The 57671-nt window shown below is 73.2% G+C and carries 43 protein-coding genes and 1 pseudogene (1 of these 44 running past the window's edge); 9 read left to right on the top strand and 35 right to left on the bottom strand.

What is annotated here, in order from left to right; all coding sequences use genetic code 11:
• Positions 1-122: 122 nt before the first annotated feature.
• Positions 123-1502 carry a hypothetical protein gene (locus HFV08_RS26755; RefSeq protein ID WP_168543029.1) on the bottom strand — a complete coding sequence of 460 codons (1380 nt, stop codon included), beginning with the start codon at positions 1500-1502 and terminating at the stop codon, positions 123-125.
• Positions 1503-1889: 387 nt separating this feature from the next.
• Here HFV08_RS26755 and HFV08_RS26760 point away from each other — a divergent pair, with 387 nt between their 5' ends.
• Entirely contained in the window at positions 1890-3524 is a 1635-nt protein-coding gene (locus HFV08_RS26760; RefSeq protein WP_168543030.1) for a glycoside hydrolase family 30 protein, read from the top strand.
• Here the strand turns inward: HFV08_RS26760 and cimA are convergent.
• From cimA to HFV08_RS26775, 3 genes are all read right to left on the bottom strand, one after another.
• Positions 3485-5104, bottom strand: coding sequence for a citramalate synthase (gene cimA, locus HFV08_RS26765; RefSeq protein WP_168543031.1), 1620 nt, complete (start codon positions 5102-5104; stop codon positions 3485-3487). The genes HFV08_RS26760 and cimA overlap by 40 nt on opposite strands.
• Before the next feature lie 379 nt (positions 5105-5483).
• Positions 5484-6566: a branched-chain amino acid aminotransferase gene (locus HFV08_RS26770; protein ID WP_168543032.1), complete on the bottom strand. Its 1083-nt coding sequence runs from the start codon at positions 6564-6566 to the stop codon at positions 5484-5486.
• 266 nt (positions 6567-6832) lie between these two features.
• Positions 6833-7873, bottom strand: a complete 1041-nt coding sequence (locus HFV08_RS26775) for a 3-isopropylmalate dehydrogenase (protein ID WP_168543033.1) — start codon at positions 7871-7873, stop codon at positions 6833-6835.
• Positions 7874-8051: 178 nt separating this feature from the next.
• Between HFV08_RS26775 and HFV08_RS26780 the strand changes: the two genes are divergently transcribed.
• Positions 8052-9635: a purple acid phosphatase family protein gene (locus HFV08_RS26780; RefSeq protein WP_168543034.1), complete on the top strand. Its 1584-nt coding sequence runs from the start codon at positions 8052-8054 to the stop codon at positions 9633-9635.
• Here HFV08_RS26780 and HFV08_RS26785 read toward each other — a convergent pair.
• The 3 genes from HFV08_RS26785 to HFV08_RS26795 all read right to left on the bottom strand — a co-directional run bounded on the left by HFV08_RS26785 (position 9632) and on the right by HFV08_RS26795 (position 11698).
• Complete coding sequence (locus HFV08_RS26785; protein WP_168543035.1) at positions 9632-10159, bottom strand: GNAT family N-acetyltransferase; 528 nt, start codon at positions 10157-10159, stop codon at positions 9632-9634. The genes HFV08_RS26780 and HFV08_RS26785 overlap by 4 nt on opposite strands.
• A 150-nt stretch (positions 10160-10309) precedes the next feature.
• The gene (locus HFV08_RS26790; RefSeq protein ID WP_168543036.1) at positions 10310-10450 is read right to left on the bottom strand and encodes a hypothetical protein; all 141 of its coding nucleotides are present in this window, start codon (positions 10448-10450) and stop codon (positions 10310-10312) included.
• A 354-nt stretch (positions 10451-10804) separates the two neighbouring features.
• The gene (locus HFV08_RS26795; RefSeq protein WP_168543037.1) at positions 10805-11698 is read right to left on the bottom strand and encodes a LysR family transcriptional regulator; all 894 of its coding nucleotides are present in this window, start codon (positions 11696-11698) and stop codon (positions 10805-10807) included.
• A 100-nt stretch (positions 11699-11798) separates the two neighbouring features.
• On the opposite strand from HFV08_RS26795, the gene HFV08_RS26800 reads away from it, so the two are divergent.
• The gene (locus tag HFV08_RS26800; RefSeq protein WP_168543038.1) at positions 11799-12806 is read left to right on the top strand and encodes an MDR family NADP-dependent oxidoreductase; all 1008 of its coding nucleotides are present in this window, start codon (positions 11799-11801) and stop codon (positions 12804-12806) included.
• Between the two features lie 364 nt (positions 12807-13170).
• Here HFV08_RS26800 and pruA read toward each other — a convergent pair whose 3' ends face one another.
• Positions 13171-14802 carry an L-glutamate gamma-semialdehyde dehydrogenase gene (pruA, locus tag HFV08_RS26805; protein WP_168543039.1) on the bottom strand — a complete coding sequence of 544 codons (1632 nt, stop codon included), beginning with the start codon at positions 14800-14802 and terminating at the stop codon, positions 13171-13173.
• 103 nt (positions 14803-14905) lie between these two features.
• Positions 14906-15832, bottom strand: coding sequence for a proline dehydrogenase family protein (locus HFV08_RS26810; RefSeq protein ID WP_168543040.1), 927 nt, complete (start codon positions 15830-15832; stop codon positions 14906-14908).
• A gap of 212 nt (positions 15833-16044) precedes the next feature.
• Between HFV08_RS26810 and HFV08_RS26815 the strand changes: the two genes are divergently transcribed.
• Positions 16045-17232, top strand: a complete 1188-nt coding sequence (locus HFV08_RS26815) for a PucR family transcriptional regulator (RefSeq protein WP_312885841.1) — start codon at positions 16045-16047, stop codon at positions 17230-17232.
• A 218-nt stretch (positions 17233-17450) separates the two neighbouring features.
• Here HFV08_RS26815 and serA read toward each other — a convergent pair whose 3' ends face one another.
• From serA to HFV08_RS26845, 6 genes are all read right to left on the bottom strand, one after another.
• A complete protein-coding gene (serA, locus tag HFV08_RS26820; protein ID WP_168543042.1) occupies positions 17451-19055 on the bottom strand; it encodes a phosphoglycerate dehydrogenase in 1605 nt (534 codons plus the stop codon).
• 263 nt (positions 19056-19318) lie between these two features.
• A complete protein-coding gene (ilvC, locus tag HFV08_RS26825) occupies positions 19319-20314 on the bottom strand; it encodes a ketol-acid reductoisomerase (RefSeq protein WP_040247937.1) in 996 nt (331 codons plus the stop codon).
• Positions 20315-20439: 125 nt separating this feature from the next.
• Positions 20440-20964, bottom strand: a complete 525-nt coding sequence (gene ilvN, locus HFV08_RS26830; RefSeq protein WP_168543043.1) for an acetolactate synthase small subunit — start codon at positions 20962-20964, stop codon at positions 20440-20442.
• Positions 20965-21017: 53 nt separating this feature from the next.
• The gene (locus HFV08_RS26835) at positions 21018-22892 is read right to left on the bottom strand and encodes an acetolactate synthase large subunit (RefSeq protein ID WP_040247940.1); all 1875 of its coding nucleotides are present in this window, start codon (positions 22890-22892) and stop codon (positions 21018-21020) included.
• A 312-nt stretch (positions 22893-23204) separates the two neighbouring features.
• Positions 23205-26117: a putative bifunctional diguanylate cyclase/phosphodiesterase gene (locus tag HFV08_RS26840; protein WP_376770732.1), complete on the bottom strand. Its 2913-nt coding sequence runs from the start codon at positions 26115-26117 to the stop codon at positions 23205-23207.
• A gap of 460 nt (positions 26118-26577) precedes the next feature.
• On the bottom strand, positions 26578-27525 hold the full coding sequence (locus tag HFV08_RS26845; RefSeq protein ID WP_210430829.1) for a 2-hydroxyacid dehydrogenase: 948 nt from the start codon (positions 27523-27525) through the stop codon (positions 26578-26580).
• A gap of 229 nt (positions 27526-27754) precedes the next feature.
• On the opposite strand from HFV08_RS26845, the gene HFV08_RS26850 reads away from it, so the two are divergent.
• Positions 27755-28915 (top strand): PQQ-dependent sugar dehydrogenase, encoded by a 1161-nt coding sequence (locus tag HFV08_RS26850; protein ID WP_168543045.1) that lies wholly within the window; start codon positions 27755-27757, stop codon positions 28913-28915.
• Between the two features lie 209 nt (positions 28916-29124).
• On the opposite strand, the gene HFV08_RS26855 is transcribed toward HFV08_RS26850, so the two are convergent.
• Together HFV08_RS26855 and HFV08_RS26860 are read right to left on the bottom strand one after the other, a co-directional pair.
• A complete protein-coding gene (locus HFV08_RS26855; protein WP_168543046.1) occupies positions 29125-30747 on the bottom strand; it encodes a glycoside hydrolase family 32 protein in 1623 nt (540 codons plus the stop codon).
• Positions 30748-31171: 424 nt separating this feature from the next.
• Positions 31172-32182, bottom strand: a complete 1011-nt coding sequence (locus HFV08_RS26860) for a carbohydrate kinase family protein (RefSeq protein WP_168543047.1) — start codon at positions 32180-32182, stop codon at positions 31172-31174.
• Positions 32183-32642: 460 nt separating this feature from the next.
• Between HFV08_RS26860 and HFV08_RS26865 the strand changes: the two genes are divergently transcribed.
• The 4 genes from HFV08_RS26865 to HFV08_RS26880 all read left to right on the top strand — a co-directional run bounded on the left by HFV08_RS26865 (position 32643) and on the right by HFV08_RS26880 (position 36655).
• Positions 32643-33653 (top strand): sugar ABC transporter substrate-binding protein, encoded by a 1011-nt coding sequence (locus HFV08_RS26865; RefSeq protein ID WP_168543048.1) that lies wholly within the window; start codon positions 32643-32645, stop codon positions 33651-33653.
• A 77-nt stretch (positions 33654-33730) separates the two neighbouring features.
• On the top strand, positions 33731-34726 hold the full coding sequence (locus HFV08_RS26870; RefSeq protein WP_168543049.1) for an ABC transporter permease: 996 nt from the start codon (positions 33731-33733) through the stop codon (positions 34724-34726).
• Positions 34723-35562, top strand: a complete 840-nt coding sequence (locus HFV08_RS26875; RefSeq protein ID WP_168543050.1) for an ATP-binding cassette domain-containing protein — start codon at positions 34723-34725, stop codon at positions 35560-35562. The genes HFV08_RS26870 and HFV08_RS26875 overlap by 4 nt, the downstream gene beginning before the upstream one ends.
• A 76-nt stretch (positions 35563-35638) precedes the next feature.
• Positions 35639-36655, top strand: a complete 1017-nt coding sequence (locus HFV08_RS26880) for a LacI family DNA-binding transcriptional regulator (RefSeq protein ID WP_168543051.1) — start codon at positions 35639-35641, stop codon at positions 36653-36655.
• Between the two features lie 37 nt (positions 36656-36692).
• On the opposite strand, the gene HFV08_RS26885 is transcribed toward HFV08_RS26880, so the two are convergent.
• The 18 genes and pseudogenes from HFV08_RS26885 to HFV08_RS26970 all read right to left on the bottom strand — a co-directional run.
• Positions 36693-39782, bottom strand: coding sequence for a helix-turn-helix transcriptional regulator (locus HFV08_RS26885; protein ID WP_168543095.1), 3090 nt, complete (start codon positions 39780-39782; stop codon positions 36693-36695).
• 77 nt (positions 39783-39859) lie between these two features.
• Positions 39860-40069, bottom strand: a complete 210-nt coding sequence (locus HFV08_RS26890; RefSeq protein ID WP_168543052.1) for a hypothetical protein — start codon at positions 40067-40069, stop codon at positions 39860-39862.
• A gap of 458 nt (positions 40070-40527) precedes the next feature.
• Positions 40528-40806: a DUF4190 domain-containing protein gene (locus HFV08_RS26895; protein WP_168543053.1), complete on the bottom strand. Its 279-nt coding sequence runs from the start codon at positions 40804-40806 to the stop codon at positions 40528-40530.
• A complete protein-coding gene (locus tag HFV08_RS26900) occupies positions 40803-40970 on the bottom strand; it encodes a hypothetical protein (RefSeq protein ID WP_168543054.1) in 168 nt (55 codons plus the stop codon). The genes HFV08_RS26895 and HFV08_RS26900 overlap by 4 nt, the downstream gene beginning before the upstream one ends.
• A gap of 404 nt (positions 40971-41374) precedes the next feature.
• A complete protein-coding gene (locus HFV08_RS26905) occupies positions 41375-42022 on the bottom strand; it encodes a hypothetical protein (protein WP_168543055.1) in 648 nt (215 codons plus the stop codon).
• A gap of 124 nt (positions 42023-42146) precedes the next feature.
• Positions 42147-44390: an MMPL family transporter gene (locus HFV08_RS26910; RefSeq protein ID WP_168543056.1), complete on the bottom strand. Its 2244-nt coding sequence runs from the start codon at positions 44388-44390 to the stop codon at positions 42147-42149.
• Positions 44391-44648: 258 nt separating this feature from the next.
• Positions 44649-45122, bottom strand: a complete 474-nt coding sequence (locus tag HFV08_RS26915) for a Pycsar system effector family protein (RefSeq protein ID WP_210430832.1) — start codon at positions 45120-45122, stop codon at positions 44649-44651.
• A gap of 161 nt (positions 45123-45283) precedes the next feature.
• Positions 45284-46159, bottom strand: a complete 876-nt coding sequence (locus HFV08_RS26920) for an AraC family transcriptional regulator (protein WP_168543057.1) — start codon at positions 46157-46159, stop codon at positions 45284-45286.
• Positions 46160-46324: 165 nt separating this feature from the next.
• Positions 46325-46627 (bottom strand): annotated as a pseudogene (locus tag HFV08_RS26925) (ArsB/NhaD family transporter); the annotation flags it as partial.
• Between the two features lie 242 nt (positions 46628-46869).
• Complete coding sequence (gene gatB, locus HFV08_RS26930; protein WP_168543058.1) at positions 46870-48381, bottom strand: Asp-tRNA(Asn)/Glu-tRNA(Gln) amidotransferase subunit GatB; 1512 nt, start codon at positions 48379-48381, stop codon at positions 46870-46872.
• A complete protein-coding gene (locus HFV08_RS26935; protein WP_168543059.1) occupies positions 48378-48971 on the bottom strand; it encodes a DUF4276 family protein in 594 nt (197 codons plus the stop codon). The genes gatB and HFV08_RS26935 overlap by 4 nt, the downstream gene beginning before the upstream one ends.
• Positions 48968-50209 carry an AAA family ATPase gene (locus HFV08_RS26940; RefSeq protein ID WP_168543060.1) on the bottom strand — a complete coding sequence of 414 codons (1242 nt, stop codon included), beginning with the start codon at positions 50207-50209 and terminating at the stop codon, positions 48968-48970. Before HFV08_RS26940 ends, HFV08_RS26935 begins: the two co-directional genes overlap by 4 nt.
• An 87-nt stretch (positions 50210-50296) precedes the next feature.
• The gene (locus HFV08_RS26945; RefSeq protein ID WP_040247992.1) at positions 50297-50530 is read right to left on the bottom strand and encodes a hypothetical protein; all 234 of its coding nucleotides are present in this window, start codon (positions 50528-50530) and stop codon (positions 50297-50299) included.
• A 5-nt stretch (positions 50531-50535) separates the two neighbouring features.
• Positions 50536-52047: an Asp-tRNA(Asn)/Glu-tRNA(Gln) amidotransferase subunit GatA gene (gene gatA / locus HFV08_RS26950; RefSeq protein WP_376770733.1), complete on the bottom strand. Its 1512-nt coding sequence runs from the start codon at positions 52045-52047 to the stop codon at positions 50536-50538.
• Positions 52048-52051: 4 nt separating this feature from the next.
• Positions 52052-52348 carry an Asp-tRNA(Asn)/Glu-tRNA(Gln) amidotransferase subunit GatC gene (gene gatC, locus HFV08_RS26955; RefSeq protein ID WP_040247996.1) on the bottom strand — a complete coding sequence of 99 codons (297 nt, stop codon included), beginning with the start codon at positions 52346-52348 and terminating at the stop codon, positions 52052-52054.
• Positions 52349-52660: 312 nt separating this feature from the next.
• Positions 52661-54868, bottom strand: a complete 2208-nt coding sequence (locus HFV08_RS26960) for a putative bifunctional diguanylate cyclase/phosphodiesterase (RefSeq protein WP_168543061.1) — start codon at positions 54866-54868, stop codon at positions 52661-52663.
• A 259-nt stretch (positions 54869-55127) separates the two neighbouring features.
• Positions 55128-57293: an NAD-dependent DNA ligase LigA gene (gene ligA / locus HFV08_RS26965; RefSeq protein ID WP_168543099.1), complete on the bottom strand. Its 2166-nt coding sequence runs from the start codon at positions 57291-57293 to the stop codon at positions 55128-55130.
• A gap of 39 nt (positions 57294-57332) precedes the next feature.
• A protein-coding gene (locus tag HFV08_RS26970; RefSeq protein ID WP_168543100.1) for a methionine synthase crosses the window boundary here: on the bottom strand, positions 57333-57671 show its end. It continues 699 nt past the right edge of the window; 339 of the gene's 1038 nt are visible here — the last part of the coding sequence; the start codon falls outside the window, past its right edge; the stop codon is at positions 57333-57335.

Below are 57671 nucleotides of genomic sequence, written 5' to 3' on the forward strand. Positions count from 1 at the left end.
GCCACCCAGAGGTGGCAGATGCGGCTCCAGCAACGACCACTCACGGTTCGTCAGATCCCCCCGACCCATGCCCAAACCAACGAGCGACCGGTCAGAAGGTCACATGATCCGCCGGACACCCCCTAGAACCCGCCCCCGAAGTCCCCGCCCCCGCCGAAGCCGCCGCCGCCGAAGTCACCGCCGCCCCCGAAGCCGCCGCCGAAGTCGCCGGGGTCGAAGTCGGAGCCGGAGTAGTCGCCCCCGGCGAAGCCGCCGCCGTCGCTGAAGCCGTCGGTGTGGCCGTAGTCCGCGGCGTAACCGGGCGTGGACATCATGCCGCCCAGCATGGTGCCGACGAGCAGCCCGGGCAGCAGTCCGCCGCCGAAGTAGCCGCCCGCCCAGGGGCCGTAGGCCGGGCCCGCCTCCCAGTAGGGGCGGCGGCCCGCGGCCGTGTCGACCTCGCGCACCATCGGGTCCGCGCCGTCGGCGAGCCGGGTCCGGTCGGCGGCGCAGACCGGCACCTCGCGGGGCTCGCCGCCCGCCGGGCGCCAGTGGACATCGGCGGCCGAGGGGCCGTGGCGCGGGTCGAAGAAGCAGGGCGGGCGGCGCTCGGGCAGCTCCCGGCCCGCGCGCCGGGCCTCCAGGACGGCGAGCGAGAAGCGGCCGTCCTCCAGGGCCCGGGTCACCCCGCGGACGTCGTCGGGGTGCCGGGCGGCCGCCATCCGCTCCTTGGCCTGGTCGTACGCGTCGAGGGCGTGCTCGTAGTCGGTGCGCATCGCCTCGTCGGCGCCGGGCTCCTGGGGACGGAAGTCGAGCCGGTCCAGGGTCTCGCCGTAGGCGGTGATGTCCTCGTCGACGACGACCCGCAGCTTCTCCAGGGCGGCCCGCTGCTCCTCCTCCCGGCGCCGCCGGCCCCGGCGCATCAGCGCGTAGGCGCCCGCGCCGCCGGCCACCAGGACACCGCCGACCGCGATCAGGGTGCCGGTGTGCACGCCGTTCCCGTCCCCGGAGCGGTCGACCCGGCCGCCGTTGCTCCAGGAGGCGGGGGCGGAGCCCTCGGCCTGCCGCAGCGACTGGCCGACGAAGGTGTCCAGCTGCCGGGGCGCGCCCTCGCCGCCCACCGTCTGGACCAGGTTGCCGACCGCCTGCCTGCTCATCACCGTGCTGTCGGCGCGCGCGTCGAACTGGTCGCCGAGCCGGATCCCGTACACGCCGGTGGTCCCGGTGAGGGCGCGCAGATCGCGGAAGAGGCCGTCGGTGGGGTAGCCCGCGGGCAGCACGGCGACGAAGACGGGCTTGTCGGCGTCCCTGATCTTGTCGGAGAGGGCGTCGGCCTGGGAGGCGGAGAGGGCCCCGGCGGCCTCGGGGTCGACATAGACCGGGTCCCGCCGGAGCTCCTCGGCCACGGTGTCCACGGCGGTGTCGGCCTGGGCGCTCGGCACCGTCACCGTGAGCAGTGCCAGCGCCGCGAACACGGCGAGGAAGAGCATCCGGCGAAGGTCTCGGAACAGCGCAGCCCTCATACCTCGAAGCTACCCGAAATATCATGGATACGGACATCCGACTACAGGGAGATCCGTCCGGGTGACCCGGCGGTGGCGCACCCGGCGGCGCGACCGGCCCGGGCCCCCTGCCCGGCGCGGACGCCCCGGCTGCGAGACTGGGCGCGACGGAACCCGCAACCTCCGCGAAACCCTGCGGGCTTGCCCGATCGCGATTGTTAACTCCGCGCAACACAAGCGCCGGAGACAGGGCATCGGATCCGGACATCCTCGCAGGCCGAAGTCGAGGGGAACCCTCCAAGACCAGCCAGGGCGACCATCAAAGCCCTTGACGCAGCTGCGAATTGGCCGTTTACTCTCGGCTCGGACGCGCCCCACTCCCCCACCCCAGAAGGGCGGCGCCCCGCCATGACGCTTCCCCGCCGCGGGCGCCGCCCGCGTGCCCTCGCCGCCGCCCTGCTCGTGCTGCTCGCGCTGGGCGGGGCGCTGACCGCCTCGGAGCACGGGGTGCCCCGGGCGGTCGGCGAACCGGTGACGGTCTGGCTGACCACCACCGACGACAAGGGCGGGCGGCACGTGGTGCGCGGCCTGGAGAAGCAGCGGCCCTTCGTCTTCCGGGAGGGCACCGGCGGCCCCGGGGTGCGGCTCGGCGTCGACGAGCACAGCCGCTTCCAGCCCTTCACCGGCGGCGGCGCCTCCTTCACCGACTCCGCCGCCTGGCTGCTCAACTCCAGCGGCGCGCTGCCCCGGGCCACCCGCGAGAAGGTCATGCGCCGGCTCTTCTCCCCCGAGGACGGCATCGGCCTGTCCTTCCTGCGCAATCCGATGGGCGCCTCCGACCTCGCCCGCTATCCGTACTCGTACGACGATCTGCCCGAGGGGAAGAGCGATCCGGATCTCTCCGGCTTCTCGCTGCGGCACGATCTCGCCGATGTGGTCCCGCTGACCCGGCAGGCGCTGCGGCTCAACCCGGAGCTGACCGTCATGGCCTCGCCCTGGTCGGCGCCCGGCTGGATGAAGGACAGCGGCAGGCTGCGCGGCGGCTGGCTGAACGCCCGCTACTACGGCACCTACGCGCGCTACTTCGTGAAGTATCTGCGGGGCTACCGGGACCAGGGCATCCCGGTGCGCTATGTCACCGTGCAGAACGAGCCCACCTGCTGCGCCGGGTACCCCTCGATGAGCTGGTCCGGCACCTCGCTGCACTACTTCACCAAAGAGGAGCTGCTGCCCCGCCTGAAGGCCGCCGGGCTCTCCACCAAGGTGCTCGCCCACGACTGGAACTGGAACACCTACCAGAAGTACGGGGCCCCGACCGTGGACGACCCCGAGGTGCGCCGCCACCCCAATTTCGGCGGGGTGGCCTGGCACGGCTACGGCAGCGGCATCGACCGGCAGCAGCGCACCCACAGCCGCTATCCGGGGCTGCCCGCCTTCGGCACCGAGCACTCCGGCGGTGACTGGGTCGAGGACCAGCAGAGCGCCGATATGCACGACATCATCGACTACTCCCGCAACTGGGCGCGCTCGGTCACCAAGTGGTCGCTCGCCCTCGACCAGGACCAGGGCCCGCACAGCGGCGGCTGCGGGGTCTGCACCGGCCTGGTCACGGTGCACCACGGCGACGGGCAGCCCGGCAGGGTCGAGTACACCGTGGAGTTCTACACGATGGGCCACCTGACGAAGTTCGTCCGGCCCGGCGCCCGGCGCATCGCCTCCACCGCGAGCGAGGCGGTGCCGAACGTGGCCTGGCGCAATCCGGACGGCTCCAAGGCGCTGATCGCCTACAACGAGTCCCGGCGGCCCCGGACGGTCACCCTGGACTGGGGCGGCGCGCACGCCACGTACACCCTGCCGGGCCGTACCTCGGCGACCTTCACCTGGTCCGGTGCGCAAGGGGCCGCGCCGCCCGCGCTCGGCGAGCAGGAGCGGCGGGGCGGCACCGGCGCGCTCGCGCCCCGTCCGGCCGCGCGGCGGCAGCGGCGGGCCGCCGGGCGCCGGGCTCAGTCGGTGGGCTCGACCCCGGCGCGCAGCAGCCCGTAGGTGTAGGCGTCCTCCAGGGCCTGCCAGGAGGCGGCGATGACGTTGTCGGCGACGCCGACCGTGGACCACTCGCCGGTGCCGTCGCCGGTGGAGATCAGCACCCGGGTGGTGGACTCGGTGCCGTGCACGCCCTCCAGGATGCGGACCTTGTAGTCGACGAGTTCGAGCTTGGCGAGCTGCGGGTACAGGCGCTCCAGGGCGACCCGCAGGGCGCGGTCGAGGGCGTTGACCGGGCCGTTGCCCTCGGCGGTGGCGACGATGCGCTCGCCCTTGGCCCAGACCTTCACGGTCGCCTCGTTGGCGTGGCTGCCGTCCGGGCGGTCCTCGACGATGGCCCGCCAGGACTCGGTACGGAAGTAGCGGCGGGCCCGGCCCTCGGCCTCGGCGCGCAGCAGCAGTTCGAAGGAGGCGTCGGCGGCCTCGTAGGAGTAGCCGGCCAGCTCGCGTTCCTTGACCCGCTCGACGACCCGGCCGACCAGTTCGCGGTCGTGGCCGATCTCGATGCCGAGCTCGCGGCCCTTCAGCTCGATGGAGGCGCGGCCGGCCATGTCGGAGACCAGCATCCGCAGCCGGTTGCCGACCCGCTCGGGGTCGATGTGCTGGTACAGGTCCGGGTCGACCTTGATCGCGGAGGCGTGCAGACCGGCCTTGTGCGCGAAGGCGGAGACCCCGACGTAGGGCTCGTGGGTGGAGGGGGTGAGGTTCACGACCTCGGCGATGGCGTGCGAGATCCGGGTCATCTCGCGCAGGGCGCCCTCGGGGAGGACCCGCTTGCCGTACTTCAGCTCCAGGGCGGCGACCACCGGGAAGAGGTTGGCGTTGCCGACCCGCTCGCCGTAGCCGTTGGCGGTGCACTGGACGTGGGTGGCCCCGGCGTCCACCGCGGCCAGGGTGTTGGCGACCGCGCAGCCGGTGTCGTCCTGGGCGTGGATGCCGAGCCGGGCCCCGGTGTCGGCGGCGACGGTCGCGACGGTGGCCTGGATCTGGGCGGGCAGCATGCCGCCGTTGGTGTCGCAGAGCACGACGACGTCGGCGCCCGCCTCGTGGGCGGCGCGGACCACGGACTTGGCGTAGCCGGGGTTGGCGCGGTAGCCGTCGAAGAAGTGCTCGCAGTCCACGAAGACCCGGCGGCCCTGCTCGCGCAGGTGGGCGACGGTGTCCCGGACCATGGCGATGTTCTCGTCCAGGGTGGTGCGCAGGGCCAGTTCCACATGCCGGTCGTGGGACTTGGCGACCAGGGTGATCACCGGGGCGCCGGAGGCGAGCAGCGCCTTGACCTGGGGGTCCTCGGCGGCGGTGGCCCCGGCCCTGCGGGTGGCGCCGAAGGCGACCAGCTTCGCGTGGCGGAAGTCGATCTCCTCGCGGGCGCGGGCGAAGAACTCGGTGTCCCGGGGGTTGGCGCCGGGCCAGCCGCCCTCGATGAAGCCGACGCCGAACTCGTCCAGGTGCCGGGCGATGGTCAGCTTGTCCGCGACCGTGAGGTTGATGCCCTCGCGCTGCGCGCCGTCGCGCAGGGTGGTGTCGAAGACGTGGAAGCTGTCGTCGGCGCGGAGGGCGCCGCCGGGGGCCGTACTACTCATGGCTGCCTGACTCCTGTCGGTGAGTGGCTCCGAATTGCCCGGCTCCACTTGCCCCCGTCGCCGCACGCGTTCCGCCTCGGGCCGGTTGGGTCCGGAAACGAAAAAACCCCTCGCGGGTGCGAGAGGTCTGCGCGCGGGTCCGGGGCACGGTGTTCGCTGCCCGGGTGTCGTCCTCGGGTTCAGCGGTCACTGCGGACCGGCGCGCTGCTGCCAATAATCATGGTCAGAGCGAGCATGAACGGCAGTCTGCCACAAGGTCCGCATTCCGTGACGTCCGGTCTCAGGATGTGGTCCTAGTGTCCATGACCAGGAGACACCCGGCGGGCGGCCGCCCCGCACCCGTGGGTGGGGGCGGCCGCCTGCCGGAGCCGGTGCCGGTTCAGCCGAGCTGGTGCATCCAGCCGTGGGTGTCCTCGGCGGCGCCGCTCTGCAGGTCGAGCAGGGCCTTGCGGAGCCGCATGGTGACCTCGCCGGGCTCGCCGCCGCCCTGCGTCCACTCGCCCTGGCGGGACTTGACGGTGCCGACCGGGGTGATGACCGCGGCGGTGCCGCAGGCGAAGACCTCGGTGAGGGTGCCGTTCTCGGTGTCCCGCTTCCAGTCCTCGGTGGAGATGCGGCCCTCCTCGGCGGTGCAGCCGAGGTCGCGGGCGAGGGTGAGCAGCGAGTCGCGGGTGATGCCGGGCAGCAGCGAGCCGCTCAGCTCGGGGGTGACGATGCGGTCCCCGTACACGAAGTAGAGGTTCATGCCGCCCATCTCCTCGACCCAGCGGTGCTCCACCGCGTCGAGCCAGACGACCTGGTCGCAGCCCTTGTCCGCGGCCTCCTTCTGGGCGACGAGCGAGGCCGCGTAGTTGCCGCCGGTCTTGGCGGCGCCGGTGCCGCCCTTGACCGCGCGGACATAGTCCTCGGAGAGCCACACCGAGACCGGCTTCACACCGCCCTTGAAGTAGGCGCCGGCCGGGGAGGCGATGACCAGGAAGAGGTACTCGTTGGCGGGCCGCACGCCGAGGCCGACCTCGGCGGCGAACATGAAGGGCCGCAGGTACAGCGACTGCTCCCCGTGTGCCGGCACCCACGCCTTGTCCTGCTTGACCAGTTCGTCGCAGGCCGCGATGAACAGCTCCGCGGGCAGCTCCGGCATCGCCAGGCGCCGGGCGGAGGTCTGGAAGCGGGCGGCGTTGGCCTCCGGGCGGAAGGTGGCCACGGTGCCGTCGGGGCGGCGGTAGGCCTTGAGCCCCTCGAAGATGGTCTGCGCGTAGTGCAGCGTCATATTGGCCGGGTCCACCGACAGCGGCGCGTACGGGACGAGCTCGGCGTCGTGCCAGCCGCGGCCCTCTGTCCAGCGCACCGACACCATGTGGTCGGTGAAGTGGCGGCCGAATCCGGGGTTCGCCAGGATGGCCTCGCGCTCGGCATCCGGCAGCGGATGGGCGGAGGGCTTCAGCTCGATCGTCGTCGTCATCTGAGTGCGTCCTTCACAGTCGTCCAGGCGGACCGCGCCGCACGCCCGCTGTCACTGCCAGGACGTCCGAGCTTCTCCTCATACCGCGGTCTCACGTCCGATTATCGCGCGAGGGTGTCCGTGGTGAAGACGGCGTGGAGCCGGTCCGGGTTCCGATGGTGGCACCCGGCGGAACATACGGAAAGCCGCCGGGCCTTGTCCCGCCCCGGCGGCTCTCCTCGGACCTGCGTCCCCGGGAGCGTCCCGGGGAGGTGTTCTTCCGCCGGTCAGGCGGTTACCCGGGCCGCGAGCGCGGCGCCGATCTGCTCGGTGGTGCGGGGGCTGCCGTCGCGTGCGGCGAGGTCGGCGGTGACCGCCTCCTCGATGCGCGCGGCCTCGGTGTCGTGGCCGAGGTGGCGCAGCAGCAGGGCGACGGAGAGCACGGTCGCCGTCGGGTCGGCCTTGCCCTGGCCCGCGATGTCCGGGGCGGAGCCGTGCACCGGCTCGAACATCGAGGGGAAGGCGCCGGTGGGGTTGATGTTGCCGGAGGCGGCGAGGCCGATGCCGCCGGTGACGGCCGCGGCGAGGTCGGTGAGGATGTCGCCGAAGAGGTTGTCGGTGACGATCACGTCGAAGCGCTCGGGCTGGGTGACGAAGAAGATGGTGGCGGCGTCGACGTGCAGATAGTCGGTGGTGACCTCGGGGTACTCGGCGGCCACCTTGTCGAAGGTGGACTTCCACAGACCGCCCGCGTGCACCAGGACGTTGGTCTTGTGGACCAGGGTGAGCTTCCTGCGCGGGCGGGCCTGGGCGCGGGCGAAGGCGTCCCGGACCACGCGCTCGACACCGTAGGCGGTGTTGAGGCTGACCTCGGTGGCCACCTCGGCGGGGGTGCCGGTGCGCAGCGAGCCGCCGTTTCCGGTGTACGGGCCCTCGGTGCCCTCGCGGACCACCACGAAGTCGATCTCCGGGTTCCCGGCGAGCGGACCGGTGGTGTTCGGGTAGAGCCTGCTGGGCCGCAGATTGACGAAGTGGTCGAAGGCGAACCGCAGTCTGAGCAGCAGCCCGCGCTCCAGGACACCGGAGGGCACGGTCGGGTCGCCGATGGCGCCGAGCAGGATCGCGTCGTGCTCGGCCAGCTCGGCCAGCTCGGTGTCGGGCAGGGTCTCCCCGGTGCGGTGCCAGCGGCGGGCACCGAGGTCGTACTCCCGGGTCTCGAGTTTCACCTCACCGGGGAGTACGGCCTGAAGGACCTTCAGCCCCTGGGCGACGACCTCCTGGCCGATACCGTCACCGGGGATCACTGCGAGATCGAGAGTGCGCGACATGCGGTCACCGTACTCTCCGTCTTAGGGGATGACACACACCATCCACGATGCGGACGCCGGGCGGGTGTTGAGGGCTGCCGGGACCGGTCCCGCTCCGGGTGACCCCGTCAGGTCCGCGACCCGGCGGGTTCACCTGGAGTCGGCCCGCCGTACGGCCGCCGCTGCCAGCCTGCTGGTCATGGACACCCCCGACGTCGGCATCCCGGAGCGGCTCGCCCGCCAGATGAGCATGCCGGAGCAGCACGCCTACCTGCGGCGGAAGTTCGCCCGCCGCACGGTGCTGGCGTCCGGCGCCACCGCCGCGGTCGCGGGCGGCACCGGCTTCCTCGCGGGCGGCTCGGGCGCGGCCTACGGCGGGCAGCGCCCGGCGGCGGCGCCCGCGCGGTCGGCGGTCCGGGTGGACGGCTCGGTGGTGGCGCCCTTCGGCCGCCATCTCGCCTTCGGGGCCGACCCCCGTACCCAGATGCGGGTCTCCTGGCAGGTGCCCCTCCCGGTGCGCGCGCCCTTCCTGCGGGTCGGGCTGAAGCCCTGGGAGCTGAGCCGGAAGATCCCCGCCGAGGTGCGCGCCCTGCACACGCCCGCGCTCTCCGCGAAGCTGCCCGCGGTCGAACAGCTCTATCTGCACGCGGCGCTCGACGGGCTGCGGCCCGGGACCACGTACTACTACGGCGTCGGCCACGAGGGCTTCGACCCGGCCGCCCCGGAGCGGCTGGCCACGCTCGGCTCCTTCCGGACCGCGCCCGCCCGGCCGGAGCGCTTCGTCTTCACCGCCTTCGGCGACCAGGGCGTGGGGTACGACGCCCTGGCGAACGACCAGCTGATCCTCGGCCAGAACCCCTCCTTCCACCTCCACGCGGGCGACCTCTGCTACGCGGACAGCAGCGGCAAGGGCAAGGAGAGCGACACCTACGACGCGCGGGTCTGGGACACCTTCCTCGCGCAGACCGAGTCGGTGGCGAAGTCGGTGCCCTGGATGGTGACCACCGGCAACCACGACATGGAGGCCTGGTACTCCCCCGAGGGCTACGGCGGCCAGTCGGCCCGCTGGTCGCTGCCGGAGAACGGCCCGGACGCGAAGAAGGCGCCGGGGGTGTACTCCTTCGTCTACGGCAACGTCGGGGTGATCGCCCTGGACGCCAACGACGTCTCGTACGAGATCCCGGCCAACAGGGGCTATCTGGACGGCCGTCAGACCGGCTGGCTGGACGAGCGGCTCGGGGAGCTGCGGGCGCGCGAGGACATCGACTTCCTGGTGGTCTTCTTCCACCACTGCATGTACTCGACGTCCACCCACGGCTCGGACGGCGGGGTGCGCGCGGCCTGGCTGCCGCTGTTCCAGCGGCACCAGGTGGACCTGGTGGTCAACGGCCACAACCACGTCTACGAACGCACCGACGCCCTCAGGGGCGAGGGCGAGATCGGCCGGCGGCTGCCGGTCGGCGGCACCACCGACCCCACCCGCGACGGCATCGTCCATGTGACCGCGGGCGGCGCGGGCAAGGACCTGTACGGCTTCCCGGCGGGCGTCGAGGACAGCTACGAGGGCCGGGTCCGCGACCGCGAGTCGGTGCTCACCTTCCACTGGACGAAGGCACGGCTGCCGGACCCGGACCGGGTGGAGTGGTCCCGGGTGCGCTACACCGGCTTCTCCTTCCTCGCGGTGGAGGTGGAGGCCGGCGCCGCGCCCCGGATGAAGGTCTCGGCCCTCGCCGCGAGCGGGGAGCGCATCGACCACTTCGAGATCGCGCGCGGGAGGGGCTAGGAGGGAGAAGAGCTTTCGGGGGCTGCTCGTGATGGACCGCCGGGCGCGGGCCCGCACTCCATCAGCAACTGGCTGCCCCGCGGGCCGACCGGGCGGAAGCCCGCCTTGCTCCACGCCCTGACGGCCCGGTGGTTGGCGGCCTCGGGGTCGACGGTCACCCGGGTCCACCCCAGGGCGGTGCGCAGGTGCCCGACCAGGGCGCGGGCGGCGTCGGGGCCGAGGCCCCGGCCCTGCGCGCGGGGCAGCAGCACCATGTCGATGCCGCCCTCGTGCGGACCGGCGGTGACGTACTGGGCGTACCCCACGGGCTCGACGCCGTCGAGGACCAGGAGCGAGACCACCGCAGGACGCCGCCGTCCGATGTACTTGGCGGCCACTTCCTCGCGGGTGAGCGGCTGTCCGCCCCAGTCGCGGACGAACGCGGGGTCGGCGAACCACCCGGCGAGCAGCGGGAGGTGCGCCTCCGCGGCGGGGACGAGCGAGGTGGCCTCGCCCCTGACGACGGTCTCCGAGGTGTCCTCCATGCGGATATCGCGCCTCACGAGCAGACGAATCGTTCCGGACGCGATCTGGCGCCCTCCGTACGGTCCTTGCACACCGCGGCCGTCCAAGGACCGTACAGGGGGCGGAAGTTACCGGTGGCAGGCGGTCAACCCACCGGTGGAACGGCCCGCTTACGGGTGGGTGGAGTGGCCCCAGTCGCCGCCGTTGTCGCGGCGGTCGAGGGCGCGCTGGAGGGCGGCGGCGGCGTTCTTGCGCTCGGTAGCTGTCGTGCGGGGGGCACGGCGGACTCGGCGGGCGGTCGTCTCGGCCATGAGAGTTCAACTCCTAGAAAGCACACGGGAGCGGATGTCCTTACGAGACGCCGGATGGGCGGGGAACTCGCGCCGCAGGGGTCACCTGCGCGGGGCGCCGGGTTCGGCTCCGCCTTCGCTTGGTCGAGCGAGACGTTCGGCTTCCTACAAAGCTAGAGCGTTCGACCGTCGCTGTCTCCACAGTTAGTCGGACTTCCTACTATCTGAGACAGCGAGTTTTCCGCGCCCTCCGCTCCGGGCCGCTGACCGGGGCTTTCCCGCCCGTTCCCCGATGTGACGCAGGCCTCCCCGAACGGCCCTGCAGACCGGCCCGCCCTCCGCTTCCGGCCCCCGGCGGCCCCTCGCGCCCCCGCCTCAGCGCGGCCCCTGCTGCGCCCGCAGCTCCCGGATCAGCGCGCGGACCGCGAGCGAGCGGGCGAGTTCGGGGGTGGTCACATAGCCGATGGCGCGGGTCGGCGGGCGGGGGCCGAGCCGGACGACGGTGACCGACTCCGGCGCCGAGGTCAGCGAGAGCGCGGGCATCACCGCCATGCCGTGCCCGGCGCCGACCAGCGAGAGGACCGTGCCGTCGTCCTCGGCCTCCACGGTCGCCGAGGGCAGCCAGTCCTGGCCGCGCCACCAGTCGCGGGTGACGGCGCCGCAGTTCTCGTGCCAGTCGACCAGCGGCAGCGAGCGCGGCTCGGGGTGGTCCGCGGGGTGCACCAGGGCGTAGGGCTCCTCGAAGAGGGCGGCGCCGGTCAGACCGGCCGGGGGCCGCCCGCCGTCCAGGGTGGCGAGCGCGAGGTCCGCACGGCCGGCGGCCACCTCGCCCGCGGTGCCGGGGCCGAGCTCGCGGATCACCCGCACCCGCGGCTCGATCGCCGGGTGCCGGGCCCGCAGGCGCTCCAGGGCGGGCGGCAGCAGGTGCAGGGCGGCGCTGCGGAAGGCGGCGATCCGCAGCACCCCGGTGGTGGTGTCGGCGCCGCCGCGTCCCGCGCCGGTGCCGCGCACCTCGGCGGCGAGGGTGTCCAGGAGGCGCAGGGCGCGGCGGGCGTGGGCGGCTGCCTTGGCACCGGCCGGGGTGGGGGCGGCGCCCGCCCGGCCCCGGGTGAACAGGACGGCGCCCAGCTTGCGTTCGACGGCGCGCACGGCGTGCGAGACGGCGGACTGGGTGGTGCCGAGCGCCGCCGCGGCGGCGGTGAAGCCGCCCTCGCGCTCCACGGCGACGATCACCCGCAGCTCCTGCGGAGCGAGATCGGTCCCGGCCACACGCCCACCACCTGCGTCTATGAAGGGGCCTCATGGACCGGCCCGTCGCATGAGCCGAACGCTCTGCCCACCGCCCGCATTCCTTCCTACGGTCTCCGGCATGACCGAGATCGCACGCACCGTGCACCAGATCGCCCGCCCCGAGGGCTTCCCCACCGCGGAGCAGTTCCGCCTCGTCGAATCGCCGGTACCGGCGCCGGAGCCCGGCACCGCCCTGGTGGAGAACCTCTGGTGGTCGGTGGACCCGTACCACCGGGAGATGATGGACGGCGCCTTCGCCCTGCACACGCCGCTCGAAGGGCGCGCGCTCGGGCGCGTGATCGCCTCGCGCACCGAGGCGCTCCCCGAGGGCGAGGTGGTCTTCCACCGCAAGGGCTGGCGCACCCACGCGGTGGTCGGTCCCGAGGAGACCCGGCGGCTTCCCGGCGGCGGGTCCCTGCCGGGCGTACCGCTCTCCGCCTTCCTCAGCGTCCTCGGCGGCACCGGCCTGACCGCGTACGTCGCCCTGACCAGGACCGCGCGGCTGCGGCCCGGCGAGGACGTGTTCATCTCCTCCGCGGCGGGCGGAGTGGGCTCGGCGGCCGGGCGCTTCGCGCGGCTGCTCGGCGCGCGCACCCTGGTCGGCAGCGCGGGCTCGGCGGCGAAGGCGGCCCGGCTGACCTCCTCGCTCGGCTTCGACGCGGCCTTCGACTACCACGAGGGACCGGTGGCCGAACTCCTCGGCGAGGCCGCGCCCGAGGGCCTGGACGTCGCCGTGGAGAACGTCGGCGGGGACCACCTCGAAGGCGCCATCGCCCGGCTGCGCGAGCACGGCCGGATCGCCTGGGTCGGCGCGGTGGGGCAGTACCACCACCTCGCCTCCCCGCCGCCCGCGCCGCGCAACCTCTACTCGGTGGTCGGCAAGAGCCTGCGCCTGGAGGGCGTGCTGGTGCGCAACCATCTCGACGCGCAGGAGGAGTTGTACGACTTCGCGCTGCCGCATCTGCGCAGCGGGCGCCTGGTCCCGGACGAGACCGTGGTGGACGGCTTCGAGCACATCGTGGCCGCCTTCCTCGGCATGCTGCGCGGCGAGAACACCGGGAAGATGCTGGTCCGCGCCACCGGCTGAGGGCGGCCCGTACCTGGCTGACCTGCTGACCCGCGGCCCGTGCGCGCGAACGGGGGGCGCGCGTACGGGCAGTGGGGGCGGGCGGGCTCGGGCGCGTACGGGGCGGGCTCGGGCGCGTACCCGTGCGCACGCTCGGGCGGGTGCGGGTTCGCGCGCTCGCGTGCCGGGCGGGCGCGAGGGTGCGCGGACGCCGACGCGCCCCCGGCCGGGGTGGGGCCGGGGGCGCGGGCGGGACCGGCCGCGGAGGGAGTGCCGGTCCTGGGCCGTGTCGGGACACGGCCGGGGGGCGGGGACGGGCGAGGTGGTGGTCACCGGGCGCCGGGGGGACGCCCGGCGGGGTTCGCCCGCCCCCGCCGGGAGAGGGTCAGCCCATGTGCGGGTAGCCGTACTCCGTCGGCGGGACGAGCGCCTCCTTGATGGACCGGGTCAGGGTCCAGCGCTGGAGGTTCTGCGGGGCGCCCGCCTTGTCGTTGGTGCCGGAGGCGCGGCCGCCGCCGAAGGGCTGCTGGCCGACCACGGCGCCGGTCGACTTGTCGTTGATGTAGAAGTTGCCGGCCGCGAAGCGCAGCTTGTGGGCGGCGTCCACGGCGGCGGCACGGTCCTGGGCGATGACGGAACCGGTCAGCGCGTACGCCGAGACGGACTCCATCTGCGCCAGCATCTCCTCGTACTTCTCGTCCTCGTAGACGTGCACGGCGAGGAAGGGGCCGAAGTACTCGGTGGTGAAGACCTCGTTGGCCGGGTCGCTGCACTCGACGACGGTCGGGCGCACGAAGTAGCCCACCGAGTCGTCGTAGGTGCCGCCCGCGACGACGGTGCAGGACTCGTCCGCCTTGGCGCGGTCGATGGCCGCCTTGTTCTTGGCGAAGGAGCGCTCGTCGATCACGGCGCCGATGAAGTTGGTCAGGTCGGTGACGCTGCCCATGGCGATGCCGTCGACCTCGGCCGCGAACTCCTCCTTGAAGCCGGAGTTCCAGATCGAGGCCGGGATGTACGCGCGCGAGGTGGCCGAGCACTTCTGGCCCTGGTACTCGAAGGCGCCGCGGGTCAGCGCCGTCTTGAGGACCGCGCGGTCGGCGCTCGGGTGGGCGACGACGAAGTCCTTGCCGCCGGTCTCGCCGACGATGCGCGGGTAGGAGCGGTACTTCTCGATGTTGTTGCCGACCGTCTTCCACAGGTACTGGAAGGTCTTGGTCGAGCCGGTGAAGTGGATGCCCGCGAGGTCCCGGTGCTCCAGGGCGACCTCGGAGACCTCGATGCCGTCGCCGGTGACCAGGTTGATCACACCGGCGGGCAGCCCGGCCTCCTCCAGGAGGCGCATCAGGAGCACGGCCGCGTGGGTCTGCGTCGGGGAGGGCTTCCAGACCACGACGTTGCCCATCAGCGCCGGGGCGGTGGGCAGATTGCCCGCGATGGCGGTGAAGTTGAACGGCGTGATCGCGTAGACGAAGCCTTCGAGCGGGCGGTGGTCCAGACGGTTCCAGACGCCGGTCGAGTTCGCCACCGGCTGCTCGGCGAGCAGGTCGCGGGCGTACTTGACGTTGAAGCGCCAGAAGTCGATCAGCTCACAGGGGCTGTCGATCTCGGCCTGCTGCGCGGTCTTGGACTGGCCGAGCATGGTGGAGGCCGCGATGGTCTCGCGCCAGGGGCCGGACAGCAGCTCGGCGGCGCGCAGGAAGATCGCGGCGCGGGCGTCGAAGGGCAGGTCGCGCCAGGCGGGGGCCGCGGCCAGGGCGGCGTCGATGGCGGCCCGCGCGTCGTCCTGGGTGGCGTTGCGGTAGGTGCCGAGCACGGACTTGTGGTCGTGCGGCTGCACCACCTGGAAGGCGCTGCCGCCGCCCAGCCGCTTCTCGCCGCCGATGGTCATCGGGAGGTCGATCGGGTTCTCGGCCAGCTCCTTGAGCTTGGCTTCGAGGCGGGCACGCTCCGGGGAACCGGGGGCGTAGCCGAGCACCGGCTCGTTGACCGGGGCGGGGACCTGGGTCAGGGCGTCCATGACTGCCGAATCTCCTTGGGTTGGGTGCCCCTTGGTGGTACGGGGGGTGGGGCGGCGGACGGGCGTTCAGCCTCGGATGGTGGCGGACGTACGACTCACTGACTCACCCCTTGGTGACGAGGGAGCGCAGGAAGAAGGCGAGGTTGGCGGGACGCTCGGCGAGGCGGCGCATGAAGTATCCGTACCAGTCGGTGCCGTAGGCCGTGTAGACACGCATCCGGTGGCCCTCGGCGGCGAGGCGGTGCTGCTCCTCGGTGCGGATGCCGTAGAGCATCTGGAACTCGTAGGCGTCCAGGGCGCGGCCGTGGCGCAGCGCCAGCTCCTGGGTGACGGCGATCAGGCGCGGGTCGTGGGAGCCGATCATCGGGTAGCCGGTGCCCGCCATCAGGATGTTCAGGCAGCGCACATAGGCGAGGTCGACCTGGTGCTTGTCCTGGTGGGCGACGGAGGCGGGCTCCTTGTAGGCGCCCTTGACGAGCCGGACCCGGGAGCCGGCCGCGGCGAGGTCGCGGCAGTCGTCCTCGGTACGGAAGAGGTAGGACTGCACGACGGCGCCGGTCTCGGGGAAGCGGCGGCGCAGCTCGGCGTGGATGGCGAGGGTGGAGTCGACCGTGGTGTGGTCCTCCATGTCGAGGGTGACCGTGGTGCCGATCTCGGCGGCGGCCTCGACGACGGCGGTGGCGTTCTTCAGGGCGAGGTCGTGGCCGCCCGGCAGCGCCTGCCCGAAGGAGGAGAGCTTGATGGACATCTCGGCGCGGGTGCCGAGCCCCAGCGGGCGCAGCGCCTCGACGAGGCCGAGGTAGGCGTCGCGGGCGCGCAGTGCCTCGGCGGGGTCGGTGACGTCCTCGCCGAGGACGTCGAGCGTGACCTCCAGGCCGCGGTCCGCGAGGTCCTTGACGACCGGCAGGGTCTCCTCGGAGGTCTCACCGGCGATGAAGCGGGTGACGACCGGCTTCGTCACCGGCGCGGCGGAGACGATGCGGCGCAGCTGCTCGCTGCGCGAGGCGGCGAGGATCACGGGACCCAGCACGGGGCACCTCCACGGTGAGGCAGTACCTGCGGTACATGTCGCTGATATTCGGCCGTTCCGGCGCGGATCGCGCGGACCGGTGACGGCTTGGAGAACCTCCGTGAAACCTAAGGATCCCTCCGATCCGGCGCCATCGACAGGTGTCACGCCTCCGTGGCCCGGATCTCAGACATCTGTATGACGCGGCCGGGCGGGTGGCGCAGAATGGCGGTGTGAAGGGCGACTACCAGGAACCGGTCGATGAGATCTCCGCGCTGCTCGGCGCCCCGGCGACGCTTGAGGACCGCCATTTCCAGCTGATCGCCTTCGGCGCGCACGACAGCGAGGACAGCGCGATGGACCCGGTGCGCACCCGCTCGATCCTGACCCGCCGCTCCACCAGGGCGGTGCAGGACTGGTTCGAGGGCTTCGGCATCACCCGGGCGAAGGGTCCGGTACGCATTCCGGCCAGTCCGGCGGCCGGGGTGCGGCGCGGCCGGATCTGCCTGCCGGTACGCCACCAGGGCACCGTCCTCGGCTACGTCTGGCTGATCGACGACGAGCCCGGCCCCACCGACGCCCAGCTGGCCGCGGCCATGGAGGTGACGGTCCGCATCGGGGCGCTCCTCGCGGACGAGGCCCGGGCCGGGGCCGACCTCAGCCGCGAGTTCCGCGCCGCGCTCACCGCGGAGCCCGGCTGGCAGCGGGAGGCGGCCCTCACCGCCCTGCGCTCCGCCCTCGGCACCCGCGCGGAGGGCCCGCACACCCTGGTCTGCGTGGCCCCCTGGCCCACCACCGCCGAGTCCGCCCCCGCGGCGGCCCCCGGCGTCGAGGCGCGGTGCACGGTCCCCTGGGGCACCGACCACCAGGCCCTCGCCGTACTGGTCCGCCTGCGCAGCCGCGAGGTGGACACCCCCGCCCGCGCGGCGGCCGAACGACTGAGCGCGATGGCGGAGGCGGGCGCGGCGGCGAACACGGCGGGCGCGGACGGGAGTTCGGCGCCGGGCGGCGGAGTGGCGGCCGGGCTCTCGGTGGCCCGGGAGGGGCTGGCGGAGCTGGGCCGGGCCTGGCACGAGGCGCGGGCGGCGGCCCGGGCGGTGCTCGCCGAGCCGGGGCGCGGCCCGGTCGCCGACTGGTCCGCCATCGGGCCCTGGCGGCTGCTGTCCGCGCTGCCCGCCGAGGCCGGCCGGGACCCCTCGGCCGCCCCGCTGCTGACCGGGGCCCACCGCGAACTGGCCCGTACCGCCGAGGAGTTCCTCGACCACGCGGGCCAGGCGGGCCGTACCGCGGCGGCCCTCGGCATCCACCGCCAGACCCTCTACTACCGCCTCTCCCGGGTGGAGAAGCTCACCGGCCTCGACCTGGACGACGGCGAGGACCGGCTGCTGCTGCACATGGCGCTGAAGGCGGCGCGGTTGTGAGCGGCGGCGGTGAGGGCGGGTCCCGTCTCGGGGCGCACACGGCCGCCGCCCGGGGCGGCGGGCACACTCCGACTCCCGTTCCCGGCGGCCGGATTCACGGGTGAACGGCGAAGGACCCGGCCCCGCCGAGCATCGGCGGTCCGGGCCCTTCCCCTTCTCGGCCGGACAACTGCCCTACGCGGTACGGGAGTCGAGGCGCGAGGTGTGCTTCCGGTCGCTCAGTCCCCGAGGTTGACCGCGCGGACCGAGGTCGCGCCGATCTCCTCGGCCACCTCGGCGAGCACGGCGGGCGGCACGGTGTCGTCCACCGAGAGGACGGCGAGGGCCTCACCGCCCGCCTTGGCGCGGGAGACCTGCATGCCGGCGATGTTGATGCCGGACTCACCGAGGATGCGGCCGACGGTGCCGACGACGCCGGGGCGGTCGGCGTAGCGCAGGACGGCCATGTGGTCGGCGAGCGCCAGGTCGATGTCGTGCTCGCCGACGGCGACGATCTTCTGCAGGTGCTTGGGCCCGGCCAGGGTGCCGGAGACCGAGATCTCCTCGCCGCCGGAGAGGGTGCCGCGCACGGTGACCAGGTTGCGGTGGTCCGGGGACTCGCTGCTGGTGGTCAGGCGCACCTCGACGCCGCGCTCCTGGGCGAAGAGCGGGGCGTTGACGTACGAGACGGTCTCGTCGACCACGTCCTCGAACACGCCCTTGAGCGCGGAGAGTTCGAGGACCTTGACGTCGTGCTGGGTGATCTCGCCGTAGACCTCGACATCGAGGCGGGCGGCGACCTCGCCCGCGAGGGCGGTGAAGATCCGGCCGAGCTTCTCGGCGAGCGGCAGGCCGGGGCGTACGTCCTCGGCGATGACGCCGCCCTGGACGTTGACCGCGTCGGGGACGAGCTCACCGGCGAGGGCGAGCCGCACCGAGCGGGCGACCGCGATACCGGCCTTCTCCTGGGCCTCGTCGGTGGAGGCGCCGAGGTGCGGGGTGGCGACGACCTGGTCGAACTCGAAGAGCGGGGAGTCGGTGCAGGGCTCCTTGGCGTAGACGTCGAGTCCGGCGCCCGCGACGCGGCCCTCCTTGACGGCCGAGTACAGCGCCTCCTCGTCGACGATCCCGCCGCGCGCGGCGTTGACGATCCGCACGCTGGGCTTGACCTTGCGCAGCGCCTCGTCGCCGATCAGGCCGAGGGTCTCGGGGGTCTTCGGCAGGTGCACGGTGATGAAGTCCGAGACCTGGAGCAGCTCGTCGAGGGAGAGGACCTTCACGCCCATCTGCGCGGCCCGCGCGGGCTGTACGTAGGGGTCGTAGGCGACGACCTTCATGCCGAAGGCGGACATCCGCTGGGCGACCAGGGCGCCGATGCGGCCGAGGCCGACGACGCCGAGGGTCTTCTCGGCCAGCTCGACGCCGGTGTACTTGGAGCGCTTCCACTCGCCGTTCTTGAGCGCGGCGTTGGCCTGCGGGATGTTGCGCGCGGTGGCGAGCAGCAGTCCGCAGGCCAGCTCGGCGGCGGTGACGATATTGGAGGTGGGGGCGTTGACGACCATCACGCCGGCCTTGGTGGCGGCGGAGACGTCGACGTTGTCCAGGCCGACTCCGGCCCGGGCGACCACCTTGAGGCGCTTCGCGGCGGCCACCGCCTCGGCGTCCACCTTGGTGGCGGAGCGGATCAGGATGGCGTCGACCTCGGCGATGGCGGGCAGCAGTTCCGCGCGGTCGGCGCCGTTGCAGTGCCGGATCTCGAAGTCCGGGCCGAGGGCGTCGACGGTGGCGGGCGACAGCTCCTCGGCGATGAGTACCACAGGCTTGGCAGCGGTGTTCGAGCTCACGTGAGTCCTCACAAGTCCATTGCTTGGCGGCCGTCCCGAGGGCCGCAGGCGGTGGAGGGATGCCGCGTGGAAGACGCACGACGCTGTGGGCCTGACGCGTTGATGCCGCTCAGTGTAGTGGCGGTTTCCGGGCTGTTTCCCGGATGTGGCGGAAGGATCACCCTTCCGTGGCCAGGGCATGGCGCCGGGGCGGCTCGGCCGCGGCAGGAAGTCCGAAAAGCATCGGGGCCGCCCTGGTGCGGGCGGCCCCGGTCGGCGGGTGATCAGTCCTCGTCGACCCAGCTCATCAGCTTGCGCAGCTTCTTGCCGGTGGTCTCCAGGAGGTGGTCCTCGTCGGCCTTCTTGTACTCGTGGTACTTCGGCAGACCGGCCTCGTACTCCTTCATCCAGTTGTTGGCGAAGGTGCCGTCCTGGATCTCGCCGAGGACCTTCTTCATCTCGGCCTTGGTGGCGTCGGTGATGATCCGCGGGCCGGTGATGTAGTCGCCCCACTCGGCGGTCTCGGAGACCGACCAGCGCATCTTCTCCAGGCCGCCCTCGTACATGAGGTCCACGATCAGCTTCAGCTCGTGCAGGCACTCGAAGTAGGCGATCTCCGGCTGGTAGCCCGCCTCGACCAGGGTCTCGAAGCCCGCCTTGACGAGCGCGGAGGCGCCGCCGCAGAGCACGGCCTGCTCACCGAAGAGGTCGGTCTCGGTCTCCTCGGTGAAGGTGGTCTTGATGACGCCGGCGCGGGTGCCGCCGATGCCCTTGGCGTACGAGAGGGCCAGCGCGAAGGCGCTGCCGGTGGCGTCCTGCTCGACGGCCACGATGCAGGGCACGCCGCGGCCCTCCTCGTACTGGCGGCGGACCAGGTGGCCCGGGCCCTTGGGGGCGACCATGCAGACGTCGACGCCGGCCGGGGGCTTGATGAAGCCGAAGCGGATGTTGAGTCCGTGGCCGAAGAAGAGGGCGTTGCCGTCCTCCAGGTGGGCGGCGATGGACTCCTCGTAGACCTTGGCCTGGATCGGGTCCGGGACCAGGACCATGATCACGTCGGCCCAGGCGGCGGCCTCGGCCGGGGTGACCACGCGCAGGCCCTGCTCCTCGGCCTTGGCCTTGGACTTGGAGCCCTCGTGCAGGCCGACCCGGACGTCGACGCCGGAGTCGCGCAGCGAGAGCGCGTGGGCGTGGCCCTGGCTTCCGTAGCCGATGACCGCGACCTTGCGGCCCTGGATGATGGACAGGTCGGCGTCGGCGTCGTAGAACAGCTCGGCCACGGGTTCTCTCCTAGTTTCTGCGGTATCGCTGCGGTGGCGACCACCGTACGGGGACGGCGGGTGGGTCGGTCGCGGGGTCTCGGATGACGGACGGGGGCGGACGGGACGCTCCCGGCGGGCGCGGCTCAGGCGCTGCGGTCGAGGGCCCGCAGGCTGCGGTCGGTGATGGAGCGGGCGCCGCGGCCGATCGCGATGGTGCCGGACTGCACCAGCTCCTTGATGCCGAAGGGCTCCAGCATCTTCAGCATGGCCTCCAGCTTGTCGCTGGATCCGGTGGCCTCGACGGTCACGGCCTCCGGGGCGACGTCCACGGTCTTGGCGCGGAACAGCTGCACGATCTCGACGATCTGCGAGCGCGTCTCGTTGTCGGCGCGGACCTTCACCAGAACGAGTTCACGCTGGACGGCCGAACCGGGTTCCAGCTCGACGATCTTCAGCACGTTGACGAGCTTGTTGAGCTGCTTGGTGACCTGTTCGAGCGGCAGGTCCTCGACGTTCACCACGATGGTGATCCGGGAGATGTCGGGGTGCTCGGTGACGCCCACCGCGAGGGAGTCGATGTTGAAGCCGCGGCGGGAGAAGAGCGCGGCGATCCGCGCCAGGATGCCGGGGGTGTTCTGGACCAGGACGGAGAGCGTGTGCTTGGACATGTCGCTGACTCGATTCTCGGACTCTCGGATGGTTCCCTGCGCGCTCTCGCGGCTCAGTCGTCTTCGTTGTCGCCGAAGTCGGGGCGGACGTCGCGGGCGGCCATGATCTCGTCGTTGGAGGTACCGGCGGCGACCATCGGCCAGACCATGGCGTCCTCGTGGACGATGAAGTCGACGACGACGGGGCGGTCGTCGATCGCGTTGGCCTCGGCGATGACCTTGTCCAGCTCGTCCAGGGACTCGCAGCGCAGCGCGGCGCAGCCCATCGCCTCGGCCAGCTTCACGAAGTCCGGGACGCGGGTGCCGGCGCTCGGCCCGGGGGCGGAGGCGGCGGCGTCCGCGGCGGGGCCCGAGTGCAGCACGGTGTTGGAGTAGCGCTGGTTGTAGAAGAGGGTCTGCCACTGGCGGACCATGCCGAGGGCGCCGTTGTTGATGATGGCGACCTTGATCGGGATGTTGTTCAGGGCGCAGGTGGTGAGTTCCTGGTTGGTCATCTGGAAGCAGCCGTCGCCGTCGATCGCCCAGACGGTACGCCCGGGCTGCCCGGCCTTGGCGCCCATCGCGGCCGGGACCGCGTAGCCCATGGTCCCGGCGCCCCCGGAGTTCAGCCAGGTGGCGGGGGTCTCGTACTGGATGAAGTGCGCGGCCCACATCTGGTGCTGGCCGACGCCCGCGGCGAAGACGCTGCCCTCGGGGGCGAGTTCGCCGATCCGCCGGATGACGTGCTGGGGGGAGAGCGAGCCGTCCTCGGGCTGGTCGTAACCGAGCGGGTAGGTCTCGCGCCAGCGGTTGAGGTCGGCCCACCAGCTCGCGTACCCGGAGGCGGCGGCCTCCCCCGCGTGGCCCTCGCTCTGCTCGCGCTGCACGGCCTGCACCAGGTCGGCGATGACCTCGCGGGCGTCGCCGACGATCGGCACGTCGGCCGCGCGGTTCTTGCCGATCTCGGCCGGGTCGATGTCCGCGTGCACGATCTTGGCGTACGGGGCGAAGCTGTCCAGCTTGCCGGTGACGCGGTCGTCGAAGCGGGCGCCGAGGGCGACGATCAGGTCGGCCTTCTGCAGGGCGGTGACCGCGGTGACGGCGCCGTGCATGCCGGGCATGCCGACGTGCTGGGGGTGGCTGTCGGGGAAGGCGCCGAGTGCCATCAGGGTGGTGGTGACCGGGGCCTTGGTCAGCTCGGCGAGCACCTTCAGCTCGGCGGTGGCACCGGCCTTCAGGACGCCGCCGCCGACGTAGAGGACCGGGCGGGCGGCCTGGCCGATGAGCTTGGCGGCCTCCCGGATCTGCTTGGCGTGCGGCTTGGTCACCGGGCGGTAGCCGGGCAGGTCCTGGACGGGCGGCCAGGAGAAGGTGGTGCGCGCCTGGAGGGCGTCCTTGGCGATGTCGACGAGGACCGGTCCCGGGCGGCCGGTGGCGGCGATGTGGAAGGCCTCGGCGATGGTCCGCGGGATGTCCGCGGCGTCGGTGACCAGGAAGTTGTGCTTGGTGATCGGCATGGTGATGCCGACGATGTCCGCCTCCTGGAAGGCGTCGGTGCCGATCGCCTTGGAGGCGACCTGGCCGGTGATGGCCACCAGCGGGACCGAGTCCATGTGCGCGTCGGCGATCGGCGTGACCAGGTTGGTGGCGCCCGGGCCCGAGGTGGCCATGCAGACCCCGACCTTGCCGGTGGCCTGCGCGTAGCCGGTGGCCGCGTGGCCCGCGCCCTGCTCGTGCCGCACCAGCACATGGCGGACCCGGGTGGAGTCCATCATCGGGTCGTAGGCCGGCAGGATCGCCCCGCCCGGAATCCCGAACACCGTCTCGGCCCCGACCTCCTCCAGGGAACGGATGAGGGACTGCGCGCCCGTGACGTGCTCGACGGGGGCGGACTGCTGTCCGGAACGGGGCCGCGGCTGCGGATGGGCCCCGGTGGCCTGCTCGGTCATCGGCTTCTCTTCTCGATGCTGAGGGTGAGTACGCAAGGTACGGGGAGTGAGGGTGGCGGGGTGAAGCGGGGTGCGGCTCGGAGGAGGGGGGTGGGCGGCTCGGAGGGTCCTGCGGTCGATCTGCGAGCTTTGCACAGCTCGCGCGGGGCTTCGGTGCAACAAAAAACCCCCCGTGCCGTGAGGCAAGCGAGGGGAGCGCGTCGGTATCGTCCACCGGGGCGGTGAGAGGGCCCGGTATCAGCCGACGCGCTTTCCAAGTACGAGAATTCGGGTGCGCATGGCTCAGACCCTCTCGCCGAGGCGCTCCCCATGTCAAGTGGGTGGGACGGGCGTCTCATGATGTGAACTGCGAAGACTCTCCGGACGGTACGGCGCGGGCACCCTGGTCAGCATGGTCCGCTCCCCCGCCGCACCCGGCACCGGCAGCTTCCCGGCGGACAGCACCCGGCGCAGCCGGTACTCGTCGAGCGGCCCGGAGAAGACCGGACCCTGCCCGTGGGTGCAGCCCATGGCCCGCAGGGCGAGCACCTGGTCGGGGTGTTCGACGCCGTCCGCGACGGAGCGCATGCCGAGGTCGCCCGCGATCCGGAGCAGACCGCCGGTGATCTTGTTCAGCCGGGTGGACTCGGTGACGCCCTCGACCAGGCTGCGGTCCAGCTTGAGGATGTCCACCGGCAGGGTGCGCAGCGCGTTGATCGCCGCGTAGCCGCCGCCGAAGCCGTCCAGGGCGATCCGCACCCCGAGCCCCCGCAGCCCCGCGAGGCGGCTTTCCAGCTCGGCGAGGCGGGCCGGCGGGCCGCTGTCGGCCAGCTCCAGGACGAGCGCCCCGGAGGCGAGTGAGTGCCGGTCGAGCAGCGCCTCCACGGCGTTCAGCGGCAGCGAGCGGTCCAGCAGGCGGTGCCCGCCGAGGCGGACCACCACCGGCACCGTGACGCCCGCGGCGGCGCGCTCCGCGGCCTGGGCGACGGCGGCTTCGAGCACCCACCAGTCCAGCTCGTCGGCGCGCGCCTGGTCCCGGCCGCGCGGCAAGCGCTCGGGGGCGGACAGCGCCCCCTGCCCGCTGCGCCAGCGGGCCTGGGCGCTCATCGCGCAGATCCGGCCCTGGTCGAGGCTGACCACCGGCTGGTGCAGCAGCGCGAACTCGCCCTCGTCCAGGGCGCCGCGCAGCCGGTCCTCCAGCTGCGCCTTGCGCACCGCCTCGGTCTTCATCTGCGGGACGTACAGCTCGACCCGGTTCTTGCCGCCCGCCTTGGCCCGGTACATCGCGAGGTCGGCGTTGCGCAGCAACTCGCCCGCGCTGAGCCCCGGTTCGGCGAAGGCGACGCCGATGGAGGCGGCGACCCGGACGTCGTTGCCGTCGATGGCGTACGGCCGCGAGAGGGTGAGCCGGAGCCGGTCGGCCAGCTCCAGGATCTGCCGCTCGCGCAGGGCGCGTTCGCGGGCGCCGTCGCCGAGGACGAGGGCGGCGAACTCGTCCCCGCCGAAGCGGGCCGCGGTGTCGCCCTGGCGCACCGACTCCTGGAGCCGCCGGGCGGCCTGGATGAGGAGTTCGTCGCCCGCCTGGTGGCCGATGGTGTCGTTGACCGCCTTGAAGCCGTCGAGGTCGATGAAGAGCACGGCGGTGCCCGCGTCCCCGGCCCTGCGCCCGCCGAGCGCCTGGCCGACCCGGCGGGCGAACAGCGCCCGGTTGGGCAGGTCGGTGAGCGGGTCGTGCTCGGCGTTGTGCTGCAACTGGGCCTGCAGGCGCACCCGTTCGGTGACGTCGCGGGTGTTGAGGATCAGCCCGCCCTGGTGCCGGTTGACGGTGGACTCGACGTTGAGCCACTGCCCGGCGCCGGAGCGGAAGCGGCACTCGATGCGCGCGGTGGGCTCCTCGGCGGGGCTCGCGGCGAGGAAGCGGCGCAGCTCGTGCACCACCCGGCCGAGGTCCTCGGGGTGGATGAGCGCGGCGAGTTCGGAGCCGACCAGCTCCGCGGCCTCGCGTCCGTAGACCCCGGTGGCGGCGGGGCTGACGTAGCGCAGCACCCCGCTGGGCGCGGCGATCATGATGACGTCGCTGGAGCCCTGGACCAGGGAGCGGAAGTGGTTCTCCTTCTCGGCCAGTTCCTGGGTGAGGGTGATGTTGTCCAGGAGCATGATCCCCTGGCGTACGACGAGGGCGAGCACCACCGTGCAGGCGGTGAGCAGCACCACCCGGTCGACCCGTCTGCCGTCCAGGACGTTGTACAGGATCCCGAGGGTGCAGACGGCGGCCGCGAGGTACGGGGTCAGCGCGGCCAGGGAACCGGCGATCGGGCGGGGCCCCGTGCCCCGGGGCGGCGGGTCGTCCTCGGTGGCCGGGTGCGGGGCGCCGTGTCCGCTGGCGCGCTCGCCGTCGGCCGGGTGCGCGCGCCGGGGGGCGACCCAGGGGGCGTAGGCGAGCAGCAGCGATCCGGCGAACCAGCCCGCGTCGAGCAGCTGCCCGGAGCGGTAGCTGTCGTGCAGCAGCGGGGAGGTGAAGAGCGCGTCGCACATCACGGTCAGCGCCAGCGCCCCGACCGCGGTGTTGATCGCGGAGCGGTCCACGAAGCCGCGCCGGAAGTGCATCGCGAGGACCATGCTCACCAGCGCGATGTCGAGCAGCGGATAGGCGAGGGAGAGGGCGGTGTGCGCCACGTCGCCGCCGCCGGAGTGCGCGGTGTGCGCGAGCGCCAGGCTCCAGGAGAGGGTGAGCAGCGAGCCGCCGATCAGCCAGGAGTCGAGCACCAGGCAGACCCAGCCGGCCCTGCTGGCGGGGCGTTTGGCGAGGACGAGCAGCCCGACGATGGCGGGCGGCGCGAAGCAGAGGAAGAAGAGGTCGGCCCAGCTCGGGTCGGGCACCTCCCGGCCGAGCACCACCTCGTACCAGCCCCAGACGGCGTTGCCGAGCGCCGCCATCGCGGAGGAGAGCGCGAAGAGCAGCCAGGCGGGGCGCAGCGAACCGGCTCTGAGGCGGCCGTAGCGGTAGCAGGAGACCGCGGCCAGGGCGGCGGCCAGGGCGAGGCCGAAGTCGCCCATGGCGAGGGCCAGTCGCTCCGATCCCCAGCCGAGGGTGGCGCCGACCGCGTAGCCGGAACAGGCCACCGCGAGGACCAGCGGGCCGTTCACACCGCGCGGCAGATGGCCGCGGCCGAGTGGCTCCAGCGGGGGCAGCAGCGAGCGGAACGCGCCGCCGACGGCTCCCGCCAGAGGCGGCCGGGCGGTCACCGGTCCGCTCCCCGGGCGGCGGTGCGGACGAGGCGGCGGTACGGCTCCCGGTGGGCGCCCGGCCCACCCGCGTCGGCCGCGGTCCTCGGGGCGGCCGCTCGGCTCCGCCGGATCGCTCCGGTCACTTGGTTCGCTCGGGTCACTCGGGTCACTCGGGTCGCGGCTGTCCCGATGGAACCGGCGCCCCCGGTGGTCCCGGTGGTCGCCGGATCGGGCACGGGCTGCCGGGTGCGGCCGTGCCGTGCCGGCCGGTGGGTCCACAGTGCGTGCATCACGCTTCGCCCCCCTTGCGGTTCCGGTGTCTCGCCCCCTGCGCCGGACGGACGGTGGCGCAGCCCCTGCCCGGACGATACACCAGTTTCGTCACTCTGGGACATAGTCGGCCTACTCTCCGTAACAGCAAGCGAGCGCAACCGGCCCCGGCGCCGGTCCCGCGGCGGCCCCCGGGGACCCTCCGGGCTCAACTCCCGGTGGTGCGCACCACGTTGTGCAGGGGCTCGCCCGCCGCGAACCGGTTCAGCTGGGCGGCGATCAGCCTCCGCGCCCGCGGGGCGAAGGCGGAGGAGGGGCCACCGGTGTGCGGACTGATGAGCACCCCCGGAGCGTGCCACAGCGGATGGTCGTCCGGCAGCGGTTCCGGGTCGGTGACGTCGAGCGCGGCCCGCAGCCGGCCGGAGTTCAGCTCGGCGAGAAGCGCGCCGGTGTCCACCACGGCGCCTCGGGCCACGTTCACCAGGAGGGCGCCGTCCCGCATCCGGGCCAGGAAGGCGGCGTCCACCAGGCCGCGGGTCGCCGGGGTGAGCGGGGTGGTGAGCACCACGACATCGGCCTCGGGCAGGAGTTCGCCCAGCGAGTCCAGTGGGTGCACCGGACCGCGCTCGGTGGTGCGCGCGGAGCGCGCGATGCGTGAGACCCGCGCGGGCTCGAAGGGAGTGAGCCGGTCCTCGACGGCCGCGCCGATCGATCCGTAGCCCACGATGAGCACCGATTTGTCGGCGAGCGCCTCGGGGAAGGCCGCCGGCGTGCGCCACCGGCCCGCGCGCTGGGCGTCGACGAAGTCCGGCAGGCGGCGCAGCGAGGCGAGGGTCAGGGCGAGCGCGAGTTCCGAGGTACTGGCCTCGTGGACCCCGCGGGCATTGCACAACTGCACGCCGGGACGCAGGAGTTCGAGGCCCGGCTCGACATGGTCGATGCCCGCGGTCAGGGTCTGCACGGCGCGTACCGAGGTGAGTTTCGCGAGCGGGCGCACGGCGACCTCGGCCCCCTTCATATAGGGGACCACGTAGAAGGCGCAGTCGGCCGGGTCCGCGGGGAACTCCTGCCCGCCGTCCCAGAACCGGTAGGTGAAGCCGCCCGGCAGTCCCTCGATCGTCTCGGCCGCCATCGGCAGCCACACCTCGTCAGTCATGGTCAGGAGGCTAGGGCACGGCACCGACAGACCCCGGGGCTGCCCGCCGGGCACGCGCGAGGGCGGCGGCCGCCGCAGCGGAACCAGCCCCGGCGGACCGCCCGGGGACCGCCCGGGGACCGACCGGCCGCCTGCCACGCGGGGGTGGTGGGCCCGATCCGCCCGCCGGACGGTGTATGAACGACGGGTGGCACCGCCCGGCCACACCGCATCGAAGGGGACCGTCATCGTGCAACGCCCAGCTCTGGGGGCCGTGTTGGCCGCCGCCGCCCTGTTCGCCCTGCCCGCCTGCTCCTCCGGCGGGGACTCCTCGGGCCCCTCCGGCGAGGGCTCGCCGACGGGCAGCGAGAAGCCGGGCTCCTCCCCCGCCCCCTCGGAGTCGGCGCCCCCGGCGAAGGGCTCGGCCAAGGTGCTCCGTACGGTCGCCGAGGGCCTGAAGTCCCCCTGGGGGCTCGCCCCGCTGCCGGACGGTGACCTGCTCGTCTCCTCGCGGGACGAGGGCACCCTGACCCGGATCGACGCGAAGAACGGCAAGAAGACCGAGATCGGCGAGATCCCCGGGGTGGCGCCGAGCGGCGAGGGCGGCCTGCTCGGCATCGCGCTCTCGCCCACCTTCGCCTCCGACCACATGATCTACGCCTACTTCACCACCGAGTCCGACAACCGCATCGCCCGCCTCCTCTACAACGAGGACAAGCCCGCGGGCCAGCAGCTCGGCGCCCCCAACACGGTGCTCCGCGGCATCCCCAAGGGCTCGATCCACAACGGCGGCCGGATCGCCTTCGGCCCCGACAAGATGCTGTACGCGGGTACCGGGGAGACCGGCGACCGCGCGCTCGCCCAGGACAAGGAGTCCCTCGGCGGCAAGATCCTGCGGATGACCCCGGACGGCGATCCCGCCCCCGGCAATCCGCTCGGCGAGGACTCCCTGGTCTACTCGCTCGGCCACCGCAATGTGCAGGGCCTGGCCTGGGACGACAAACAGCGCCTGTGGGCCGCCGAGTTCGGCCAGGACACCTATGACGAGCTGAACCACATCGCCCCCGGCCGCAACTACGGCTGGCCCGAGGTCGAGGGCAAGGGCGACGAGAAGGGCTTCACCGACCCGGTGGCCCAGTGGAGCACCGACGAGGCCTCCCCCAGCGGCATCGCCTACGCCGAGGGCTCGATCTGGATGGCCGGGCTGCGCGGCGAACGCCTCTGGCGCATCCCGCTGCGCGGCACCGAGGCCGCCGCGAAGCCGCAGTCCTTCTTCAAGGGCGAGTACGGCAGGCTGCGCACCGTCGTCTCGGCGGGCACCGACAAGCTCTGGCTGGTGACCAGCGAGACGGACAGCCGGGGGACGCCGGAGAAGGGGGACGACAAGGTGCTGGAGGTCGAGGTGAAGTAGGCGCCACGCCTCAGGCACGGTGACGGTGACACGGGCGCGGTGACGTGCGCGCGGTGACGTGGGCGCACCGGCCTGCACGCGGTGCGGTCGCCGGGGGCCCGGCCTCCCGCGCCCCCGGCCGGTGCGCCACCCGCGGGCAGCGCACCGGCCGAAGGCCCTGGCCCGGCTCAAGAACCGTACGGATCAAGGGAGTTGACGGCTGCCGGTCCTCACGGCCGGTACGTCCCCAGCCGGTGCAGGTCCAGTGACTTCAGCCGGGCGGTGCCGCCCTCCGCGAAGAGGCGTACGCCCTCGGGGGCGCCCGGGAAGATCTGGTCGGTGAGCACCGACTCCCCTGCTCCGCCGAAGACTTCGACCGAGGAGGCGTCGAGCAGGATCCGCAGTCTCACCTCGCCGTCGCGGACGGCGAGCGGGGCGCGCTGGGTGCCGGGGAAGTCGGGGCTGAAGCCGGTGTCGCCGGAGTGGGTGCGGTCGACATAGACCTCCCCGGCGGCGGCGTCGTAGCCGACCACGGTCTTCTGGCCGTCTCCCGCGCGCAGTTCGAGGCCGAAGTGCTCGGCATCGCCGGGCGAGAAGCGTGCCTCGATGTCGAGGGTGCGGCCGTCGCCGCGGCCCTCGGCCAGGGGCTGGGAGCCCTCGGGCACGTCCACTTCGCGTACCGCCACCGGGTCGGGCAGGCGCAGCGAGTCGAGTGCGGCCACCGGCTGCTGGGTCAGGGTGGGGCGGCCGTCGACGGTGCCGAGGCCCATGGTGCGCGGCACGCTCATCGCGCTGCGCCAGGGGTCGGTCGGGATCTGCTCGCCGTACTGCCAGTTGTTCATCCAGCCGATCATGTGGCGCCGGCCCTCGGGATCGCCGTCCCAGGAGACGGCCGCGTAGTAGTCCTTGCCGTGGTCGAGCCAGCGGGTGCCCTGGTCGGGGTCGGCGGTGAAGCGGGTGCCGTCGAAGTCGCCGACGAAGTACTGGGCGCCCGAACCCCCGGCGATTCCCCCGGGGTTGAGGTTGACGACCAGGACCCACTTGGTGCGCTCCGGGTCGCCGTCGACCTGCATCGGGAAGAGGTCGGGGCACTCCCAGACGCCGTCCACGGCGCCCGCGGGGCCGAAGTCGCTCAGTTCGGTCCACTGCCTGAGGTCCGGGGAGCGGTAGAAGCGGACCTTGTGTTCGAGGGGCAGCGCCACCGTCATGAGCCAGCTCCGGCTGGGCTCGTGCCACTGGACCTTCGGATCGCGGAAGTCCCTGGCTCCGATGTCCAGGACCGGGTTGCCCGCGTACTTGGTCCAGGTGCGGCCGCGGTCGGTGCTGTACGCGAGGGACTGGGCCTGCCGGGAGCCGTCCTTGGCGTGGCTGGTGTAGACGGCGACCATGGCCGGATTCTCCGGGCTGCCGAAACCGGAGGTGTTCTCGCGGTCCACCACCACGCTGCCGGAGAAGACCATCTCCCGCTCGTCGTGCGGCAGGGCGAGCGGGAGTTCCTCCCAGTGCACCAGGTCGCGGCTGACCGCGTGGCCCCAGGACATGTTGCCCCAGGTGTTCCCCTCCGGGTTGTACTGGAAGAAGAGGTGGTACTCGCCGTCGTAGTGGACGAGTCCGTTGGGGTCGTTCATCCAGTTGCGGGCGGGGCTGAAGTGGAACTGCGGGCGGTAGGGCTCGGCGCCGGGCGGCTCTTCGGCCGCGGCGGGCCCGGCGGCAGCCGCGGACCCGGCAGCCTCGGACGGGGCGGCGGCGGCCCCCGGGGAGGCCCCGCCGAGCGGCAGGACGAGGGCGAGTCCGGCGGCCAGCGCGAGCAGGGCGCGCAACGGGGCATGCCGGAAGGGGCGTTGACGTCTCATGAGGACTCCGGTGGTGCGGTCAGCCACGGGAAGGCGGCCCGCCGGGGTGCGGCCCGGCGGGCCGTGGGAGAGGCGCCGGGGGTCGGGGGACCGGCGCCGGGCTGTCCCGCCGACGGCAGGGGTGGCGACAGACGCCGGGCCCGATGTCAGCGTTGACAGCGACTCGTGGAGAGATGATGGGCGGACCGCGGCCGCCCGTCAACGCCCCGGACGCGATTGGCTCCCGACCACCCGCCCCGCCTCCCGTGCGGCCCGGGCGGGCACCAACGGCCCCTCGGCGCCGAGCGCCGCCGCTCCCGGGGCACGGTCCCCGGGACTCACCGTGGCGCGAGCGACACCGCTCCCGAGGCGGCCGCCAGGACTCCCCGCGGCACGGGCGCCGCCGCTTCCGGGCGCAGGCGCCACCGCTCCCGGGACGCGACCGCTACCGCTCCCCGGACACCTCGCCGAGGGCGTTCCGTACGGTTCCGCTCGCCCCCGGTGCCGCCCCGGCGGGCTCGGTCAGGCTGCTCCCCCAGGGCGGGTTCGGGCCCCGGACCTCGCAGGTCAGGGCGGCCACCCGGCCGGCGAACTCGGCGGCCTCGACCACCTCCGCAAGGCGCAGCCCGGTCAGTCGCCCGCCGAGCAGTCCGCGCCTGGCGAGGCGGTGCAGCATCCCGCCGGTGAAGGCGTCCCCGGCGCCCACCGTGTCGACGATCCGGGCGGGCCGGGCGGGGAGTTCGGCCCGTTCGCCGTCGAGCGAGAGCAGCACGCCCCGGGCGCCGCGGGTGAGTACCACCAGGGGCACCCCGGCCGCGTGCCAGTCGTCGCAGGCCCGGGCCGGGTCGGCGCCGGGCCGCAGCAGGGCGAGGTCGTCCTCGCTCAGTCGCAGCACATCGGCCAGGCGGCACCAGCGCGGCAGCCGCTCCCGGTAGACCTCGGGGGCCACAAGCAGCGGCCGTACGTTGGGGTCGAGGCAGACGCTCGCGGTGGCGGCGGCCCGCCGCAGGAACTCCTCGACGGCCTCGGCGCCGGGGGCCCGCACCAGGGCGAGGGAGCCGGAGTGCACGCAGGCCGCGGAGGTCAGGTCCACGCGGGCGAGTTCGGCGCGGGTCCACTGGAAGTCGGCGGTGCCCTCGGCGTGGAAGGAGTAGCCGGCGCTGCCCTGTTCGTCGAGGTCGGCGACGGCGAGGGTGCTCGGCTCGGCCGCGGGCACGGCGGCGGAGAGGTCGACCCCGGAGGCTTCGAGGCGGGCGCGGAAGAGTCGCCCGAAGGCGTCCTCGGACAGCCGGGCGAGCAGCCGGGTGGGGGTGCCGAGGCGGGCGAGGGTGACGGCGGTGTTCGCGGGGCCGCCGCCCGGCAGCACCCGCAGGGCGAGTTCACCGGGGGCGGAGTCGGGCGCGGTGAAGGCGTCGGCGACGCACTCGCCGAGCACGGTGACCTGCTCAGGGGGCATGGCTGCTTCTCTCTCCCGAGGGGTGCGGTGGGCAGAGGGTGGCCGGGGCCGGGCGGAGGCTGCCCGTTCGGTGCCCGGCGGGGGCCCGGCGCCCGAGGCCGCGAATGTGTCGGGCACAAGGCATTGACGTTGCCGGGAGGCGGAGTCCATCATCCTCGGCAAGCGGTGTCAACGATGACATACATCAACGATGACACGGATCCGCCATGGTTCCGCCGCCCGTTCGTCCCGTACGGCTGACCGTTGTTGCCCGTTGCCGCCCGTTCCGCTCGCACTCCGCTCCACCGCCGGTGTCCACCGCTCGTGCCCGCTCGTGTCCATGGCTCGCCCGGGCCCCGACTCGCCCGTGTCCGCCGCCGGTTGTCCGCGGTCCGCGGTCCGCGATCGGCCGTCCGCCACCCCCGTCCCCGTCCCCATCCGCCGTCCGCAAGCTGCCGTCCGCTATCCGCAGGGAGTCCCGATGTCGCCACGTACCCGTTCTGTCCCCCGACTGGCCGCGGCCACCGCCGGTGTCCTGGCCGCGGGCCTGTGCCTCACCGCCTGTGGCGAGGGCGCGCAGGGCGGGGACGGCTCCTCGGTGAAGGTCGGTCTGATCACCAAGACCGACACCAATCCGTTCTTCGTGAAGATGCGGCAGGGCGCCGAGCGCGCCGCCAAGACCCATGACGTCCGGCTGTCCACCGCGGCGGGCAAGTTCGACGGTGACAACGCCGGACAGGTCACCGCGATCGAGAACATGGTGGCCGCCGGGGTGAAGGGCATCCTCATCACCCCCAACGACTCCAAGGCGATCGTGCCCGCCCTGGAACGCGCCCGGGCCCGCGGTGTCCTGGTCGTCGCCCTGGACAGCCCCACCGACCCCGAGGACGCGACCGACGCCCTCTTCGCCACCGACAACCGCAAGGCGGGCGAACTCATCGGCCGGTACGCCAAGTCCGCGATGAAGGGCCGGAAGGCGAAGATCGCCACCCTCGACCTCGCGCCCGGCGTGGCTGTCGGGGTCCAGCGCCACCAGGGCTTCCTCAAGGGCTTCGGCGTACCGGAGAAGGACCCCTCGGTGGTCTGCTCCCAGGACACCGGCGGCGACCAGGCCAAGGGGCAGACCGCGATGGAGAACTGCCTGCAGAAGGCGCCCTCGCTCAACCTCGTCTACGCCATCAACGAGCCCGCGGCGCTGGGCGCCTGGACCGCGCTCAAGGCCAAGGGCCGCGAGAAGGACGTCATGATCGTCACGGTGGACGGCGGCTGCACCGGCACCCGCGCCGTCAAGGACGGCAAGCTCGCCGCGACCTCCCAGCAGTACCCGCTGAAGATGGCCGAGCAGGGCGTCGCGGCCGTCGCGAGGTTCGCCGAGGACGGCAAGAAGCCCAGCGGCTACACCGACACCGGGGTCACCCTCGTCACCGACGAGCCGCAGTCGGGCGACGGCTCCCGCGACACCGCCTTCGGCCTGAAGAACTGCTGGGGCTGAGCCGCCCCGCTCCCCGCCCCCTGTCCCGGCCTCCGCCGAGGCCCCCGCAAGGACCGCTTCCTCCCGCAAGGACCGCGATGACCGCCACCACCCCCGCGTACGCGCATCTGAAGGACCCGACCACGGTCCGCAGACTGCTGACCGCCCCCACCCTCGGGCCGCTCGTGGCCCTGATCCTCGCCTGTGTCTTCTTCTCCCTGTCCTCCGAGCAGTTCCTGTCCGGCGGCAACTTCTCCCTGATCGTCCAGCAGGTCATGGTGGTGGGCACGCTCGCCATCGGGCAGACCCTGATCATCCTGACCGCGGGCATCGATCTGTCCTGCGGGGCGGTGATGGCCTTCGGCAGCATCGTGATGGCCAAGCTGGCTGCCGAGGGATCGGTCCCGCCACTGCTCGCGATCACCCTCGGCCTGCTGGTCTGCGCCGGGTTCGGGCTGCTCAACGGGCTGCTGGTGAAGGGCGTTCCGCTGCCGCCCTTCATCGTCACCCTCGGCATGCTGAACGTCGCCTTCGCGCTCACCCACATCTACTCCGAGGAGCAGACCATCAGCCGGCTGCCCTCCGAGCTGACCGTCCTCGGCGACACCTTCCCGCTCGGCAACACCGACATCACCTACGGCTCCCTGGTCACCATCGCCCTCTTCCTGCTCTTCGCCTACGCGCTCGGCGCCACCGGCTGGGGCCGGCACGTCTACGCCCTCGGCAACAGCCCCGAGAGCGCCCGCCTCAACGGCATCGGCACCACCCGGCTGACCATCGGCGTCTACGCGCTGGCCGGACTGGTGTACGGGATCGCCGCGCTGCTGCTCATCTCCCGTACCGGCGTGGGCGATCCGCAGGCCGGGCAGACCGACAACCTGGACAGCATCACCGCCGTGGTGCTCGGCGGCACCAGCCTCTTCGGCGGGCGCGGCACGGTGCTCGGCACCCTGCTCGGCGTACTGATCGTCGGCGTCTTCCGCAACGGCCTCCAGCTGATGGGGGTCGCCTCGGTCTACCAGACCCTGATCACCGGGATCCTGGTGATCCTCGCCGTGACCGTCGACCAGATGTCCCGGAGGAAGGTCCGATGAGCGAGACGAGCACGAAGGCGGCACCGGTGCTCCAGGCGCGCGGCCTGGTCAAGCGCTACGGCCAGGTGACCGCCATCGACGGCGCCGACTTCGACCTGCTGCCCGGCGAGGTGCTCGCCGTCATCGGTGACAACGGCGCCGGGAAGACCAGCCTGATCAAGGCGCTCACCGGGGCACTCGTCCCCGACCGGGGCGAGATCCGCCTCAACGGCGAGCCGGTGCGCTTCAGCGGACCGCAGAGCGCCCGGCAGTACGGCATCGAGACCGTGTACCAGGACCTCGCGGTGGCGCCCTCGATGGACATCGCCTCGAACATGTTCCTCGGCCGCGAACTGCGCAGGCCGGGACCGCTGGGCAGCGTCCTCAGGCTGCTGGACAAGAAGCGGATGCGCGAGCAGGCCGCCGCGCACATGGCGGACCTGGGGATCGGCCTGCGCTCGCTGACCCAGGCCGTGGAGACGCTCTCCGGCGGGCAGCGGCAGGCGGTCGCCGTGGCGCGCTCGGTGGCCTGGGCGCGCAGCGTGATCGTCATGGACGAGCCCACCGCGGCCCTCGGGGTGAAGGAGTCGGGCCAGGTGCTCGACCTGATCCGCCGGGTACGCGACAAGGGCCTGCCGGTGGTGCTCATCAGCCACAACATGCCCCATGTCTTCGAGATCGCCGACCGCATCCACGTCCACCGGCTCGGCAGGCGCGCGGCCCTGATCCGCCCGCAGGACCACTCCATGGCCGAGGTGGTGGCCATCATGACCGGCGCGCTCAGCGTCAGCGAGGGCGGCGGTACTGTCGTGGCGGACACCGAGGCCGCCAAGGCGGCCGGCGTCACAGCCGACTGATCCGGCGGCCCCCGGCCGCTCCGCCGCCCGCGCGCGGGTGCGGCCGGGGGTGCCCCGCAGCAAGGAACGGTGGTACATGGCAGCGACCCGCCGCCCCACTCTGGCCGATGTCGCCCGGGAGGTGGGGGTCAGCGCCAAGACCGTCTCCCGGGTGCTCAACGAGGACGGGCCCAGCTCGCCCGAGACCCGGGCCCGGGTGCTCGACGCGGTGGCCCGGCTCGGCTTCCAGCCCAATCTGATGGCCCGCAACATCCGGGTGGGCGGCCCCGACACCACGGTCGGCCTGGTCGTGCCGAACCTGGGCAACCCCTTCTTCGGCACCGTCGCCGGGGGCATCGAGGACGCCATACGGGAACGCGGGCTCACCCTCCTGATGGGCTCCTCCGCCGAGGACGCGGGCCGCGAACGGCAGTTGACCGACACCTTCCTGGCCCGCCGGGTGAGCGTGCTGATGGTGGTGCCCTCGGTGGACGCCGACCACGGCCACCTCAAATCGCAGCGCGCGGCGGGCCTGCCGGTGGTCTTCCTCGACCGGCCCGGCTCGGGCATCGCCGCCGACTGCGTGGTCAGCGACAACCGGGCGGGCACCCGCGAGGGCGTCGCCCACCTCCTCGGCAAAGGACACCGGCGCATCGGCTTCATCGGCGACATCCCGCCGAAGCTCTACACCCGCCGCGAACGCCTCGCCGGTTACCGCGACGCCCTGGTGCATGCGCAACTCCCCTACGACAAAGCCTTGGTGGTGGGTACGCACGACGAGGCGGGGGCGGCCGAGGCGGTACGGCGGCTGCTCGCCCTGCCCGAACCGCCGACCGCGCTCTTCGCGGCCAACAACATCGTCGCCCTCGGCGCCGTCGGCGAACTCGCCCGCACCGGCCGCGCCCACGACGTGGCGCTGGTCGCCTTCGACGATCTGCCGCTCGCCGGAGTCCTCGACCCCGGCCTGACCGTGGTCGCCCAGAACCCCGCCGAACTCGGCCGCGCCGCCGCCCGCACGGCCCTGGCCCGGCTGGACGGGGACCGGTCGCGGGCCCGGACGGTGACGGTGGGGACGGAGCTGGTGGCGCGCGGGTCGGGGGAGCTGGGGGTGTGAGCCGGGGGCGGAGGGTGGTGCCGCGTTCTGCCGCCCCTCAGCCGCCCTCGCCGAACAACCCCAGCCGATGCGCCACCGCCGCCGCCTCTCCCCGCCCGGAGACCTCCAACTTCGCCAGGATGTGGGAGACATGGACGCTGGCCGTCTTCGGGGAGATGAAGAGTTCCTCGGCGATCTGGCGGTTGCTGCGGCCCCGGGTGACCAGGCGCAGGACGTCGCGTTCGCGGCCGGTGAGGCCCAACTCCGCGGCGGCGTCGGCCGGTTCCGGTGCCTTCGGTCCGTGCAGGCCGACCCGGGCGCGCTGGGCGAGCCGGGCCACCTGCTCGGCGAGCGGCCGCGCCTTCAGATGCTCGGCCACCGCCTTCGCCTGCCGCAGCAGGACGACGGCCTCACCGCGTACATCACTCCGTACGTCACTCCGCCCTTCCTCACTCCGTACGTCGCTCCGCTCCTCCTCCCGAACTCCCCCGCGCTCCTCACCCCCGCCCGACAGCAGGGCCTCCGCGAGGCGGAGGCGGACGCGGGCGAGGTCGTAGGGGCGCTCCAAGGGGGCGAGTGCCGACTCCGTCTCGCGCCAGGCGGCGGGGTCCGACCGGCCCTCAGCGCGCAGGAGTTCGGCGCGCAGCCAGTGGGAGTAGGCCTCCCAGACCGGTACCCCGGTGGTCAGCCGCTTCGCCGCCGCGCGCAGCAGGTCGAGGGCCTCGGCCCGGCCGGGGGCGGAGAGGGCGAGGTGCCGGGCCTCGGCCTCCGCGGTGGCGGCGGCGAGCAGCAGCGGCCAGGCGTAGCGCTGGGTGCCCGGCGGGAATCCGGTCTCGACGGCACCGGCCACCTCGGCGCGGGCGTCGAGCAGGCGGCCCTGACCGGCCGCGAGCAGCAGGGCAAGGCGGGCCAGCGGGAGCGAGTTCTGCGGCATGGGGTCGAGGCCGCCGAAGCGGGTACGGGATTCCGCCAGTCGGCGGGCGGTCTCCTCCTCCTCGCCCCGGGCGGCGGCGAGCAGGCCGAGGCGCAGGGCGCCCATGCCGCCGGGTTTGGCGCCCTGGCCGCCGTGCTCGGTGCGTTCGGCGGCGGCGGTCGCCTCCTCCCAACGGCCCAGTGTGGTCAGGGATTCGGCGAGGTTGCCCCAGAGCCAGGCCGCCGACTCCTGGAGCCCGTAGCGCCGGGCGAGCACGATGCCCTCCTCGACGACCGCGACCGCCTCCCGGGAGCGGCCGAGGCCTTCGAGCACCGAGGCGAGGTTCACATGGCTGCGGCCGAGCAGGAAGGTGAGCCCGCGGGTGGCGACGGCCTCCCGTACCGCCTCCATCTCGGCGAGTCCGCGCGCCACGTCCCCGGCGTCGGCGAGCAGGCCGCCGAGGGTGAGGCGGGCGCTCAGCTCGATGTCCCAGGCGCCGACCATGCGGGCGTACTCGACGGCCCGTTCGGCGTCGGCCAGGGACTCGGGGCCGGGGGTGTGCAGCATGGTCCAGGTGGCGGCGTGGGCGAGCACCTCGGCGTGCACCTCGGAGGGGGGCTGCCCGCGGACGAGTTCCTGGGCGCTGGCGAGTTCGGCCCGGCCGTCGCCGCGGCCCTGGCTCTGCACCAGGCGGGAGCGCTGGACCCAGAACCAGGCGGCGCGCAGCGGATCGGGGTCCGCTTCGAGGAGCCGCAGCGCGCGCTTGGTGATCTTCATCGCGCGCTCCCGCTCCCCGCAGAGGCGCCCGGCGACCGCGGCCTCCGCCATCAGGTCGAGGAAGCTCAGCGGGGCGGCGGCCGGGTCGCGGTCGCCGACCGGGTAGGCCTCCGCGTGGTCCAGCGGCCGCAGCCCGGCGCGGGCGGTCTCCGGGGCCTGGTCCCACAGCTCCATCGCCCGTTCCAGGAGGCTCAGTTGCTCGGCGTAGGCGTGCCGCCTGCGGGCGGCGGCGGAGGCGTCGAGGACGGCGGGCAGGGCCTTGGCCGGTTCGTGGGCGTGGTACCAGTAGCTGGCGAGGCGGGTGGCGCGCTCCTCGGCCGGTACGAGGTGGGGTTCGGCCTGAAGGGCGTGCGCGTAGCGGCGGTTGAGGCGGGCCCGCTCGCCGGGCAGCAGGTCGTCGCTGACCGCCTCGCGCACCAGGGAGTGGCGGAAGCGGTAGCCGTCGCCCTCCGGCGCGGGGAGCAGGACATGGGCGCCGACCGCGCCGCGCAGCGCCTCGATGAGGGCGTCCTCGCCGAGCCCGGCGACCGCGGCGAGCAGCCGGTACTCGACGGTGGAGCCGCCCTCGGCGACGATCCGCACCACCCGCTGGCCCTCCTCGGGCAGCGACTCCACCCGGACCAGGAGCAGATCGCGCAGCGAGTCGGTGAGCCCGGTGCACTGCCCGGACCGTACGGTGCCCGCGAGTTCCTCGACGAAGAAGGCGTTGCCGTCGCTGCGCGCGAACACCTCGTCCACCAGGGCCTCTTCGGGCTCGGCGGCGAGGATCCCGGCGAGCTGGCGGGAGACCTCGGGCGGGCTGAAGCGGGGCAGTTCGACCCGGGTGACGGTGCGCAGCCGGTCGAGTTCGGCGAGCAGGGGGCGCAGCGGGTGGCGGCGGTGCAGGTCGTCGGAGCGGTAGCTGCCGAGGAGGACGAGGCGGCCGCGGGCGGGGGTGCGGAAGAGGTAGGCGAGCAGGTGCCGGGTGGAGGCGTCGGCCCAGTGCAGGTCCTCCAGGGCGAGGACGAGGGTGCGCTCGGCGGCGAGGCGTTCCAGGAGGCGCAGGGTGAGTTCGAAGAGCCGGGCGGTGCCGTCCTCCTCGTAGCGGCCCCCGGGGCTCTCGCCCAACTCCGGGAGCAGCCGGGCGAGTTCGGCTTCCTGTCCGGCGACGGCGGCGGTGAACCCGGCGGGCAGCCGGCGGCGCAGGGCGCGCAGCGCGGTCGAGAAGGGCGCGAAGGGCAGCCCCTCGGCGCCGATCTCCACACAGCCGCCGACCACGAACTCGGCGCCCGCCTCCCGTACTCCGGCGCCGAACTCCTCCAGGAGGCGGCTCTTGCCGACCCCCGCCTCCCCGCCGAGCAGCAGCGCCTGGGGCTCCCCGGTACCGGCCCGGGCGAGCGCCTCGCGCAGCGTGCCGAGCTCCTCCTCGCGACCGACGAAAACCGGACTGACCGACCTGTTCTCCACGCCGTCGAGCATCGCACAGCGGGCACCGGCGGCCCGGTCGGACCGGGCCCCGACCGGCTCGGGGCCCGGCTCGGGAAGCCCCTCTCCGCTCACGCCGTACGGCCGAACCAGGACCGGTGGGGCTGCCGCCTCACCTGCCCTCCGCTCTCCCGGCCGGCACTGCGGGCGGCGGCGCGCCCCGCGGTGCGGCGGGCGGTGCGGGCCGCGCGCAGCTGCCGGTCGCGGGCGGCCTCCGCCGCCAGTTCGGCGTGGCGCAGCCGGTGCATCTCGTAGGCGAACATCCGGTCGTAGGCGGACATCTTCTTCCCCTGTCTTCGCAGCGGGCCGCGGAGCGGCGGTCCGGGGCCGGGGCCCCGGCTCACCCGCCGAGGGGGCGGGCGCTCTTCCGCGAGGTGATGCCTCAAGACTTCCGGGACAGGCCCCCGGGCCGCATCGGGAGGCTGCCGCATCTTGCCGGGGCGCGGGGCCTCAGAGCCCCGCGCGGGGGGCCTTAGGTCCTCCCCTCCTCCGACACGTTCGCCGTCACTCTGCGCCACGACCCCGCGGGGGCTGTTCTCGCCGCGCAGGGCAGGGACGCGCAGGGCCAGGATGCGCAGGGCAAGGACGCGTAGGGCCAGGGTGCGATGGGCCGGGAGAAGCCGTCCTTCGAGGGGTACTCACTCCGCGCCTTCGGTGGGCGCGGCCGGGGCCGGGGCCGACTCACCCGTACCGCGCGGTCGCGCCCCGGGCGCGGGCGGCCCGGGGCGGGTGCGGGGGGTCACCCCACGGCGACCCATCCCGCGGTGCCGTTCACCGCGAGGAGTACGCCGATGATCACCAGGTCGGCGATGCCGAGACCGAGGCCGAGCCAGGCGCGGAAGCGGCGCGGGGTGTTGCGCCGGAGGGCGATGACCGCGAGCGCGATGGCGATCGGGCCGAGGACGAGGTTCAGGACCAGCAGGCCGACGAGTCCGAGGACGAAGGAGGCGACGGCCATGCCGGAGGTGTCGGCGCGGCCGGTCCGCCGGGTGGGCTCCCCGGTCAGGCGCGCGCTCATCGGACCTCACCCACCCGGGTACGGCGGCGGCGCTCCTTGACGGTGAACACCGCCAGCCACACCACGATGACCGCGCCGAGGCCGAGGGCCACCGGCAGCGGCAGGTAGGAGGCCGCCCCCAGCACGACCAGGAGTACCAGCAGGGCGACTACGAGGAAGAGCATGCTCAACGCCTCCTTGGCGTACGGATGAAGCACCACCGGGCAGTCGTGCGCGCCGCGGGGCACTGGATCGTGTACTACCGAGTAACCCGATTCCGCCGAGGTATGCGCGCGGTCCGGTGGAGCGGGGGCGGAGCGGGCGGGACGGGGGCGGTAGGGGCGGCCTCCGGTCCCCGGCCGCGCGCGCCGGGACACCGGGCCGGGAGGCCGAGCCGGGACACCGGGCCGGGAGCGGAGCAGCCGCCGGCACCCGTACCGCTACCGGCCCGCCCCGGCAGCCCGTACCGGTCCGGCACAGCAAACGGCCCGGTCTGGTGTCAGACCGGGCCGTGGGGGACGGGGGTGGGCGGCGGCTCCCTGCGGAGGCCGGTTCGCCGTGGGGGTGTGCGGGCGGGGCGGCCGCCGGCTCAGGGTGCCGAGGGCAGCGAGAGCAGGACGTCCGTGTACTTCAGGACGGCGAGCAGCAGGCCGATCACGCCGAGGACGACGCCGCCCCAGGCCACGGACCGGATCCAGACCGCCGGGGCCGGGCGCGGGACACCGAAGGCCGGGCGGGCGAGCACCACGGCGCCGATGACCAGGGCCACGAGCGCGAAGATCCCGCCGACCAGGGCGGTGGCCTCCCAGGAGTCGCCGTAGACCGCCTGGATCTGGTCGGCGGCGCTGGCCTCCTGCGAGGTCTTGATCTGGCCCTTGAGGTTGGCGCGGGCGGAGGCGACGGTGCCGAGCCAGCCGCCGGTCAGCGAGACGACGCCGAGCGCGGCCGAGACCACGGCCCCGGCGCCGAGGCCGACACCGGCACCGGCCGGCTCGGGCTCCGCCTCGACGATCTCCTCGCCCACGACGGTCTCCTCGACGACCGCCTCGTCCTCGGCGGGCTTCTTGCCGAGGTCGGCCGGGGCGGCGGCCTTCTCCTCGGCGGGGGCCGCCTCCTCCTTGCCCTTGGCGCCCTCCTCACGGGCGGCCGGCACCTTGTCCTCCTTCGCCCCGGCCTCGGCGACCGCCGTGGCCGCCGCCTCGTCCTTCTCGGCTGTGTTCTCGTTCGTGGTTCCCATGCGGCGCACGGTACGGAGGGAGTCTGAGAAGTTCCTTAATATCGGCCCCCGAAGTTTCACCGGGCCTTCCGCTTACGGCGTCCCAAGGCCCCGCGAAGACCTCACGGGCCCCGGCGCGTCGCCGTCACCGCCGCTCGACGAGCCCGCTCTGCGCGTACGAGTCCACGGGAGCGCCCTCCGCCGCCGGTACGGATCCGGTGGGCCGGACGGCGCCCGCGCGGCACTCGGGCGGTTCGATGCTGATCCGCGGCAGCAGCCGGTCCAGGCTTCTGGGCAGCCACCAGTTGGCGCCGCCGAGCAGGTGCATCAGGGCGGGGACGAGCAGGGTGCGCAGCACGAAGGCGTCCAGGGCGACGGCCGCGGCGAGGCCGATGCCGAACATCGCGATGACCCGGTCCCCGCTGAGCACGAAGGCGAGGAAGACCGAGATCATGATCACCGCGGCGGAGTTGATGACCCGGCCGGTCTCGGCGAGGCCGACGCGTACCGCCCGCCGGTTGTCGCCGGTCTCCAGCCACTCCTCGTACATCCTGCTGACCAGGAAGACCTGGTAGTCCATGGAGAGTCCGAAGAGGACCGAGACCATGATCACCGGGAGGAAGGGCTCGATGGGCCCCGCGCCGCCCAGGCCGAGCAGTCCGGCGCCCCAGCCGAACTGGAAGACCGCCACCACGACGCCGAAGGCCGCCGAGACCGCGGCGACGTTCATCGCCGCCGCCTTCAGCGGGATGCCGACCGAGCGGAAGGCGAGCAGGAGCAGCAGGCAGCCGAAGCCGATGACCACCCCGACGAACAGCGGCAGCTTGCCGAGGATGACGTCCGCGAAGTCGTCGTAGCTCGCCGTCACCCCGCCCACGTGCACATCGAGCGAGGTGTCGGCCTCCACCCGCGGCAGCACATGAGCGCGCAGCCGGTCCACCAGCGCGCTGGTCTCGGCGGACTGCGGCGCGGTCCCCGGCAGCACCGTCACATAGCCCGCGTCACCCGCCGCGTTGTACGTCACCGGGCTCACCGAGCCGACGCCCGGGGTCGCTTCGAGGGCGCCGCCGAGGTTGTCCAGGGCGAGCCGGTCGTCGCCGCCGTCGACCCGGGTGACCAGGGTGAGCGGGCCGTTGACGCCGGGGCCGAAGCCCTCGGCGAGCAGGTCGTAGGCCTTGCGGGTGGTGGCGCCCGCGGGGTCGTTGCCCTGGTCGGAGGTGCCCAGGTGCAGGGCGAGGGTGGGCAGCGAGAGCACCGCCATGACGGCCATGGCCAGCGCGCCGAGCAGCTTCGGCCGCTTCTCCACGAAGGCGGACCAGCGGGCGGCGAGTCCGGTCGGCAGCTCGGGCCGCGGCCCCTCCTCGGCGAGCCTGCGGCGCTCGCGGCGGCTGAGGGCCCGCATGCCGAGGAAGGAGAGCAGCGCGGGCAGCAGGGTCACCGAGGCGGCCACGGTCAGGAGCACGGTGAGGCAGGCCGCCATCGCCACCCCGTTGAGGAAACCGAGGCGGAGGATGAGCATCCCGAGCAGGGCGACGCAGACGGTGGCGCCCGCGAAGACGACCGCCCGCCCGGTGGTGGCCACCGCCCGGGTGGCCGCCTCGGCGACCGGCAGCCCGCGTTTGAGGCCGCGCCGGTGCCGGGTGACGAGGAAGAGCGCGTAGTCGATGCCGACCCCGAGGCCGATGAGCAGCCCGAGCATCGGCGCGAAGTCCGCGACGGTCATCAGATGGCCGAGCAGTTCGATCCCGGCGTACGCGGTGCCGACGCCGACCAGCGCCGTGGCGATCGGCAGCAGCGAGGCGGACAGCGAACCGAAGGCGAGGAAGAGCACGACCGCGGCGACCCCGACCCCGACGAACTCGGCGAGATGCCCGCCCCGCTCCTCGGTCAGCCCGACCGCGCTGCCGCCCAGCTCCACCTGGAGCCCCTCGGTGCGCGCCGCCGCCGCGGCGTCCACCACGGCCTGCGCCTCGGACCTGTCCAGCTCGCCCACCGGGGAGTCGAAGGTGACCAGCGCGTACGCGGTGCGGCTGTCGGCGCTGACCTGCCCCGCCCCGCGCTCCCCGTAGGGGCTGGTCACCGAGGCGACCCGGTCCTGCGCGGCGACCCGCTCCAGGGTCCGCGTCATCGCCTGCTCGACGTCGGCGTCCCGGACACTGGCGCCCCGCGGGGTGTGCCAGACCAGGGTGTCGCCGTCCCCGCCGAGCCCCGCGAAGCTCTCGTCCAGCAACCGGGTGGCCCGCCCGGACTCGGTCCCCGGCACCTCGTAGTCGTTGGAGTACGCGGATCCGGTGAGGGCCGCCGCCGCGGCGGTACCGCCGAGCGCGAGAAGCCACAGCAGTACGACGACGAGTCGGTGCCTGACGCACCACCGGGCGAGTGCTGCCACGGATCGGCTCCCTGTTGTGCTTCGAGGTCGTCGACGGGAGCAGCACGGTGGCGGTGGTCGACCGCGAGCCGCGCATTGTCCGGAACATGCCTGAAAGCCCCGGAATACCCGCAAGAGTAGGAGAACAGCCGGGGCATACTCTTGCAGGAACAAGAGATCATTTGCCCGTTTGGTGGGGTTGCTCACAGAGTGGGCACATCGGGTGGGCGCGGGCCCGGACTCCGGCCGCCAGCGCTCCTCGGGCCTCCCTGAGGCCTCTCAGCCCACCCCCGCCAGCACCCCCGCCACCGCCACCAGACCCAGCCCGGCGAGCAGGCAGTCCACCGCGGCGCGGATGAGCCGGAATTTGCGCAGGGCCAGGGCGGACAGGAAGCGCAGGTGTTCCACGCGGTAGCCGCCGAGGAGCCGGCCGCGCAGTTCCTCGTCGCCGAGGGCGGGCCAGCTGGTCCAGCCGGTGCCCGTGAGGTCGGGGCGTACGGCGAGCAGCAGCAGGGCGGTGGCCGCGAGCAGCGCGGTGGCGGCGAGGGCGCCGGTCAGCGTGACGGCGGCCGGGAGGTCCAGGGTCACCGCCGCCGAGAGCATGGCCGCGAGGGCCGCCGCGGACAGGGCGAGCAGCAGCCCGGCCTTGCTCTCGGTGCGCGCCAGGTCGCTCTGCACGCCCGCCATCAGCGCGGCGATCCGCTGCTGCGCCGCTTCGTCGCCCGGCGCGGCGGGCCCCGTCGTCGTCGCCATCGGCGCCGCTCCTTCCCTTCCCCGGTCTTCCCCGTGCCTTGCCCCTCGCGTGCCCATGGTCTCGTACGGCCTGCCGCCACCGCCCGCCGGCCGGTGTGTGGTGCCCTCCCAACCGGCGCGCGGCGCACGGCACTTGCCGGTACCCGCCGCCTCAACACCGCTCAGGCGAGGGCGTCGGGGATGTGCTCCACCGGGATCCACACCTGGGCGTCCGCCTCCTTGCCGTCCGCCGAGAGCTTCGTCCAGGAGAGTTCGGGGCCGGGCCTGCTGCGGTACGGGTTGGCCGGGAACCACTGGGTGAAGATGTCCCGCCAGAGGTACTGGACCGCCTCCGGGAAGGCGCCGGAGCTCTCGAAGACCGCCCAGCTGCCGCCCGCGACGGTACGGGTCTCCATGCCCTCGGGGGCGTCGGCGTGGGTCAACACCCCGTGGAAATAGTCGATTTCGGTGCCCTCCTCCCGGCCCGCGGAGAGCTTGTCGACGGCCGCGACGATCCCCTCGGGCTCCTGGTCGGAAAGTTCCGCCAGGCGGTCGAGGGTCTCCCGGCCGATGCTCCGCACAAAGGCGACGATGGCCGGATTCATCCCCTCGTGGACCAAGGGGACCTGGGTCCCCCGGCCCACCATCCGGAAGGCGTCCTTCTCCACGATCCGATACCGCATGCTGCTGCTCCCTTCGACGGTGAGGCGGAAGGAGAGCCGGGGCTGCGACTGCAGAGCGGCACCCGTGCGGCGGGCCTCGCCGGGGCCGACCCCGTGCATCGCGCGGAAGGCGCGGGCGAAGGCCTCCGCCGAGCCGTAGCCGTACCGCACCGCGATGTCGAGGAGCGTCCGCTCGCCCGCGAGCACCTCGGCGCCCGCGACGGTCAGCCGGCGGCGGCGTACGTACTCCGAGAGCGGCAGACCCGCGAGGGCCGAGAACATCCGCCGGAAGTGGTACTCCGAGGTGACGGCGATCCGTGCGAGACGGGCCGCGTCGGTCCTCTCACCGAGGTGGCGCTCGATGTCCTCCATGGCCTCGTTGAGCTGCTCCAGCACCGTGGCTCTCCTTGTCCTGCTGCTGTTGTGCTGCCCTCACGTTAGGAAGAGCGGGGGCTCCCGGACCCGACATCCGGTGCCCGCTGCGATCGGCCCTCAGGTCTCGGACCGGGTCCCGGGTTGCGGGTTCTGGGTTCCGGGTCCCGGGTCCCGGTTTCCGGGCCGTCAGAAGATCCGCAGACCCGCCCGCAGGATGAGGGTCGAGACGAACAGGGTGGGCGGGACGGTCAGCAGGCCGAGCCGGGTGAACTCGCCGAGGCGGGGCATCGCCGCCGGGTCGCCGTGCTCGTGCAGGATGCGGCGCCACAGCAGGGTCGCGAGGGATCCGGCGTAGGTGAGGTCGGGGCCGAGGTTCACGCCGATCAGGGCGGCGAGCAGCGGGCCGGGGCCCGCCGGGCCGAGGACCGGGAGCAGCGCGAGTAGGGCGGGCAGATTGTTGATGAGGTTGGCCAGGACAGCGGCCAGGGCGGGTGTCGGCGTCGTCCGGGACGACGGTCACAGGCGGTCCGGGGTGGCCGTCGGGCGTCCGGGACGACGGTCGGGCAGTCGGGCAGTCCGGGGTGGCGGCCCTTCAGGACTGCCGGTCCCTCAGGACTGCTGCCGGTCCGTCAGGGGAGGGCGTCCGGCGAAGGGGGCGGCGCACCGGTCTGGTGCGCCGCCCCCTTCGGGTGACTGGTCCGGCGGGTGAGCGGTCCGGACGGTGCCGGGTGTCAGCCCTCGACGCCGAGCTGCGCGAGGATCAGTTCCTTCACGCGGGCGGCGTCCGCCTGGCCGCGGGTCGCCTTCATCACGGCGCCGACCAGGGCGCCCGCCGCCTGCACCTTGCCGCCGCGGATCTTGTCGGCGATGCCCGGGTTGGCGGCGATGGCCTCCTCGACCGCGGTGGTCAGCGCGCCCTCGTCGGAGACGACCTTGAGGCCGCGCTTGTCGACGACCTCGTCCGGGGTGCCCTCACCGGCGAGTACGCCCTCGATGACCTGGCGGGCCAGCTTGTCGTTGAGGTCGCCCGCGGCCACCAGGGCGGTCACCCGGGCGACCTGCTCCGGGGTGATCGGCAGGGCGTCGAGCGGGCGGCCGGTCTCGTTGGCGTGCCGGGCCAGCTCGCCCATCCACCACTTGCGGGCCTGGTCGGCGGGGGCGCCCGCCTCGATGGTGGCGACGATCGGGTCGATGGCACCGGCGTTGAGGATCGACTGCATGTCGTGGGCGCCGACGCCCCACTCCTCGCGGAGCCGGTTGCGGCGGGCCAGCGGCTGCTCGGGCAGGCCCGTGCGCAGCTCCTCGACCCACTCACGCGGGGGCGCGACGGGCACCAGGTCGGGCTCCGGGAAGTACCGGTAGTCCTCGGCGTTGTCCTTGATCCGGCCGGAGGTGGTGGAGCCGTCCTCCTCGTGGAAGTGGCGGGTCTCCTGGACGATGGTGCCGCCGGTGGAGAGCACCGCGGCGTGCCGCTGGATCTCGAAGCGGGCCGCGCGCTCCACCGAACGCAGCGAGTTGACGTTCTTGGTCTCGGAGCGGGTGCCGAACTCCGTGGTGCCGTTCGGCCGCAGCGAGAGGTTCACATCGCAGCGCATCTGGCCCTTGTCCATCCGGGCCTCCGAGACGCCGAGCGCCTTGATCAGCTCGCGCAGCTCGGCGACGTAGGCCCTGGCGACCTCCGGGGCCCGCTCCCCCGCGCCCTCGATCGGCTTGGTGACGATCTCGATGAGCGGGATACCGGCGCGGTTGTAGTCGAGCAGGGAGTGCGAGGCGCCGTGGATGCGGCCGGTGGCGCCGCCGACGTGGGTGGACTTGCCGGTGTCCTCCTCCATGTGGGCGCGCTCGATCTCCACCCGGAAGACCTCGCCGTCCTCCAGCTGGACGTCCAGATAGCCGTCGAAGGCGATCGGCTCGTCGTACTGGGAGGTCTGGAAGTTCTTCGGCATGTCCGGGTAGAAGTAGTTCTTCCGCGCGAAGCGGCACCACTCGGCGATCTCGCAGTGCAGCGCGAGCCCGATCTTGATCGCGGACTCGACGCCGGTCGCGTTGACCACCGGCAGCGAACCGGGCAGCCCCAGGCAGGTCGGACAGGTCTGCGAGTTGGGCTCCGCACCGAGCTCGGTGGAGCAGCCGCAGAACATCTTGGTCCTGGTGCCGAGTTCGACATGGACCTCCAGGCCCATGACGGGGTCGTACGACTCGAGGGCCTCGTCGTAGGACACCAGGTCGGTCGTGACGGTCACAGGAAGTGCAACTCCTTCAGGGCGGCTGTGAGATCGGCGCACCACTGCTGGTACGCGGGGAGTCTGCGGAGGCGGGCGAGGTCGGCACGCTCGCCGAGATACTGGGCGAGCTGGCGGGTGTCCCGGCCTCGCAGGATACGGGAGAGCAGGGCCTTCGGGTCGGGGACCTTCTCGGCCTCGTGCGGGGAGGAGGGAATCAGCGCGCGGTCGGCGCCGGGGAGGGAGGCGAGGAGGGGACCGTCCGCCAGGAGCCATGCCTCCGTCTCCCGGATCGGCACGGTGGGGACGATGCGGCAGCCGGGCGGGAGTGCGACGCCGGAGCGGACCTTGTCGATCTTCGCGCGCTCGCGGTGGTCGTTGTGGATGAGCAGGAGGTCCCGGTCGGTGGCCAGGTCGGCCACCAGTCGGCACACCTGCTCGTGGAGGCTGCGGGCGGTACTGCAGTCCGCGGTCACCGGCCACTCGTCGACGTCGAACGGCTCCGGCAGCCCGGCCGCCATCGCCTGCAGCTGCCGCGTCGCGAGCGGACGGAAGAAGGCCTCGTCCTCGGGCCCCTCGACGAACAGCGCGAAGGTCAGATAGCGGCTCACAGGCTTCCCGCCGTCGCGGACTCCAGATACCTGCGCACCTCGTACGGGCCGACGAAGGTGCCGCGCCGACCGGACTCGGCGAGCGGACGCACCCGGGTGTGCCGGGAGGCCACCTCGCCCCCGCCGACCCGGACGACCGTGTCCACGAAGCGGATGTCGCCGGTGTGCTCCGGGTAGACCGCGGAGAGGACCACGGGAGAGTGGGTGGTGACGATGATCTGCTGCAGGGCGTCCACGCCCGAACAGCGCCGGAGCCGGTCCACGAGTTCTCTGACCTGACCGGGGTGCAGGCCGTTCTCGACGTCCTCGATCATCAGCGTCGCGCACGTGCCCGGCCGGTGCGCCGCGCGCCCCTCCCGGAGCGGACCGCTCACCCCGTCGTGGGCAGCGGTCAGCAGGGCCAGCGCGTGCAGGGTTCCGTCCGAGGCGAGGCGGACGGGGATGGGGGTGCCGTCGCGGTAGACCAGGTCGAGTTCCCAGGTGCCGTCGTGCTCGTTGGGCCGGGGCAGCAGTTCCACCAGGCCCGGCAGGACGGCCGAGGTGTCGGCTCGCAGCAGCAGTGCACGCCGGGCGCGCTCCTCGTCGGGCTTCTGCTCTCCCCCGGCCAGGAGACGCCCGAGTACGGCGGCCAGATTGCCCGCGTCGGGTGCGATCCGGGTGTCGTCGGCGAGGTCGGGGGCCTTGCGCGCGGCGGAGGGCCGCGGGACCAGCCGGTCCCAGGCGCAGGAACGCCACACCTCGACCAAGGAGTACGGGACCTCCGCGTTCGCGCGGATCTCCTCCTGGAGCCGGCTGGCGAGACCCCAGTACGACGGTGCCTCGGTCAGGGGGCGCACGCTCGCCGTGAGGGAGGGACTCCCCCGCTCCTGCGGCCGGTGCACCGCCGCGTCCAGCCGCAGGTGCAGCAGCCCGTACTCGGGGTCGACGTGCAGGAAGCACACCGTGAGGCGCAGCCGGTCCGCGACCGTTCCGTCCCCGTACCGGTGGAAGAGGTCGAGGATCCGGCCCCTGCGGTCACCGCCCGGCCGGAGGCCGCCCCGCCAGGTGTGATGACCGGGCGGGCCCTGCTCGACGTCGAGATGACGGCTGTCGGTGAGCACCTGCGCGGCGAGATCCACCGCCTCGAGCAGATTGCTCTTGCCGGAGCCGTTCTGGCCCACGAGCACCGTGAACGGGGCGAGGTCCACCGCGACCTCGCGGAACGAGCGGAAGCCCTCGATCTCCAGTCGCGTGATCACCGTGTCACCTCCTCTCCGTACCGGCGATGTCCGCGTGGACGACGGCCGGGGGCCCGAGCGATGCCGGGCCCCCGGAAAGCCGGGGCCTCAGCCCAGCAGCACGTCGTCGTCGCCCAGGCGCTTCAGTTCGCGGTACAGGATCGCGAGGCCGGTGACGATGGCCGCGGCCGAGACCGCGGCGTCGACGAGTCGCAGGGTGTCGTTGTCCTCGCGGGCCAGCTTGGCCTGCTTGACGACGCTCAGCGCGCCGAAGGCCGTGGTGGCCATCGACAGGTAGGCGCCGGACTTGGACTTCTTGAAGTTCTTAGCCTTCTTGGCCATTGCGCTCACAGTGACGGAGCCTCCTCGAGAAGCGGGTGCCCCCAGCGTTCCACGAATGCGGCCTCGACAGCGGCACCGACCTTGTACAGGCGGTCGTCCTTCGTGGCGGGGGCGATGATCTGGAGCCCGACCGGCAGGTTGTCCTCCGGCGCGAGGCCGCAGGGCAGGGACATCGCGGCGTTGCCCGCGAGGTTGGACGGGATGGTGCACAGGTCCATCAGGTACATCGCCATCGGGTCGTCCACCCGCTCCCCGATCGGGAAGGCGGTGGTGGGCGTCGTCGGCGAGACGATCACGTCGACCTGGTCGAAGGCCTGCTGGAACTCCCGGGTGATCAGCGTGCGCACCTTCTGGGCGCTGCCGTAGTACGCGTCGTAGTACCCGGAACTGAGCGCGTACGTGCCGAGGATGATGCGGCGCTTGACCTCGGCGCCGAAGCCGGCCTCGCGGGTCAGCGCGGTGACGTCCTCGGCGGAGCGGGTGCCGTCGTCGCCGACCCGCAGCCCGTAGCGCATGGCGTCGAAGCGGGCCAGGTTGGAGGAGCACTCCGACGGCGCGATCAGGTAGTAGGCGGAGAGGCCGAGCGTGAAGGACGGGCAGTCCAACTCGACGATCTCGGCGCCCAGTTCCTTCAGCAGGGCCACCGACTCGTCGAAGCGCTGGAGCACTCCGGCCTGGTAGCCCTCGCCGCGGAACTGCTTCACGACGCCGACCCGCATGCCCGCGACGCTGCCGTTGCGCGCGGCCTCGACGACCGGCGGCACCGGGGCGTCGATGGAGGTCGAGTCGAGTGGGTCGTGCCCGGCGATCGCCTCGTGCAGCAGGGCCGCGTCGAGGACCGTACGGGCACAGGGGCCGCCCTGGTCCAGGGAGCTGGAGAAGGCGACCATGCCGTAGCGGGAGACGCCGCCGTAGGTGGGCTTGACGCCGACCGTGCCGGTGACCGCGGCGGGCTGGCGGATGGAGCCGCCGGTGTCGGTGCCCATGGCGAGCGGGGCCTGGAAGGAGGCGAGCGCCGCGCTGGAGCCGCCGCCGGAGCCGCCGGGGATGCGGGTGAGGTCCCAGGGGTTGCCGGTCGGTCCGTAGGCGCTGTTCTCGGTGGAGGACCCCATGGCGAACTCGTCCATGTTGGTCTTGCCGAGGATGACGACGTCGGCGGCCTTCAGCTTCCGGGTGACCGTGGAGTCGTAGGGCGCGATCCAGCCCTCGAGGATCTTCGAACCGACGGTGGTGGGCATGTCGGTGGTGGTGAAGATGTCCTTCAGCGCCAGCGGCACCCCGGCCAGCGGGCCGAGCTTCTCGCCGCGCGCCCGCTTCTCGTCGACGGCGCGGGCCTGCGCGAGCGCGCCCTCGCGGTCGAGGTGCAGATAGGCGTGGACCTTCTCGTCCACGGCGCCGGTACGGGCGAGATGGGCCTCGGTGACCTCGACGGCGGTCAGCTCGCCGGAGGCGATCTTCCCGGCGATCTCGGCGGCCGTCAGGCGGATGATGCGCTGGTTCTTCTCGTGGTCGCTCACGTTCTCAGTCCTCCCCCAGGATCTGCGGCACCTTGAAACGCTGCTGCTCCTGGGCCGGTGCGCCGGAGAGCGCCTGCTCGGGGGTGAGCGAGGGACGGACCTCGTCCGGGCGCATGACGTTCGTCAGCGGCAGCGGATGGGAGGTCGGCGGTACGTCTTGGCCGGCGACCTCGGAGACACGGGCTACCGCGCCGATGATGTCGTCGAGCTGGCCCGCGAAGTGCTCCAGTTCTTCGGGCTTCAGCTCCAGACGCGCCAGCCGGGCGAGGTGGGCGACCTCCTCGCGCGTGATGCCAGGCATGCAGCGATCCTCTGATGGGTGAGTGGTGTGTGGGGCAATCCTATGGGGCGGGGCGGGGTGCCTGTGCAACGCAGGGCGGGGGGTGGGGGGGATGGGGAGGGGCGGGGCGGGGGCTGGGGTGACGGGTGACAACTAACAGGTGACAGATGACGGATGACAGATATCGATATCCGTCATCTGTCACCTGTGATCCGTCAGCCGCCGCCCGCCACCGCCCGCGACTTCCCCCGCTCACTCACCACACCCGCTGCTCCCACTACCGCTCCCACCCCACCAACCCGTCAACCCGTCAACCCGTCAACCCACCAACCCCTACTGCACCACATGCCCCGGCACCTGCCCCGGCGCCTTCGCCCCCGCGGCGTCAGCCGGGGTCTCGGGCTCGCGGGCGACCGGGTGGCGCTGCCAGCCGTGGGCGCCGCGGGCCCGCAGCCAGTCGGTGGTCTCGTCGGCGGGCATGGCGGCGGCGACCAGCCAGCCCTGCACCGCGTCGCAGCCGAGGTCGCGCAGCCGCTCCCAGGTCTCGTCGTCCTCGACGCCCTCGGCGACCACCAGCAGTCCGAGCGAGTGGGCGAGGTCGAGGGTGCAGCGGACGATCTCGGCGTCCTCGGCGTCGATGGCGAGCCGGGCCACGAAGGAGCGGTCGATCTTCAGCTCGCTGACCGGCAGCCGCCGCAGGTGGACCAGGGAGGAGTAGCCGGTGCCGAAGTCGTCCAGGGACATCTTGACGCCGTGCCCGGTGAGCCCGGCGAGGGTGTCGGCGGCGCGCTGCGGATCCTCCAGGAGGACGTGCTCGGTGATCTCCAGCTGGAGGGAGCCCGCGGGGACCCCGTGCCGGGCGAGCCGGGCGGCCACCGAGCCCGCGAAGCCGGGGGTGTGCACATCGCGCGGCGAGACGTTGACGGCGACGGGGACGAACAGGCCCTGGGCGCGCCAGGCGGCGACCTGGGCGAGGGCGGTGTCGAGCACGTACTCGGTGAGGTGCGGCATCAGGCCGGAGGACTCGGCGATGGCGATGAACTCGTCCGGGGGCACGCTCCCGCGCTCCGGGTGCACCCAGCGGACCAGCGCCTCAAGACCCGCCACCTGTCCGTCGAAGCGGACCTTGGGCTGGTAGTGCAGGGCGACTTCGCGGGCGTCGAGGGCGCGGCGCAGGTCGCCGAGGAGGCCGAGCCGGTCGGGGGTGTTGGAGTCCCGCTTGGACTCGTACACCTCGACGCCGGTGCGGTCGCGCTTGGCCTGGTACATGGCGACGTCCGCCCGGCGCAGCAGTCCCTCCGCGTCGGCGGCGTGGTCCGGGAAGACGGCGAGCCCGGCGCTGGCCTCCAGGACGAGGGTGAGCCCGTCGAGGTCGAGCGGGGAGCCGAGGGCGGCGACGACGGAGCGGGCGATCCGGGTGGCGGAGGTGGTGGAGTCGGCGACCGGCAGCAGTACCGCGAACTCGTCGCCGCCGAGCCGGGCCGCCTCGGCGCCGCCGGGGAGCGCGAGCCGCAGCCGGTCGGCGATCTGGAGCAGCAGCCGGTCGCCGGCGAGGTGGCCGAGGGTGTCGTTGACCGCGCGGAAGCGGTCCAGGTCGATGAGTAAGAGCGCGCTGCGGGCGCCGAGGCGTTCGGCCTCGTCGAGCGCGGCCCAGGTGCGTTCGAGCAGCCAGGCCCGGTTGGGGAGCCCGGTGAGCGGGTCGCGCAGTTGTTCCTCGGCGCGGGCGTGGGCGATCCACAGGGTGGAGTCGAGGGCGATCAGCGGGACGGCGAACAGCGGCAGGAGCACGGGCCGGGCGACGGCGACCACGCAGATCAGCGGGGCGATGCCGAGCAGGGCGGTGGCGACGACGCCCTGCCGGGTCAGGGTGGCGCGCAGCGGGTTGGTGAGCTCTCCGCCGCCGGGCATCCGCACCGCCCACAGGATGCCGCGGGTGACGGCGAGGTAGGCGACCGCGACCAGGACGAGCAGCGGCACGGTCAGGGTGTCCCAGCCCGCGGGGTCCCAGGGGGTCTCGACGGCGGGCACCCGGCCGAAGGCCCACAGCAGCAGGCCGCCGACCGCGATGCCGAGGATGTCGGCCGCGCCCTGGACCAGGCTCTGGCCCCAGTGCTGGTGGCGGGCGAGGGCGACCAGGACGACCACCGCGAGGCTGACCATCCCGGCGGGCGCCCAGCCGTAGAGCAGGAGCACCGCGAGGGTGAGCGCGGCGCCCGAACCGGTCGCGCCCCACCAGCGGTTGCGGCCGAGGGCGACCCGGTGCCCGACGAGGGTGCCGGTGAGCACGGCGAGGGCCCAGCCGGTGGTGCCGCCGGGGAAGAGGGCGTGGCCGCCGTGGAAGGCGCGGAGGATTCCGGCGCCGAGGACGGCGGCGGCGAGCAGCAGGACCGCGAGCGGGAGTGCAGCGCGAAGTCCGGTGCGGGGTACGCCGGTTGACGCGGCGGATGGTCGGTAGGGCCCCTCGGTGCGCGGGTGGGGGCGTTCGGATTCCGGGCGGCGCCGCAGCCACGAGTACGGGGCGGCGCTCTCGGTGGGTTCCATTCCCGTCCCTCTCACAGCCGGCGGTGCCCTCGCCACACGGTCCGTTCGGGTCGGCGGCACCTGTCGGCGCGTCAGGGCTGCCCGGCCCAGCGTCTCACTTCCCGCCGCGCCAACGGAGCCACGGCAGGCGCACACGTCAACAGTAGGCCTCCGAACGCATTCACGGGCAGCGGTCGCGGACGGTTGCCCGAATACAGTCCGGTCACCCGTATCACTCTGGTACGCGCGCTACGGGTGACCTCCGACTGTGTGATTCCCCCTACTCCTCCGCGGGAAGCGCGGCCTCGGCCGCGGCTTTGGGCCCCTCGGTCAGCAGGACGGCGAATCCGGCCTCGTCGAGCACCGGGACCTTCAGCTGCATCGCCTTGTCGTACTTGGATCCCGGGCTGTCCCCGACGACCACGAAGGCGGTCTTCTTGGAGACGGATCCGGTCACCTTGGCGCCCTGTTCCTGGAGGGCTTCCTTGGCTCCGTCGCGGGTGTGCGAGGCCAGCGTGCCGGTGACCACCACGGTCAGGCCCGCCAGCGGGCGGGGGCCCTCCTCCTCGCCGGAGCCCTCCTCCTCCATCCGGACGCCTGCTTCGCGCCACTTGCGCAGGATCTCGCGGTGCCAGTCCTCGGCGAACCACTGCTTGAGCGAGGCGGCGATGATCCCGCCCACGCCCTCGGTGTCGGCCAGCTCCTCCTCGGTGGCCTGTTCGATACGGTCGATCGACCGGAACTCGCGGGCCAGCGCCTCCGCGGCGACCGGTCCGACGTGCCGGATGGAGAGTCCGGTCAGCACCCGGGCGAGCGGGCGGGCCTTGGCGGCGGCGATGTTCTCCAGCATGGCGAGGGCGTTCTTCTTCGCCTCGCCCTGCTGGTTGGCGAAGACCGTGACGACCTTCTCCTCGCCGGTCTTGGGGTCCCGCTTGGGCAGTCCGCTGTCCTGGTCGAGGACGTACGCCTTGATCGGGAGGAGCTGGTCGACGGTGAGGCCGAAGAGGTCGCCCTCGTCGGTGAGCGGCGGGGTGGCGGGCTCCAGGGGTCTGGTGAGCGCGGCCGCGGCGACATAGCCGAAGTGCTCGATGTCGAAGGACTTGCGGCCGCCGAGGTAGAACAGCCGCTCCCGCAACTGGGCGGGGCAGGTGCGGGCGTTGGGGCAGCGCAGGTCGACGTCGCCCTCCTTCATGGCCCGCAGCGCGGTGCCGCACTCGGGGCACTCGGCCGGCATCACGAAGGCGTGCTCGCTGCCGTCCCGCAGGTCGGCGACCGGCCCGAGGATCTCCGGGATGACGTCACCGGCCTTGCGCAGCACCACGGTGTCGCCGATCAGTACGCCCTTGGCCTTGACGACGTCCTGGTTGTGCAGGGTGGCGAACTCGACCTCGGAGCCCGCCACGGTGACCGGCTCGACCTGCGCGTAGGGCGTCACGCGCCCGGTGCGGCCGACCCCCACCCGGATGTTGACCAGCTTGGTGTTGACCTCCTCCGGCGCGTACTTCCAGGCGATGGCCCAGCGCGGGGCGCGGGAGGTGGAGCCGAGGCGGCCCTGGAGCGGGATCTCGTCGAGCTTGACGACGACGCCGTCGATCTCGTGCTCCACGGAGTGCCGGTTCTCCCCGAAGTGGGCGATGAACTCCCGCACTCCGTCGAGGGAGTCGACGACCTTGTTGTGCCGGGCGGTGGGCAGCCCCCACTCGTGGAGCAGCGCGTAGGCCTCGGACAGGCGGGTCAGCTCCAGGCCCTCGTGGGCGCCGATGCCGTGCACCACCATGTGCAGCGGGAGGGTGGCGGTCACCCTCGGGTCCTTCTGGCGCAGCGAGCCGGAGGCGGAGTTGCGCGGGTTGGCGTAGGGCTTCTCGCCCGCCTCGACCCGGCGGGCGTTCAGCTCCTGGAAGGCCTCCATCGGGAAGTAGACCTCGCCGCGGATCTCCACCAGGTCGGGGACGCGCTCGCCGTGCAGGCGGTGCGGGATCTCCGCGATGGTGCGCACATTGGGGGTGATGTCCTCGCCGGTGCGGCCGTCGCCGCGGGTGGCCGCCCGGGTGAGCCTGCCCCCTTCGTAGGTGAGGTTGACCGCGAGCCCGTCGACCTTCAGCTCGCACAGGAAGTGGTGCGCGCCGCCCTCCAGGTCCTTGGCCACGCGCTCGGCCCAGGTGGCGAGTTCGGCATCGTCGAAGGCGTTGTCCAGGGAGAGCATGCGCCGGCGGTGCTGGACCGCGGTCAGCTCGGTCTCGTAGGCGCCGGAGACCTTCTGGGTCGGGGAGTCGGGGGTGCGCAGACCCGGGTGCTCCTCCTCCAGGGCCTCCAGGCGGCGCATCAGGGTATCGAACTCCGCGTCGGAGACGACGGGCTGGTCCTTTACGTAGTACCGGAAGCGGTGCTCCTCGATCTGCTCGGCGAGCTGCGCGTGCTGCTCCCGTGCCTCGGCGGGCACATCCATGGGCTGTGCTTGCTGGCCGGCCACCGTCTAGTCCTCCCGTTACTCAGGGTTGTCCGCGAGAGATCTCGCCGCCCGGACGCAGTGGGCGAGCGCCTGGCGCGCGTACGCCGGGGAGGCCCCCGCGAGTCCGCAGGCGGGGGTCACCACGACGGCGCGCGCGAGCAGGCCCGGGTCGAGCCCCAGCCTGCGCCACAACGTCCTGACCCCCCTGACGCTACCGGCCGGGTCTGACAATGCGGTCGCCCCGGACTCCGACACGGGCCCCTGCGCGGGCACCACCCCGGCGAGGAGCCGGGTGCCGCTCTCGACCGCCTCACCGAGCGTCTCGTCGTCACGTTCGGTGAGCAGGGCGGCGTCGAAGGAGACGGCGGCGGCGCC

Source organism: Streptomyces physcomitrii, from assembly GCF_012273655.1.
GTDB lineage: Bacteria > Actinomycetota > Actinomycetes > Streptomycetales > Streptomycetaceae > Streptomyces > Streptomyces physcomitrii.

Coding starts and splice junctions, on each gene's coding strand:
- HFV08_RS26755 (WP_168543029.1), bottom strand. CDS start 1,502: ATGAGGGCTGCGCTGTTCCGAGACCTTCGCCGGATGCTCTTCCTCGCC.
- HFV08_RS26855 (WP_168543046.1), bottom strand. CDS start 30,747: ATGAGACGTCAACGCCCCTTCCGGCATGCCCCGTTGCGCGCCCTGCTC.
- gatC (WP_040247996.1), bottom strand. CDS start 52,348: ATGCCTGGCATCACGCGCGAGGAGGTCGCCCACCTCGCCCGGCTGGCG.
- HFV08_RS26790 (WP_168543036.1), bottom strand. CDS start 10,450: ATGGCCGAGACGACCGCCCGCCGAGTCCGCCGTGCCCCCCGCACGACA.
- HFV08_RS26875 (WP_168543050.1), top strand. CDS start 34,723: ATGAGCGAGACGAGCACGAAGGCGGCACCGGTGCTCCAGGCGCGCGGC.
- HFV08_RS26960 (WP_168543061.1), bottom strand. CDS start 54,868: ATGGAACCCACCGAGAGCGCCGCCCCGTACTCGTGGCTGCGGCGCCGC.
- HFV08_RS26880 (WP_168543051.1), top strand. CDS start 35,639: ATGGCAGCGACCCGCCGCCCCACTCTGGCCGATGTCGCCCGGGAGGTG.
- HFV08_RS26865 (WP_168543048.1), top strand. CDS start 32,643: ATGTCGCCACGTACCCGTTCTGTCCCCCGACTGGCCGCGGCCACCGCC.
- HFV08_RS26870 (WP_168543049.1), top strand. CDS start 33,731: ATGACCGCCACCACCCCCGCGTACGCGCATCTGAAGGACCCGACCACG.
- HFV08_RS26760 (WP_168543030.1), top strand. CDS start 1,890: ATGACGCTTCCCCGCCGCGGGCGCCGCCCGCGTGCCCTCGCCGCCGCC.
- HFV08_RS26835 (WP_040247940.1), bottom strand. CDS start 22,892: ATGACCGAGCAGGCCACCGGGGCCCATCCGCAGCCGCGGCCCCGTTCC.
- HFV08_RS26800 (WP_168543038.1), top strand. CDS start 11,799: ATGACCGAGATCGCACGCACCGTGCACCAGATCGCCCGCCCCGAGGGC.
- HFV08_RS26860 (WP_168543047.1), bottom strand. CDS start 32,182: ATGCCCCCTGAGCAGGTCACCGTGCTCGGCGAGTGCGTCGCCGACGCC.
- HFV08_RS26785 (WP_168543035.1), bottom strand. CDS start 10,159: ATGGAGGACACCTCGGAGACCGTCGTCAGGGGCGAGGCCACCTCGCTC.
- HFV08_RS26780 (WP_168543034.1), top strand. CDS start 8,052: ATGGACACCCCCGACGTCGGCATCCCGGAGCGGCTCGCCCGCCAGATG.
- cimA (WP_168543031.1), bottom strand. CDS start 5,104: ATGAGTAGTACGGCCCCCGGCGGCGCCCTCCGCGCCGACGACAGCTTC.
- ilvN (WP_168543043.1), bottom strand. CDS start 20,964: ATGTCCAAGCACACGCTCTCCGTCCTGGTCCAGAACACCCCCGGCATC.
- HFV08_RS26900 (WP_168543054.1), bottom strand. CDS start 40,970: ATGCTCTTCCTCGTAGTCGCCCTGCTGGTACTCCTGGTCGTGCTGGGG.
- HFV08_RS26915 (WP_210430832.1), bottom strand. CDS start 45,122: ATGGCGACGACGACGGGGCCCGCCGCGCCGGGCGACGAAGCGGCGCAG.
- ligA (WP_168543099.1), bottom strand. CDS start 57,293: ATGGATGTGCCCGCCGAGGCACGGGAGCAGCACGCGCAGCTCGCCGAG.
- HFV08_RS26770 (WP_168543032.1), bottom strand. CDS start 6,566: ATGACGACGACGATCGAGCTGAAGCCCTCCGCCCATCCGCTGCCGGAT.
- pruA (WP_168543039.1), bottom strand. CDS start 14,802: ATGGACGCCCTGACCCAGGTCCCCGCCCCGGTCAACGAGCCGGTGCTC.
- HFV08_RS26845 (WP_210430829.1), bottom strand. CDS start 27,525: ATGACTGACGAGGTGTGGCTGCCGATGGCGGCCGAGACGATCGAGGGA.
- HFV08_RS26885 (WP_168543095.1), bottom strand. CDS start 39,782: ATGCTCGACGGCGTGGAGAACAGGTCGGTCAGTCCGGTTTTCGTCGGT.
- HFV08_RS26945 (WP_040247992.1), bottom strand. CDS start 50,530: ATGGCCAAGAAGGCTAAGAACTTCAAGAAGTCCAAGTCCGGCGCCTAC.
- HFV08_RS26775 (WP_168543033.1), bottom strand. CDS start 7,873: ATGTCGCGCACTCTCGATCTCGCAGTGATCCCCGGTGACGGTATCGGC.
- HFV08_RS26890 (WP_168543052.1), bottom strand. CDS start 40,069: ATGTCCGCCTACGACCGGATGTTCGCCTACGAGATGCACCGGCTGCGC.
- HFV08_RS26905 (WP_168543055.1), bottom strand. CDS start 42,022: ATGGGAACCACGAACGAGAACACAGCCGAGAAGGACGAGGCGGCGGCC.
- HFV08_RS26895 (WP_168543053.1), bottom strand. CDS start 40,806: ATGAGCGCGCGCCTGACCGGGGAGCCCACCCGGCGGACCGGCCGCGCC.